Annotated in this window: 57 protein-coding genes and 3 pseudogenes (1 of these 60 running past the window's edge); 25 read left to right on the top strand and 35 right to left on the bottom strand. The window is 68.7% G+C overall.

Annotated elements, in window-relative coordinates:
• Positions 1-73 precede the first annotated feature (73 nt).
• The 6 genes and pseudogenes from QF027_RS26870 to QF027_RS26845 form a co-directional block, all read right to left on the bottom strand.
• A complete protein-coding gene (locus tag QF027_RS26870; RefSeq protein WP_307077597.1) occupies positions 74-322 on the bottom strand; it encodes a SpdD protein in 249 nt (82 codons plus the stop codon).
• 25 nt (positions 323-347) lie between these two features.
• Positions 348-542 (bottom strand): hypothetical protein, encoded by a 195-nt coding sequence (locus QF027_RS26865; protein WP_307077382.1) that lies wholly within the window; start codon positions 540-542, stop codon positions 348-350.
• Positions 543-558: 16 nt separating this feature from the next.
• Positions 559-750 carry a mobile element transfer protein gene (locus tag QF027_RS26860; protein ID WP_307077595.1) on the bottom strand — a complete coding sequence of 64 codons (192 nt, stop codon included), beginning with the start codon at positions 748-750 and terminating at the stop codon, positions 559-561.
• A 12-nt stretch (positions 751-762) separates the two neighbouring features.
• The gene (locus tag QF027_RS26855) at positions 763-1392 is read right to left on the bottom strand and encodes a DUF2637 domain-containing protein (protein WP_307077593.1); all 630 of its coding nucleotides are present in this window, start codon (positions 1390-1392) and stop codon (positions 763-765) included.
• Between the two features lie 82 nt (positions 1393-1474).
• A pseudogene (locus QF027_RS26850) lies at positions 1475-2852 on the bottom strand (FtsK/SpoIIIE domain-containing protein).
• Positions 2852-3175, bottom strand: coding sequence for an SCO3933 family regulatory protein (locus QF027_RS26845; RefSeq protein WP_307082496.1), 324 nt, complete (start codon positions 3173-3175; stop codon positions 2852-2854). Before QF027_RS26845 ends, QF027_RS26850 begins: the two are co-directional and overlap by 1 nt.
• Between QF027_RS26845 and QF027_RS49670 the strand changes: the two are divergent.
• The 4 genes and pseudogenes from QF027_RS49670 to QF027_RS26830 form a co-directional block, all read left to right on the top strand.
• Positions 3116-3298, top strand: a pseudogene (locus QF027_RS49670) (ATP-binding protein); the annotation flags it as partial. The gene QF027_RS26845 and the pseudogene QF027_RS49670 overlap by 60 nt on opposite strands.
• Positions 3298-3696 (top strand): hypothetical protein, encoded by a 399-nt coding sequence (locus QF027_RS26840; protein WP_307082494.1) that lies wholly within the window; start codon positions 3298-3300, stop codon positions 3694-3696. The pseudogene QF027_RS49670 and the gene QF027_RS26840, both read left to right, overlap by 1 nt.
• 9 nt (positions 3697-3705) lie before the next feature.
• On the top strand, positions 3706-4146 hold the full coding sequence (locus QF027_RS26835) for a hypothetical protein (protein ID WP_307077591.1): 441 nt from the start codon (positions 3706-3708) through the stop codon (positions 4144-4146).
• Between the two features lie 672 nt (positions 4147-4818).
• Positions 4819-6624 (top strand): tetratricopeptide repeat protein, encoded by a 1806-nt coding sequence (locus QF027_RS26830; protein WP_307077589.1) that lies wholly within the window; start codon positions 4819-4821, stop codon positions 6622-6624.
• 246 nt (positions 6625-6870) lie between these two features.
• Here QF027_RS26830 and QF027_RS26825 read toward each other — a convergent pair whose 3' ends face one another.
• Positions 6871-7302, bottom strand: coding sequence for a Ku protein (locus tag QF027_RS26825; protein WP_307077587.1), 432 nt, complete (start codon positions 7300-7302; stop codon positions 6871-6873).
• A 237-nt stretch (positions 7303-7539) separates the two neighbouring features.
• On the opposite strand from QF027_RS26825, the gene QF027_RS26820 reads away from it, so the two are divergent.
• Positions 7540-9966, top strand: coding sequence for a hypothetical protein (locus tag QF027_RS26820; RefSeq protein WP_307077585.1), 2427 nt, complete (start codon positions 7540-7542; stop codon positions 9964-9966).
• Positions 9967-12157: 2191 nt separating this feature from the next.
• The gene (locus tag QF027_RS26815) at positions 12158-12544 is read left to right on the top strand and encodes a hypothetical protein (RefSeq protein ID WP_307077583.1); all 387 of its coding nucleotides are present in this window, start codon (positions 12158-12160) and stop codon (positions 12542-12544) included.
• 652 nt (positions 12545-13196) lie between these two features.
• On the opposite strand, the gene QF027_RS26810 is transcribed toward QF027_RS26815, so the two are convergent.
• A complete protein-coding gene (locus QF027_RS26810; protein ID WP_307077581.1) occupies positions 13197-13727 on the bottom strand; it encodes a DUF5994 family protein in 531 nt (176 codons plus the stop codon).
• 358 nt (positions 13728-14085) lie between these two features.
• Here QF027_RS26810 and QF027_RS26805 point away from each other — a divergent pair, with 358 nt between their 5' ends.
• The 4 genes from QF027_RS26805 to QF027_RS26790 all read left to right on the top strand — a co-directional run bounded on the left by QF027_RS26805 (position 14086) and on the right by QF027_RS26790 (position 16019).
• Positions 14086-14346, top strand: a complete 261-nt coding sequence (locus QF027_RS26805; RefSeq protein WP_307077579.1) for a hypothetical protein — start codon at positions 14086-14088, stop codon at positions 14344-14346.
• 292 nt (positions 14347-14638) lie between these two features.
• On the top strand, positions 14639-14986 hold the full coding sequence (locus QF027_RS26800) for a hypothetical protein (RefSeq protein ID WP_306978393.1): 348 nt from the start codon (positions 14639-14641) through the stop codon (positions 14984-14986).
• A gap of 39 nt (positions 14987-15025) precedes the next feature.
• A complete protein-coding gene (locus QF027_RS26795; RefSeq protein ID WP_307077577.1) occupies positions 15026-15739 on the top strand; it encodes a DUF5994 family protein in 714 nt (237 codons plus the stop codon).
• A gap of 10 nt (positions 15740-15749) precedes the next feature.
• Entirely contained in the window at positions 15750-16019 is a 270-nt protein-coding gene (locus QF027_RS26790; protein WP_306978398.1) for a hypothetical protein, read from the top strand.
• A gap of 62 nt (positions 16020-16081) precedes the next feature.
• On the opposite strand, the gene QF027_RS26785 is transcribed toward QF027_RS26790, so the two are convergent.
• The 3 genes from QF027_RS26785 to QF027_RS26775 are packed head-to-tail and all read right to left on the bottom strand — an operon-like array spanning position 16082 to position 18158.
• Positions 16082-16585, bottom strand: coding sequence for a hypothetical protein (locus tag QF027_RS26785; protein WP_306978400.1), 504 nt, complete (start codon positions 16583-16585; stop codon positions 16082-16084).
• Entirely contained in the window at positions 16582-17832 is a 1251-nt protein-coding gene (locus QF027_RS26780; RefSeq protein ID WP_307077576.1) for a putative T7SS-secreted protein, read from the bottom strand. The genes QF027_RS26785 and QF027_RS26780 overlap by 4 nt, the downstream gene beginning before the upstream one ends.
• The gene (locus QF027_RS26775) at positions 17832-18158 is read right to left on the bottom strand and encodes a hypothetical protein (protein WP_307077575.1); all 327 of its coding nucleotides are present in this window, start codon (positions 18156-18158) and stop codon (positions 17832-17834) included. The genes QF027_RS26780 and QF027_RS26775 overlap by 1 nt, the downstream gene beginning before the upstream one ends.
• 120 nt (positions 18159-18278) lie before the next feature.
• On the opposite strand from QF027_RS26775, the gene QF027_RS26770 reads away from it, so the two are divergent.
• Entirely contained in the window at positions 18279-18509 is a 231-nt protein-coding gene (locus QF027_RS26770) for a hypothetical protein (protein ID WP_266568723.1), read from the top strand.
• A gap of 12 nt (positions 18510-18521) precedes the next feature.
• Here the strand turns inward: QF027_RS26770 and mgtA are convergent, their stop codons facing one another.
• Together mgtA and QF027_RS26760 are read right to left on the bottom strand one after the other, a co-directional pair.
• On the bottom strand, positions 18522-21116 hold the full coding sequence (gene mgtA, locus QF027_RS26765) for a magnesium-translocating P-type ATPase (protein WP_373432509.1): 2595 nt from the start codon (positions 21114-21116) through the stop codon (positions 18522-18524).
• A 997-nt stretch (positions 21117-22113) separates the two neighbouring features.
• A complete protein-coding gene (locus QF027_RS26760; RefSeq protein ID WP_306978406.1) occupies positions 22114-22473 on the bottom strand; it encodes an ArsR/SmtB family transcription factor in 360 nt (119 codons plus the stop codon).
• Between the two features lie 374 nt (positions 22474-22847).
• Between QF027_RS26760 and QF027_RS26755 the strand changes: the two genes are divergently transcribed.
• The gene (locus QF027_RS26755; RefSeq protein WP_307077570.1) at positions 22848-26837 is read left to right on the top strand and encodes a WD40 repeat domain-containing protein; all 3990 of its coding nucleotides are present in this window, start codon (positions 22848-22850) and stop codon (positions 26835-26837) included.
• A 163-nt stretch (positions 26838-27000) separates the two neighbouring features.
• Positions 27001-27738, top strand: a complete 738-nt coding sequence (locus tag QF027_RS26750; protein WP_307077569.1) for a glycosyltransferase family 2 protein — start codon at positions 27001-27003, stop codon at positions 27736-27738.
• 13 nt (positions 27739-27751) lie between these two features.
• Here the strand turns inward: QF027_RS26750 and QF027_RS26745 are convergent, their stop codons facing one another.
• Together QF027_RS26745 and QF027_RS26740 are read right to left on the bottom strand one after the other, a co-directional pair.
• Positions 27752-28969, bottom strand: a complete 1218-nt coding sequence (locus QF027_RS26745) for an amidohydrolase family protein (RefSeq protein WP_307077566.1) — start codon at positions 28967-28969, stop codon at positions 27752-27754.
• 130 nt (positions 28970-29099) lie between these two features.
• A pseudogene (locus QF027_RS26740) lies at positions 29100-29261 on the bottom strand (dienelactone hydrolase family protein); the annotation flags it as partial.
• On the opposite strand from QF027_RS26740, the gene QF027_RS26735 reads away from it, so the two are divergent.
• The gene (locus QF027_RS26735; RefSeq protein WP_307082789.1) at positions 29199-29444 is read left to right on the top strand and encodes a hypothetical protein; all 246 of its coding nucleotides are present in this window, start codon (positions 29199-29201) and stop codon (positions 29442-29444) included. The pseudogene QF027_RS26740 and the gene QF027_RS26735 overlap by 63 nt on opposite strands.
• A 3-nt stretch (positions 29445-29447) precedes the next feature.
• On the opposite strand, the gene QF027_RS26730 is transcribed toward QF027_RS26735, so the two are convergent.
• Together QF027_RS26730 and QF027_RS26725 are read right to left on the bottom strand one after the other, a co-directional pair.
• Positions 29448-30158, bottom strand: a complete 711-nt coding sequence (locus QF027_RS26730; protein ID WP_307077564.1) for a TIGR03943 family putative permease subunit — start codon at positions 30156-30158, stop codon at positions 29448-29450.
• Positions 30155-31177, bottom strand: a complete 1023-nt coding sequence (locus QF027_RS26725) for a permease (RefSeq protein WP_307077562.1) — start codon at positions 31175-31177, stop codon at positions 30155-30157. The genes QF027_RS26730 and QF027_RS26725 overlap by 4 nt, the downstream gene beginning before the upstream one ends.
• A gap of 235 nt (positions 31178-31412) precedes the next feature.
• On the opposite strand from QF027_RS26725, the gene QF027_RS26720 reads away from it, so the two are divergent.
• The gene (locus tag QF027_RS26720) at positions 31413-33281 is read left to right on the top strand and encodes an NAD-binding protein (protein WP_307082492.1); all 1869 of its coding nucleotides are present in this window, start codon (positions 31413-31415) and stop codon (positions 33279-33281) included.
• Between the two features lie 207 nt (positions 33282-33488).
• Here the strand turns inward: QF027_RS26720 and QF027_RS26715 are convergent, their stop codons facing one another.
• Complete coding sequence (locus QF027_RS26715; protein WP_306978419.1) at positions 33489-35303, bottom strand: S9 family peptidase; 1815 nt, start codon at positions 35301-35303, stop codon at positions 33489-33491.
• A gap of 151 nt (positions 35304-35454) precedes the next feature.
• Between QF027_RS26715 and QF027_RS26710 the strand changes: the two genes are divergently transcribed.
• Together QF027_RS26710 and QF027_RS26705 are read left to right on the top strand one after the other, a co-directional pair.
• Positions 35455-35829: a nuclear transport factor 2 family protein gene (locus QF027_RS26710; RefSeq protein ID WP_307077560.1), complete on the top strand. Its 375-nt coding sequence runs from the start codon at positions 35455-35457 to the stop codon at positions 35827-35829.
• A gap of 43 nt (positions 35830-35872) precedes the next feature.
• Positions 35873-36685 (top strand): SURF1 family protein, encoded by an 813-nt coding sequence (locus QF027_RS26705; RefSeq protein WP_306978423.1) that lies wholly within the window; start codon positions 35873-35875, stop codon positions 36683-36685.
• Positions 36686-36736: 51 nt separating this feature from the next.
• Here QF027_RS26705 and QF027_RS26700 read toward each other — a convergent pair whose 3' ends face one another.
• The 4 genes from QF027_RS26700 to QF027_RS26685 all read right to left on the bottom strand — a co-directional run bounded on the left by QF027_RS26700 (position 36737) and on the right by QF027_RS26685 (position 41233).
• Positions 36737-37765 (bottom strand): hypothetical protein, encoded by a 1029-nt coding sequence (locus QF027_RS26700; RefSeq protein ID WP_306978425.1) that lies wholly within the window; start codon positions 37763-37765, stop codon positions 36737-36739.
• Between the two features lie 107 nt (positions 37766-37872).
• The gene (locus QF027_RS26695; RefSeq protein WP_306978427.1) at positions 37873-38529 is read right to left on the bottom strand and encodes a SigE family RNA polymerase sigma factor; all 657 of its coding nucleotides are present in this window, start codon (positions 38527-38529) and stop codon (positions 37873-37875) included.
• Between the two features lie 377 nt (positions 38530-38906).
• Entirely contained in the window at positions 38907-39959 is a 1053-nt protein-coding gene (locus QF027_RS26690) for an aspartate-semialdehyde dehydrogenase (protein WP_306978429.1), read from the bottom strand.
• Positions 39956-41233 carry an aspartate kinase gene (locus QF027_RS26685; protein ID WP_266515947.1) on the bottom strand — a complete coding sequence of 426 codons (1278 nt, stop codon included), beginning with the start codon at positions 41231-41233 and terminating at the stop codon, positions 39956-39958. The genes QF027_RS26690 and QF027_RS26685 overlap by 4 nt, the downstream gene beginning before the upstream one ends.
• Before the next feature lie 213 nt (positions 41234-41446).
• On the opposite strand from QF027_RS26685, the gene QF027_RS26680 reads away from it, so the two are divergent.
• Positions 41447-42133, top strand: a complete 687-nt coding sequence (locus QF027_RS26680) for a response regulator transcription factor (protein ID WP_306978431.1) — start codon at positions 41447-41449, stop codon at positions 42131-42133.
• Positions 42130-43470, top strand: coding sequence for a sensor histidine kinase (locus tag QF027_RS26675; RefSeq protein ID WP_307077558.1), 1341 nt, complete (start codon positions 42130-42132; stop codon positions 43468-43470). The genes QF027_RS26680 and QF027_RS26675 overlap by 4 nt, the downstream gene beginning before the upstream one ends.
• Here QF027_RS26675 and QF027_RS26670 read toward each other — a convergent pair.
• The gene (locus QF027_RS26670; protein ID WP_306978435.1) at positions 43436-43936 is read right to left on the bottom strand and encodes an SgcJ/EcaC family oxidoreductase; all 501 of its coding nucleotides are present in this window, start codon (positions 43934-43936) and stop codon (positions 43436-43438) included. The genes QF027_RS26675 and QF027_RS26670 overlap by 35 nt on opposite strands.
• Before the next feature lie 132 nt (positions 43937-44068).
• On the bottom strand, positions 44069-44260 hold the full coding sequence (locus QF027_RS26665; RefSeq protein WP_307077556.1) for a hypothetical protein: 192 nt from the start codon (positions 44258-44260) through the stop codon (positions 44069-44071).
• 112 nt (positions 44261-44372) lie between these two features.
• Between QF027_RS26665 and QF027_RS26660 the strand changes: the two genes are divergently transcribed.
• A complete protein-coding gene (locus tag QF027_RS26660) occupies positions 44373-45098 on the top strand; it encodes a sulfite exporter TauE/SafE family protein (RefSeq protein WP_307077555.1) in 726 nt (241 codons plus the stop codon).
• A 63-nt stretch (positions 45099-45161) separates the two neighbouring features.
• Here the strand turns inward: QF027_RS26660 and QF027_RS26655 are convergent, their stop codons facing one another.
• From QF027_RS26655 to QF027_RS26640, 4 genes are all read right to left on the bottom strand, one after another.
• Positions 45162-45578, bottom strand: coding sequence for an SsgA family sporulation/cell division regulator (locus QF027_RS26655; RefSeq protein ID WP_307077553.1), 417 nt, complete (start codon positions 45576-45578; stop codon positions 45162-45164).
• Positions 45579-45700: 122 nt separating this feature from the next.
• Positions 45701-46360, bottom strand: coding sequence for a DUF5063 domain-containing protein (locus tag QF027_RS26650; RefSeq protein ID WP_306978442.1), 660 nt, complete (start codon positions 46358-46360; stop codon positions 45701-45703).
• Positions 46353-46952 carry a recombination mediator RecR gene (gene recR, locus QF027_RS26645; RefSeq protein WP_306978443.1) on the bottom strand — a complete coding sequence of 200 codons (600 nt, stop codon included), beginning with the start codon at positions 46950-46952 and terminating at the stop codon, positions 46353-46355. The genes QF027_RS26650 and recR overlap by 8 nt, the downstream gene beginning before the upstream one ends.
• A 96-nt stretch (positions 46953-47048) precedes the next feature.
• Positions 47049-47393, bottom strand: coding sequence for a YbaB/EbfC family nucleoid-associated protein (locus QF027_RS26640; RefSeq protein ID WP_059209072.1), 345 nt, complete (start codon positions 47391-47393; stop codon positions 47049-47051).
• A 240-nt stretch (positions 47394-47633) separates the two neighbouring features.
• Here QF027_RS26640 and QF027_RS26635 point away from each other — a divergent pair, with 240 nt between their 5' ends.
• A complete protein-coding gene (locus QF027_RS26635) occupies positions 47634-48359 on the top strand; it encodes an SLATT domain-containing protein (protein WP_306978446.1) in 726 nt (241 codons plus the stop codon).
• 117 nt (positions 48360-48476) lie between these two features.
• On the opposite strand, the gene QF027_RS26630 is transcribed toward QF027_RS26635, so the two are convergent.
• From QF027_RS26630 to QF027_RS26620, 3 genes are read right to left on the bottom strand one after another with little or no spacing between them, the layout of a single operon-like run.
• Positions 48477-48737, bottom strand: coding sequence for a hypothetical protein (locus QF027_RS26630; RefSeq protein ID WP_306978449.1), 261 nt, complete (start codon positions 48735-48737; stop codon positions 48477-48479).
• Between the two features lie 57 nt (positions 48738-48794).
• On the bottom strand, positions 48795-49253 hold the full coding sequence (locus QF027_RS26625; protein WP_306978451.1) for a MarR family winged helix-turn-helix transcriptional regulator: 459 nt from the start codon (positions 49251-49253) through the stop codon (positions 48795-48797).
• Positions 49250-49882: a type 1 glutamine amidotransferase family protein gene (locus QF027_RS26620; protein WP_307077551.1), complete on the bottom strand. Its 633-nt coding sequence runs from the start codon at positions 49880-49882 to the stop codon at positions 49250-49252. Before QF027_RS26620 ends, QF027_RS26625 begins: the two co-directional genes overlap by 4 nt.
• Before the next feature lie 170 nt (positions 49883-50052).
• Between QF027_RS26620 and QF027_RS26615 the strand changes: the two genes are divergently transcribed.
• The 3 genes from QF027_RS26615 (at position 50053) to QF027_RS26605 (ending at position 53014) form a co-directional block, all read left to right on the top strand.
• Positions 50053-51408, top strand: coding sequence for an aspartate aminotransferase family protein (locus tag QF027_RS26615; protein ID WP_306978454.1), 1356 nt, complete (start codon positions 50053-50055; stop codon positions 51406-51408).
• A gap of 91 nt (positions 51409-51499) precedes the next feature.
• On the top strand, positions 51500-52198 hold the full coding sequence (locus QF027_RS26610; protein WP_307077549.1) for a GntR family transcriptional regulator: 699 nt from the start codon (positions 51500-51502) through the stop codon (positions 52196-52198).
• A 165-nt stretch (positions 52199-52363) separates the two neighbouring features.
• Entirely contained in the window at positions 52364-53014 is a 651-nt protein-coding gene (locus QF027_RS26605; protein ID WP_306978458.1) for a hypothetical protein, read from the top strand.
• Between the two features lie 3 nt (positions 53015-53017).
• Here the strand turns inward: QF027_RS26605 and QF027_RS26600 are convergent, their stop codons facing one another.
• A complete protein-coding gene (locus tag QF027_RS26600; RefSeq protein WP_306978460.1) occupies positions 53018-53311 on the bottom strand; it encodes a hypothetical protein in 294 nt (97 codons plus the stop codon).
• Positions 53312-53665: 354 nt separating this feature from the next.
• Here QF027_RS26600 and QF027_RS26595 point away from each other — a divergent pair, with 354 nt between their 5' ends.
• Positions 53666-53950, top strand: coding sequence for an SCO4225 family membrane protein (locus tag QF027_RS26595; protein ID WP_307082490.1), 285 nt, complete (start codon positions 53666-53668; stop codon positions 53948-53950).
• A 255-nt stretch (positions 53951-54205) separates the two neighbouring features.
• On the opposite strand, the gene QF027_RS26590 is transcribed toward QF027_RS26595, so the two are convergent.
• The 3 genes in view from QF027_RS26590 to QF027_RS26580 are tightly spaced (at most 30 nt apart) and all read right to left on the bottom strand, a layout consistent with a single transcriptional unit that may run on beyond the window.
• Positions 54206-55204 (bottom strand): peptidoglycan-binding protein, encoded by a 999-nt coding sequence (locus QF027_RS26590; RefSeq protein WP_306978462.1) that lies wholly within the window; start codon positions 55202-55204, stop codon positions 54206-54208.
• A 1-nt stretch (position 55205) separates the two neighbouring features.
• On the bottom strand, positions 55206-55376 hold the full coding sequence (locus tag QF027_RS26585; protein WP_306978464.1) for a hypothetical protein: 171 nt from the start codon (positions 55374-55376) through the stop codon (positions 55206-55208).
• A 30-nt stretch (positions 55377-55406) separates the two neighbouring features.
• Positions 55407-55716, bottom strand: the final stretch of a protein-coding gene (locus QF027_RS26580) for a helix-turn-helix domain-containing protein (protein WP_307077547.1). It continues 575 nt past the right edge of the window; only the last 310 of its 885 coding nucleotides appear in the window; its start codon lies off the right edge, out of view; the stop codon is at positions 55407-55409.

Below are 55716 nucleotides of genomic sequence, written 5' to 3'. Positions count from 1 at the left end.
TCGGTCGGGAGGAACAGGCCCCGGGGCGGCGTAATGCTTGGTCGTGTGCCGCCGCCCCGGAGGCCGAGTGGGCTCAGCGGTGGTGCTGGTCGCGGAGCAGGGAGCGCAGGACCACGGCGGCCACGGCGACGGAGATGGCCGTGACGGCGACGGCGGCCAGGAGCGCGGTGAGGACGACTCCGCCGACGACCAGGGCGAGGACCGTCTTCTGATCGATGGACACCGAGGGCAGCGAGCGGCGAGCGGGTGCCGGGTCGGTCGGTGCGGTGTGGGTGTGTGCGGGCGGCGGCGTCGGGTTGTCGGGGTACTTGGGCAGGAACACGACAGAGCCTTTCTTATCTACTCGTCTAGGCATGTGAGCCGTTTATGACGGTCACGCCCGAGCGCGTGCCGGATTCGATGGCGGGGGCGAGGAAGGTGTGGGAGAGCCAGAAGCCGAAGAGGGCGATCAGGACGACGATCCAGGTGCGGACGCCGAGGAACTTGACCGCTCCCCAGGCGAAGAAGCCGAGCACGACGACGAGCGGCAGGCTGACGGTCACGGGGCGGTAGGTCCTTTCAGCGGACGGGGCAGCGGTGGGTGCGGGCGGCCAGTTCGGCGGCGGCGCGGCTGTCGTAGTCGGCGGAGAAGCCGCAGCGCGGTGCCGCGCAGGCGGCGGTGTGCTTCTCCCGTCCCCGACCGTCGTAGGAGGTGCCGACCTGGACGGGGCCGATGCGGGTGACGTTGCGGAAGCGGCGGTTCGCGGACACGTTGGCCTCCTTTCAGAGTTGGGCGGCGATGGCTTCGGCCATCGGGGCCGGGACGCCGAGGCGGGCCCGAAGGGTTGGGACGTCGATGGGGATGCCGGTGCGGGTGTGGTGTTCGGCGGCGACCTTGCGGGCGTGATCGACCAAGGCAACCGGGACCGGGACGGGCGGAGTTGGCGGGGTCGAGTCGGTGGCGGGTTGGACAGCCGGGTCGGGTGTGGCTTCGGGCTCGTCCTCCTGGTCCTCGATGAGTTCCGCGCCGTTCTCGTCGGTGGCCGCTTTGGGCGCTGAGTGGGCGAGGAGGGTTCCGCCGAGGAAGGCGACCGCGGGCCAGCCCGCGACGAGGATGCGCAGCCAGGCCGGCACGTTGGTCATGTCGAGGAGTCCGGCGGTGGCGACGTTGGCGCCGAGGGAGGCGGCGAGGGCGATGACGAACCAGCACCAGGCCGCCGCTTTGGCCGTACCGGAGCGCAGTCGACGCCATGCGGCGACGAGCAGCAGGTCAACGCTGATCGGGTAGGCCCACGCCTTCCATCCGTCCTGTCCGGTCGCCATGGCGATGTCGTGGATGTGGGCGAAGGACAGTGCGGCGGCGATGAGCGCCTGGACCAACACCGCGTCGACACGGGCCAGATGGACGCGCACGGTCCGGCTCCTTTCGGTTTCGGGCATGACAGGGGTAGGGACGTGGCGCGAGGAGGTCACGCCGACTGGGTGGAGGTGAGCGTCAGTCGGTCACCGGGTGCGGCAGGACCACGGGGTCCGGGGTCTCGACGAGGCGTACGGGGACGTCGGGCCGGAAGGGCTTGAGCGCGACGAGGTCGGGCACCAGGTGCGCCGCCTCCCGGCAGATCTCGGCGGCATCGCCGAGGGAGAGATAGGGAGTGCGGATGCGGGACCAGCCGCCGGAGGTGTCGCCCGCGACGGCGAGGCCGGGGAGTTCGGGGGCGATGGCGCAGGCGGCGGAGACCGCTTCCGGTGCGATGTCGCCGAGGGCCATCTTGGCGGAGGCTTCGTCGTTGACGCGGTGGCAGACGCGGCCGGTGAGCTGGGCGCGGAGCATGGTGGCGCCCTTGCCGAGTTCGGCGCCGAAGCGCTGCCCACAGACTTCGAGGTAAATGCCGGCGGCGCGGCCGAGCTGGGCGAGGCGGATGAGCTGGGTGACCATCTCGTCGCGGCGTTCCTCGTCCTTGCGGGTGGCGGTGAGGAAGAGTTCGGCGACCTCGTCGACGAACAGGACGATGGGCACGGGTCGTTCGCTCTCGGGCAGGCCCCAGATGTCGGAGGTGATCTCCTCGTCCGGGGTGCCGGGCGCGATGCTCTGCCGTTCCTTGATCAGGTCGTATCGGTCCTCCATTTCCTTGACCAGCACGGGCAGCAGCCCAGCGGCTTCGTCCGGGTCGGTGGCGAGGGCGGACAAGCGGGCGGCGAAGGGCGCCAGTTCGACGCCGCGTTTGCAGTCGATGCCAACGAGCGCGACAGGCTGAGGGGCGAGTCCGGCGATGAGGTGGCGCAGGTACATGGACTTGCCAGACAGGGTTGCGCCGAGGGTGAGTTGGTGGGGAACGGTCCGGTAGTCCCGTACGAACGGAGTGGCATCCTCCCTCAGGGCGACCGGCACCTTGAGGAACCCGGAGTCAGCCTTGCGAGGCATCCGGACCCGCCGCAAAACGTCATAGCCGACAAGCCGCAGTTCCACGACACCCGGTTTGACGGTGGTGACGTAGACGGCGTGAACGCCCCAGGGCGTGCCGCAGCCGTTCAGCCGAGGCAGCGACGTCAGCGGGCTCCTGCCCTGGAGCGAGCCGCAACCAGATACGCAGCCCTGTCGAGGTCGGTCGGATGAGCCCCCGGCGGGGCGGGACAGGCCGGACCTCCCGCCGGGTGGTGGCCTTGACGGCGAGGACCCGCAGCCGGGACGGGGCGACGGTCAGGCCGCACGCTTCCATGACGGAGGCGTACGAGCTGAGCAGGCGGACGGTGGATATCGGGACGCCGACGGCGGACCAGTAGACCGCCGGGTACTTGGCCCGGGTGTAGGCGGCCCCGCCGCCGAGCGCGGCGAGGGGACCACCCACCTCCAGGAATGTCGTCAGATCGGTCATCAGGCGGTGGCCCCCATGGTGGCCGGGAAAGCGGCAGAGGTGACGGCGGCGGCCCGGTAGGCGATGCCGTGACGCTGCTGGCCGTTGAACACCGACTCCCACGGCCGGGCGATGAGCCCCGGCAGCGAGACCGGAGCACCGAGGTTCAGCCCCTCGGAAACACCGCCCTCCGGCACGGTGACCTTGATCAGCGAGGACTCACCGTCCTCGATGTACACGACGCCGATCGTCATCAGCGCCTCACCGCTGACGGCGTCCTTGGCGATCTCGGAGGCGCCGGCACCACCCCGAAGATCGAGCGCCAGGACCAGGGCGCCGAGCACGGCCGGGGCTTGGGCATGGTCAGCGTGATCGCCCACCGGGTCGTGGTCCACGAGAGCGACGGCGGTCACACGGTCATCGCGGAACTGTTCACGGGCCCGCCTGCGGGAGGCCACTCGTGCTGATGGACAAGCCGCAACGGGGCTACTGGTGCGAGTGCTGGACCGAAGACCTTGCCGAGGAGACTCGGCTGGTCTTGCGAGCTTCCTTCGACGCATACTCGGCACCGCAAGCCGACAGATGGGTAGCGGTCGCCCTCCGCACGATCTCACCGGCACTGGATCCCGACGCCTCACAGCAAGCCTGGGAATGGCTGTACGACGGCCGCATCACCACGAGGAAGGCACTCCTACGCGCCGAGCCCTGCACGGTCTCCCTCACCCAGGCCAGCACTCGCATCACCTGGACAATCCGACCTGTGATCTTCCTGCCCCTCGCACGCCGCCAGGTCCTCGACATCCCAGCCTGCGCGCACCAGTTCAAGCCTCATACAGGGCCTTCAACGGGCACAGCTTCTCAATAGGGTGCACGCATGACCGACTCGGACGTAGGCGGAACGAGGCGCAAGCCCAGGCACCTCGAAGATCTCACCGACGTGTACGACTTCCTGGAGGAAGTACGACTCCGCCCAGGCATGTGGGTCCATCACAGCTCCTTGCAGCACCTGGACTCCATGCTCACCGGCTACCGCGTTGCGCTAGGGATCCACGACATCGCGGAGCCGTTCGACTTCTGGATCCCGGGCAGTCAGGGCCGCTTCACCGAGTGGCTATGGCAGCGCTTGGGCCGTCACTCCCCCCTCGGCTGGGCCGTCGAGATCCAGCATGAGGCGGAGCGATCCGGCAGGCCCGCCATGCAGATGTTCTTCGAGCTCCTGGACGAGTTCCGAGCCACCGGTCACCAGGACCAGGTCGATGCCAAGTCCGACAGGCACTCACCGGCAGAGGCCCAACAGGCCCGTGCGCCCGACTGAGTTACAACTATCTCTACTAGTTCAAGGCCCGCGCACGGCGCGGGCGCGCGCCGCCTCTGCGGCGCGGCGGGGGCGGCGTTCGCGGGTGCCGGTCGAGTGGTGGCGTGCGCGGGGTGCTCCCATCCCGTCTGCCATCGCCCCAGGCAGAGCCGAGCAGTCGCGGCCCAGGGCGTCAAGGTCGTTCGTCCAGCAGGGCGCTCCACCTTGACGCCCTGAACCACGCCCGCTCCACGGTGTGTGGGTCGACGGCAGACGGGATGGGAGCTGGAGGGGGTGGTGGGCTGAGGATTGTCACCGTCCTCAATCACCGGAAGAACCGTCGCGAAAAACGTCCACCTTCACACGGCTGCTGTACCTCGCTTGTGCAGCTGCGTGAGCGCAAGCGCGAGGGGCGACAACACCACGACGAGCCAAGCCATGGACCACTGCACGCCCCTCGACAGCCCTTGTGGCATGGTCAGGCTCGGTGAATGATGATCCTTTTGACTGCAGGCAGAATGCCCCTTTCACTAGAAGGAGAGGGGACGCAACCAAGCGCCAAACTATGGTGGGCTGGATTATCACCTTGCGATTTATCTCACTCTAAAATCGGCCTCAGAGCCGACTGACGGCGGTGGGCGCTTCTGGCACGCGAGAGCCGTCACACCGGAGCTGCAGGGGCAGGTGACACTCATGGCCGGCACGAAGAACTGTTTCGTTATTATGCCCATCAGGAAGCCAGGAACAGAAGAGTACGAACACTATCGCGCGCTACGCGATACGGTAATTGAGCCAGTCATCAAAGAGCTTGGGTATAAAGTTACGCGTGCCGACGACGTAGCGAAGGGCGGGGCTATAACAGCCGACATAGTTCGTCGCCTCACAACTGCCGACCTCGTAGTAGCAGATCTAACAGACTTGAATGCCAATGTCTTCTACGAGCTGGGCATTCGACACGCTCTGCGCGGCCAAGGGACCGTCATGATGGTTGATACTGAGAAGTCGACCATCCCATTCGACTTGAAGCCTTATCGAATTATCGAGTTCAGTCCCGATCTGCGGGGTGTTGAAAAGCTGCGCAGCATGCTTGTCAACTTCGCGAAGGCGGCTGCCACGGGCGAGGCGTCGGATGGGTCAAAGGATAACCCGGTGCACGATTTCCTCCCGTCCCTTCCTGATAACATCTTCTCTCACGCAAAGGGATCTACTGAAGGCGACTTGAGAGAGGAAAATGCCCGCCTTAAGACAGCACTGGATCGCTATGGCATCGAGCCCGCGGGAACAATACAGGCGGAGAGCATTGTAGATGTAATCTCACTGACCCTCGGGAAGGCGCAGCGCGGGGAACTGCCAGTCGATCTAGCAAACCAGGCACGAACGTTGGCACACGAAGAAAAGAGAGTCGATTTCCTCGGTATTCTTATGCAATTGGTTAATGGGAGTTCTTTTGCCGTCTCGGCTAATACATGGATGACTCTTGCGTCGGACGCGCTCGCCCTGGATCTCCCGGATGTGGCCATAAAACTGCAGGAACGGGCTCTAGAACTGCGGCCGAACGACCAGAACTTCAAGCGCCATCTGCTGGGCACCTTGGCGCACTCAGAAGACCCCAGGGATCGAGAGCGGGCCCGAGAAGAACTGGGGAATCTCCTCGGGATTCGCGTCGAGGATGGTGGTGTGATTCTTCCCGATCACGTTGACGATGCTTTTGCAATCATGCTCGATGCGTACCACCGGGATGGCCTTGATGACGCCGCCTTGAAGATCACCAAAGCGCTAGTAGAGAAGTTGCCGGACAATACGGTTGTACTCCGTAATCATGCCCGAGCGCTGAATCAAACCGGTAAGCGGGATGCGTCTCTTGAATATTACAGCCGCGCTGTCACCACTCCAGGTGTCGACGCGAGTTCTGCCGCTTGGTTGGGTAGTGCCATGGCAACCCGTGGTCGGCAGGTGGATGCAATCGAGGCGCACGTGCGTGCATGTGAAATCGATCCCGATGATTCCGAACACTATGCAGATGCCGCGGCTGTAATTGCTTCCGCCCTTCGTTCTCAGGAGATAGGGGGCGGCGATATAGGCAGGATGCTACCTACTGAGATCACAAAGCTCACCATGGTAGATTTCCTGGTTGCCGCCTTCTCGTGCCCCATCATGGGTTCCGATACGCTCGTGAGTGTTCAATCCGCTGCACAGGTAGGTGAAATTGACCCTGTCTTGCAGAAGGCACTCGTTGCCATGCGAAGCGGAATGCAGGGGCCCGTGGACGGAAATGAGTTCTCAAGCCATCAAGCGACAGTTGACGGTAGAGAGATAAAGCGCATGAGTCGCCGAGAGCGTGTCGAATTGCTTCGATCGATATATCCGGTGCTAGCAAGCGATTTGACAAAAATTCCGAATAATAAGCTTCGACGCAGGACGCCAAGCATGAGGTCTCTCACGACGTGTAGCGCCCCGGGGAAAAGAACTTTTGGCCTTGGCTTCAGCTTGGCAAACTAGCCCCCTCAGAGCCCAACGAGCAGGTAGATCCTGCGGCTATGGGGGGCACGATGACCGCGCGGGACACTCCGCGGCCTGTTCCGGAGTGCAGCACGCGCGCCCTCCCGGGCCGTCCTGGGGCCGTGGAAGGGCGCTCAACGATGACCAACGTCGACAACTGCCGACAGCTCAAGCAGCAGGTGAGGGCGTTGATCGATAAGACCGCCGCAGGTCACGGCCGCCGGTGGTCAGTTGTGGCTGTGCAGATCACGCGGCGTCGAGCTGAGCCGCCAGGAACACCGCTGCCACCGAGGGGCGAACTGCGTACGTTGCACCCACGCTCCCCTCAGGAGCCTCCCACCAGTAGAACGGAAGCCGCCGCTCACTGTTGCTGTGGGACTCGAGCGGCACGAAGGCTTCGATCTCGATGGCCTTCGCCGTGGGCAACGGCAGCTCCCGCAGGTCCGCATCGGAGATGGCGACGATCTGGTCCTTGGCGTACTCGTAGCCCTTGCCGATCTCCGACTGGGCGACTTCACGGTCCTCCAGCTCACACACCTTCTTGACCCGCACCCGGCCCATGTCCTCCAGGTGGTACTGGTGGAACTGGATGCTGTGGTTCTCGGTCGCACTCTGGACGTGAATAGGTACCGTGACCAGGCCAAAGCTGATGGCGCCGTTCCACACAGTTCGGGGCATGGGAGACCTCCGCGTGAGCCCCGAGCAGGATCAGCCTACGAGCACCCCCACGGCCCCGCATGCGCTCCGCTCCCCGCGCACGGCCCCTGCGCTCCTGCCTCCGTCCCGCTCCAGCCCGGCCGGCGCCCGTGCTCCACACACTGCGATTCGACCGCGCCGCGATCTATGTGAAACCACTGCCAAGGGAGACGGTAGCGCCGTAGCCTGGCAACCACGCTACGCGCACGAGGGGGCCTGATGGTCAAGTCGAAGGATGAGCTGCTTGCCGATTATCCCGATCGAACACTGAGGGAAAAAATCCTCCTCCTTTCATCGCTAAGCAATATCCTTACGGAATGCACCATCCCCAACAACTATAGAGTTCCAGCCCGCCTCCACGAGCCTCTTAAGCTAACAGCCTACGGCGAAGAGAAGGTTCAACAATTCCTCAGGAAAAGAATTCCATATTCTGAGGCGCGCCTAATGTGCCTGCTTCAATTCTCCTGGGTAGACCTCCTCGTAGACCCTGTTGAAACTAACCTCACGGACCTGCGAGATGCAATCAGCGACCAAATTAAACAGCGAGAAGTAATCTACCCGTTCATTTTTGGCCGTCTCCTGTACGACAAGGCCTTCGATATCCTCAACATATCCGACGGAACGCATAGCATCAACCTAGCCGAGACGTCGGCGCTACTGACAGATACACCGCAAGGAGTCTTCCAGGAGAACTCCTTCATCACTGGACCCTATGGCATCCTTGAAAGCAGGCAGTGGAGATACTATCCGGCTTCGCGACGCGTGAACCTTTATCACTGCAGCGACCTCTCATGCGCGAAAATCCACCCTATCTATCTGGCAACCGCCCGAGACGCATCTATCAATAAACGACGTGCTGACACATCAAGAATTCTGCGTGCAGAGAGCGAGACTCCCAGTGCTTGGGGTTCATTTTTGTCTCAAATTTTTGACGAGATCATTAATCCTGATAGGGATAATGCGGCAGACGGGCTAATTCCACTGATTGGTGAAGCATTCACTGAGGTGGAACTCAGAACTCTTACGTGCTGGCTTCTCGATAATACACGGGGAGAACTAAGGAAAACTTTCGCCGATTTGGGCATGCGTGGCCGCGCGGAGGATATGACTCAGGATCTGGGTCACGCCCAATTGATGCAACTGTGCCTAACCTTGGAAGATAAAATGATCATCCAAGGCATAGATGGCATTATTCGAGAGACCGCGGTACAAGTTCCACGCGGAGAAATTCGACGAGCAAAAGTGAACGGCGGTAATAGGTTCGGAAAGTTTCGCCTGACGGCTGAAGTGGGCTACCGGGGAGCCCGAATCTTTTCTGACACCATGAACATGGCACCGCTTCGCCTAAGGCATCTCGTCGAACGTATGTATCGGGTCGACTCGGTTGAGGATCGAGAGGAACTCGATTGGCAGCTTCGTTCAGAGACCGGTGAGTCGTTGGAGGCCCGGCTGGATAGCTACCTAAATAGGCACTCACCTGAAGAAGCCGCCAAAAATCTGATCCTTGCCCGCAAATCCAACGCGGTCACGGCGTGCGAGATTCTCGGATTGCCTGATAACTCTCCCGAAGATCCAAATCTGATGTCAGCAGTTCTTTGGAAACTCGGGTTCCCCTCACCTGACTTGAGCGACCCGCACTTCGATTTCTGGCGACTACATGAGGAGATGGAGGACATGGTACGGGCTGGCGCTACTGGCCCTCTACCTCCATCTGCCGAGGATTTCCGCGGCATAGCAGCGAATTATTTTGTACAACTAGAGAACATGCTGGACGACAGCCTCGCCTTCACAGTTTGGGCTCTGACTAACGATCATTTCGCCGACCGGAAGTCGTTCGTCTATTCTCCCGGGGAAGACAGGGTGGAGTCATATAGTTGGCTCCAACGCGCCGTCGAGTCTGCCGGTGACGCAGTACTTGAGTACGGGAGGAAAAATTCTCTATACGCCTTGTGTAGGGGTTTTGGGCGGCTGAGCAGCGAACTTAAGATAGTAAGCAATGAGCGTCAGCGCTGGGAACGTCCCGTAGAAGACTTCCCCGATTGGGCAGATCGGCAACAATTGCTCAAATTTCCGTTCCGCCACACCATTCCATTCCTCGATCTGACGGATGCCTCACGAGAATTAATTGTTAATCGCCTGCAAGAGGTCAGTCGGATATTGGTGAGCAATAACATTTCCGATGCGCGAAACAGTTGGATGCACGGTGGCAGAAGCACGGCGGACTTCGATGAGGTCCGTTCCAGCCTGAGTGCAATCCGTCAAGCTGTGCAAATAATCGAAGATTGCGGATTCGTTCGCATGAATTTCACTATCGCGTCACGGCAGATGGATGCATACAGCCGATCCATCACACGATTCACGCGGCCGAGGGGTTACTCTTTTGAGCTGCATCTGCCTTCGCAGTACGACTGGCTGGGACTTCCCACCTTCAAAACGCCTATACATGTAGTGACGGCTGCATGTTTCTCTGCCCCTAATCATTTCCTTCGATTTCGTTCCGAAATCCGCTCGGCGTATTCGGAAATGTGGGCCAACTATCCGCGCAGGAAGCCCAGGTCTCAACAGGCAGCCCGAGCGCTTACGGAAGCCTCGGCGCAGTGGAACATGATGAATGGAAGTGGCGAGGAAACAATTTCTCCTACCTAGACAAGGCGGCTCGCTCCGCTCCCCGCGCGCGGCCCGACCCCCGGCCGGGCCTGCGTTCCTGTCTCCGCCCCGCTCCAGCCCGGCCGGCGCCCGTGCCGCGCGCGTCTCTATGCTCTGCGTTCTAAAGCTGTGCATGGGGCCAAGATGGAGGACGCAAAGCTTCGCGAGACGCTGTGCTCCTCATGGTCCCTCTTGCGTGACCTCCTACTGGCGTGTATTCGGACAGGATCGTCCGTGCCCGCTACTGCTGAGCTAGATCGTGCGCTTCTTGGCCACCAATTGAAGGCGTCACCTTCAGCGCCTCTGGCCTGCCAGGTGAGAGCCCGGCTGGACAGGTCGCGGATGTCGCCAAGTGATCGGTGCTGTGCACGCACTCGCTCAGGCGGGCCCAAGCCGATTTCCCTCTCCTATCGCCCTCGACGAGGATTTCGCCTGCTCCTGCGAATGGCGGACCTAGTCATAGGCAGGGACGGCGCCGTCCGGGACGAACCGCTGGCAGCCCAAGGAACAGGTTCAGTGTCCCCAGCCCAACGTCTCTTGTGGAGCTTGGTATATGAGCCCGCATATCCAATGGAATGCAGGATAAGCAAACGCACGTAGTGTAGCGACAAAAACCACGTGTCTAGCATCAGACCATCGTGGCGATAAATCTGCTCATGCGGGTCCTGAGGATGCACAAGGCTATTCCTCACTCGAGTGACAGCCGTCGGGCCATCAATATTCCTGGAGCGAGCGAAAGAAGCTAGCCCCGGAAGCAGCTTAGAATCGATCTGAACTGGAATTCCAGCCTCCTGCAGAAGGTAGCGAAGCCTATCCTCTGCATAGCAGTCCCGATACTCGTCCGGAGTCATCTTTTGCCCAAGGACAAGGTTCGACCAAGCGAGATGCTCCAAGGCTGGAGCAGCAGCCAAGACACGCTGCTCTAAGAACCCTGAGCTGACGGCCTGGACGGCCAGGGACATTTGGAAGCGTGTGATTCCAGGACGGGATGCATCACTGAAGGCTGACACTCCTCGATCGATCAAGGAAATTAGGTCGGTCGAGCTCCCCTTGTAAAGCCAACCACTTCCGACGGATGCGAATGGATCGCAGATAGGAGACGCCCAATGCTCCCAGACGACTTGATCACTTCCGTCGAAGCCAACAGGCAGAGCGGGGGCCACCCACCGCCCGAACCCAAACGACAAGCAGACCCTCACACACTCAATTAGTTCCCTGACTGCACTTACGGAAAATTCCCCTCCGTCCACCCTCCTTACTTCCATTACATGTGTCATTACATACAGGTTGACATCTTTGGAATTCTCAGTTGCTTCCTTGTAGTCTCGGCGAGCGTCAAACACCAGTACCCAGCCAGAGGTTTCCGCACGCAATCGCCCCCTCCACCAGGCTTTTCCGAATTCCCCAGATTCTTCCAGTACGCGATTACCTAGAATGTTTGGAAGATTAACCCAGTGAACAATAACCCTTTTTAGGTGCGCAGCCTCTTGCCCAATCTTGACCTCGCCAATCCATCCAGAATATGCATCCGCGAGGTGAGCTTCCACACTCACTTGGCCATTACGTCCATCGAAGCGGAGCTCCACAGCGTCTTTACCGAGGTCTGAGTAGTCGGCATCCTCAGGATTGACACTCCAGCAAAGTGACGGCTTCGGGGTAAACTTCAGATCGATCTTCCCAGCGCGCCCTTGTGACCTGCCTTTCACAACGGGCCCTTCATACAGAGCGATCGGCGCAGAAGGGGAATTGAAACCATAGACTGGCGTCAGTGGCGTTTCATGCTCGTGGCTGTCCGTCGCATGCATAACAGTTCCCCCGGGGTAACGCAGGTCTACTGCCAAGCAGGCAGCCGACAAAAGTACCACAGCTGCCCGCCTGCGAGGGAGAAGTAGGCACCATAAGCGCACCAGATCAAGCGGGGAGTCACGGTGAAAGCAGCCGGGCCCGACGGGGCCGCTCCTCAGCTATTCGTCCAGGTCAGCGGCCGAACCGACCCAAAATGCTCGCAGCTTCCCTAGCTGAGGGCTCACGGTCAGGCATCACGGCTCGCTCTGATCAACGGCGTGGGCAGGCATCCACCTTCGCGCGAACGAGCCCCAGCCCGTCCAAGCTCACCCCACCCAGCTTCGCGAAAGTCTCCTGCTCTCGTGGTCAGACGTCTACGATCCGTCACAGGCATCGAGGGGGGACCATGGGAGCCAGCGACAACACCATGTCGGGGAAGACCTGGATCGGTAAAAGCCGGCACACCTTCTGCGTCAACACGGCCCGGCACTTCGAAGCACAGCAACGCAAGGCACTTGAGAGCGGCAACAGCGAGGCAGCCGAAAAGTACCGGCTCTGGGGACTCGGCTTCCTCCACGAGACAGAGGAAATCAACTCGGGTAAGCCCAAGCGGATCGTCTCCGACACGGAGGCTGCACGGCTGCGGGCAGCCGAGGACGAGGCCAAGCAGGCGGCCACGGACGCGGAACACCTGGCCGCGCTGAAGAAGAAGCTCGGTGTAACACCTCGTGCGAACGGCTCCGTGTACCGCCCCTTCCGCGGTGGCCTTCCCACCCTCGGCAAGGACCGTTAGCGCTCGGGTGGGTATGAGGATGTGCCGGGCCCGCTCCTGAGCAGGAGTGGGGCATCGGGCGTCCAGCCAGTGAGTGTCTAACTGCGTAACAACGCCGACGAACAACGGCGGACGAGCGTGAACGTCTGCGGCCCGTCAGCGCATGTGAGAGGCATACCAACCCGAGGCCGTGGCCCCGCCCAAGTTGCTTCGGGACGAAGAGGTCGTGGGTTCAAATCCCGCCACCCCGACAGTGAACACCAGGTCAGGGGCCTGATCCGCAGTGCGGGTCAGGCCCCTGAGTGGTTCCAGGAGATAGCTTGGGAGAAAACTGGGAGATGATCTTGGTCGGCTTCTTCCCGTGGGTGGCTGGTGAGGCCGTCTGAAGTGGGGCGGCTTAGGGGCACTCGGACCTGCGCGTACGTGAATCCAGCCCTGTAGTCGGCCGGGAACACCATGCCCGCTCGGCGCGCTCCCGTGCGTCCTGCGTACGATCTGCTGCCCTTCTGCTCACGGCCCATGCGCCCAGCGGGCGACCACGCGGGCGGATCGCAGGTTCAGCAAGGCGGTCGAGGGGTTCAACGGCTTCTCAGACCGGGTCGAGACAACGACGGTGCCGGTGCTGGAAACGACGAAACTCGATCCGTCCTCGGAAACCAGCCCTACGGGGCCCTCAGACCTGGGGCTCGTGGCGTTCCTCGCCCGTTCGAGGGGCCTCCGCGGGGATCGGGTGGGCCTGATGGGTGCCGGTGTCGATGAGGATCTGTGCGGCAGGGGAGACGTTGTCGGGCCGGACGGCTCTGGCCATGGCGGCACGGGCGGCATCGGGTGTTGCGTGCGGTGGGACCACGAGCAGGGAGAAGTGGTCCTGGTCGCCCCGAGTGATCAGGACGGTGTTGTCACCGACCGGGAAGGAGTCGATATGGACCACCCGGTCGTCGATGACCAGGCGCGTGGGAAGTTCGTCCCATGCGGTGGTGTCCAGGCCGACGCGCGTGATGGGGCCCAGGTGGCCGGTCAGCACGTGGATGAGGTCGGGCAGCTCCGCGCCGATGTCGCGGGAACGCGGCCACCACGCGCCGTCGAGATTGCCTTCCCGGGATGGGGTCATCTCCAGCCGCAGGAGAACCGTCCCGGGTTTCGCGGCCCGGTGGATCGCGTCCGGCAGGAGCCCGGGCGCGCGGGCGTGGTCGGATTCGGTCATGGTGTGTCCGCCTGTCTGCGGGATCCGGTGTCGCCACCGAACGCGGGACCTCGTCCTCTCGGTCGTCCTCTCACCGTAAGTCGTGCGGCGCGCACCGGCCAGGCTCGCCGACGGTGCCGGACTCGTGGTCTCTCGGTAAAGTGCCTGCTCACGCGCCCGTCCCGGGGCCTCCGAGCGGCGTAGAGTGAAACGACCGGGAGTACTTCGCGCACCGGCCGTCACGTCGGTGCCGTTCCCGGCGAGCGACAACACCGGCCTCCCGGAGGAGGCTCCTGCGAAGGCGCTGGACGCGTCCTGGGGCAGGGCAGGATCACCCACGTCACCGCGAGCCCGACCCACAGAGCTGCAAGGGGCCACCATGAAGTCACCGGAACTGCCGTCGCCCGGGCACGCGGAGGTTCGTATCGTCGCCGCGGACCCTGAGGCGGCTCGCCATGTCGCGGAGCTTCTCCGCGGTTGTTTCGCCACCACGGAAGCCCGCAGCTACCCCGCAGGCGCTGACGGCGGAACACGTCTCCAGCTCACCGTGGACACCACGCGCATCGCGGAGCCGGTGCGCTCCTGGCTGTTGACCAGCCAGTCCTCCCGGGACGACCACACACAGCCCGACGAAATGTGAGGAGATGGTCCTCAATGGTCCTCAATGGTCCTCAGCGGGGAAAGTGGCCCACGGCAAGACGTACCGTTTCCAGCGGTGCCTCCACGCGAGGGAGGCGGACACGGGGACACTGCACGCGCAGCAGCACTACCGTGAGGCGAACTCCAACAGTGAGGCCGGTCATGACCGTTTCACGGACCATCAGAAACCAGGCGCAGACGATGACGAGCGGGATCACGGAAGTCTCCGGAAGCCTGAACCAGGCTGTCCAGAGGACCAAGGACACCTTCAGGCGGAACGGAAGCGACCCTCGATGATGTACGACCAGACACGCGCCCAGCAGCCTGCGAGCCAACCGCGGGGCGGCGCCGAACGTCGCGCTGCGGGCCCGGAGCCGCTGCTCCCGTCGGCCGAGCGGGACTCGATCGCCGTACGCCTCGGGCATGCCCTCAACACTTTCGCCGACACGCCGCGCGAGGCGCTGGAAGAGGCCGAGAGCGCCTTCGACGACGCCACCGCCCAGCTCGTGAACGCCCTCGCGGAACGGCGGGAGCTCCTGCGCGCCGGCTGGCAGGACCAGGACCCCGACACGCAGTCCGACGAACTCCGGCACGCGCTGAGGCAGTACCGGGAGATCACCCAGCGACTGCTCCACCTCTAGGCAGCCACTACTCTGCGTCGCGGCGGAGCGCGGAGTAGTGTGGACGGTACCGAGGGCATGCCGCACACCGGCTTTCACGCCGGGTCGTTCTCGGCGAGAGATGAAACCCGGGCCACCGCAGAGGCGGCCCGGAGACGGGTCCGCATCATGTCGGCGACCTTGCATCCCACCCTGCCGCGCCCCGAGCCTGTCGCAGCCCCGGCCGCGCGTCTCGCTCTGAAGACCGACGGCGCATCCCGTGGACTCCTGGACGGTGCCTGGTGGCCCCGCTCCCGGGATCTGCTGAGTGAACTGCCCCTTCTGACCGACGCGTTGGATCCCGTGTGGGGGCGCATCACGCGCATCGCCGTCAACCCGAAGTACTGGCCTGTCATCCCCCGCCGGGTTCCCGTGGACGGGCATGTCGTCAGGGTCGGCTGGTTCACCCCGGAAATCGACCCGCACAAGCTGCTGCTGCTCTCCTACGGCACCGGCCGCTGGGACCTGCTGATCATCCCGCCGGAGACGGGGGCGGAGTCGGCGGCCCGGCTGATGGCTGCCGCGTCCGACCACGACGGCCCGCCCCTGACCGCGAGCGCGCTCATCGCCGCGGACGAGGCCCGGCACGGCGTCGCCACGACCGGGGAGCCACTGGACGCGGACGAGGCATGGGAGTACGAAGGCGGCGCCTCCCCCGTGTTCGCGGCCGTCCCGCGACAGCCCGGTCGCGCCGATCGGGCCGGTGGGCCGAGCCGCCTGATCGTCGGACTGTGAGGCGGCCGCCATGAACGCCTTCCTGACGGTCACCGCCTTCATCGTCCTCATCGCGGCTGCGGCATACGTGATCCACCGGCTCAACATCGAGCACGCCGAAAGAATCGCCGTGCACCGGTACAGCACTCCACTGCCCGGCCACCGAGCACGCGCCACGCCGCCGCCCCCGGGATCCCGGTCCGAGTCGCCGACCGCCGGCGAACGGCGGGACCACCGCGACGGGGGCCGTGGCCGTTTCCCGCCGCGTCGCCACCGCGGCCGTACCACTCACCACAAGTGACCAGCCAGTTTCCGTCAGCCGCCTCGCGCACGTGGGCGGCGCAGGCGAAGTGACCGGCTGTGTCAGCCGAAGACCGACGTCGCCGGAGACGTCCAGAACGTCACCGTCGGCCCGTAGGCGCCGTCCTCCTCGTCGCTCACCTCGACCGTGATCTCGCGGTCGGGATAGCGCGTGGAGAGCACACCCTGCCAGGACTCCCCCAGGGCCAGGGCGAGTTGGGGAAGTTCTTCGCCGAGGTGGTCGTCGTCTGTGAGGGGAGTGTTGCCGAACAGGGCCCAGAGTTCGACGTGGTTGACCACCGCTTCGATGCGTTCCCGGTCGCCGTCCAGGGTCGTGAACCAGTTGTCGATGTTGTCCTGGCCGAAGCGGTCCTTGAGGAACACACAGCCCCGGTACTCGACCGTCTCGGGGCAGAACAGCCAGGCGGCGGCCAGGACGAAGCGCAGGCCGCCCTCGAAGTCGAGGTAGTTGGCCGGGGTGAGTTCCTCGTCCTTCCAGTCCGCGCGCCACCGGGTGAAGAACGCCGGCAGCTTCCGGTCGGACCACGACGGCCTGCTGCTGCTCACGGGATCTCCCAGGGGAACGCGGCGCGCACGTCGTTCGATGGGCGCACGAAGACCTCACCGGTCTTCGGGTTGGTGTTACGCACGTACTCTACGACGTGCGGTGTGTCCACTCCGCCGTGCGGACGGCCCTCCAGGTCCACGCGCTTGACCGCGCGCCCCTCGGAGTCGTACGTCGTGTAGTTGGTGACTTTTCCGGTCTGCGGGTCCGTCTTGTAGAGGGTTCCGTCCTTGGGACCGTTCTCCACCGGCAGGTTGTTGCCCGCGCGACCGCCGGTGCCCTTGTACTGCCGGCCGTTCTTGATCAGGTCGGACGCCGGCTGCTGGGTGGAACCGCCGGTTCCCGACCCCTCGCTGTTCATCCGGAGGGGTTCGACCTTGGAGTCGTTCGTGGCGTGCTGGGCCAGGTCCACCGCGCCGGCGCCCGCCAGGCCGACGCCGGTGGCGATCCCGGCGGCGGAGACGACGTTGAGCGGTACGCCGGCGACCGCCCCGACGCCCGTGGCGTCCAGGGCCACGCCGAGCCCTTCACCTCCGGCGCTGACCCCGGCCAGGAGCATGCCGCCGAGCATCGCCGCGCTGTCGCCCGGGTGCTGGACCATGGCGTTTCCGAAGGAGGCGAGGTCGTTGACGACGGTCTTGCCGCCGTCCAGCAGGTCCTCACCCACATCGCCGAAGAAGTCGCCGACCTTGGACCAGAATCCCGGGCGCTCGGGGGCGGCCTCCGTGGCCTTCTTCACCAGCGCGGCAGCGGTGTGCCCCGCGCTGTCCACGTTTCCGCGAGCCGTCTCGAGAGTCCCGCGGGCGGCGGCGCGGTCGGCCTCGCCGGGATCATTGAAGGGGATCTCGGTGGTGTCCCCTTTGCCGCGCGCCTCGTCGACCTGCTGGTCGTGGGCGTTCTTGGCGGTCGCGGTGGCCGACTGCCCGCGCGCGTACCGGGTGATGGCCTCGCCCGCACGCTGCTGGCCCGCGCGCAGTGCGGCAATGTAGTCGTACAGGGCGTTCGCGGCGGCGTGGAAGTTGTTGCCCGCCTCGACCCATCGGGCCGGCTGACCGTGGAAACGGTCACGGAACGCGTCGGCGGCGTCGCCGCTCCAGCCGTTCTCGGTGTCGATCTTCGCGAGTCCCTCGCCGGCCTCGATGAGGACGTCACCGTAGGCGAGCAGGGACTGCGCGGTCGTGGTCAGGGCGTCCGGTGCGCCGGGGACGAGCTCGCGGGGGTCCGACGTCTCTCCGAGCCCGGCCGCCATCAGGACGCCCCCGGGTCGGTTCCGGACGAGGATTTCAGAATGCCCTCGGCCGAGAGCTGGATGTGCTTCTCGGCCGCCTCGTAGCTCTGGACGCAGTGGTTCAGCCGGTCGGAGACCTCCGCACCGTCGGTGGCCAGATGGGAGACTCCGATGTTCCACCGGTCGCAGAAGTCGACGACCGCCGAGGCCAGCGAGTCGTGTCCGAAGGCGTCCTTGGGAGCGTCGATGTCGCTCACCTTCTTGGTGGCCATCGCGTCCAGGGTGGTGCTGATTCCGGAGGCGGCCTTGCGGAGCGCGTCGAGGTCCACGGAGAACCCGTCCGTCATGCTCAACACCCTCTCCCTGCTCAGTGCTTCGAGCGTAGCAACGGGCGCCGTGGCCCAAAGAGGGCACGGATCGGATGATTGCGCAAGCTTTAAACTGTCGGCGTGGAAGCAACGGAGACAGTGGAGACGGCCGACGTGACCGGGTGGGAAGTCGCCGTTCTCGATGGCGGTCCGGCGGACGGCATGCGGGTCAAGGTTGCCGATCGGCCGCGGGTGGTGCAGGTGACGTACCCCTGCCGGGCCGACGGCGCGCCGCCCGGAGTGCGGGTGGAGGGGGTCTACGTCTACCGGCTCGATCACGGGGTGACGGACGAGCCTCTGCGGTACGGGTTCGACATCGCCTGCCCCTGAGGCCCCTCAGTCTCACGGTTGCGCAACTGTGGCTGCCGAGACGCGCTCGTGGCGTGTCCTCGCCGCCGTCAGGGCCACGGCGTACAGGGCCAGGACGGCAGCGAGCAGTCCGTAGTACACGCCGGGCAGGGGACTCAGGCCCAGGGCCGCGCCCACAGGGGACGCGGGGAGCAGCAGACCGACTCCGGCCAGTGCGGCGGCCGACCAGGTCACAGGGCCCGGCCGCCTGCCACCCCTGCCGAAGGACAGCAGCACCATCACCACGGCCTGCGTCAGCAGGTTCTCCGTGAACCAGCCCGAGTGGAACAGCGCCTCGTCGTCGCCGGGGCCCCGCAGCGCGAACGCCAGGACACCGAAGGTCGCCAGGTCCGCCACCGCGTTCAGCGCGCCGAATCCGACGATGAACCGGAGCAACTCCCTGGGGTCCAGGACGCTCGGACGGCGCAGGGCGGACGGGGCGGGACGGTCGTGGGCGAAGGCCAGTTGGGCCGCGTCGAAGCACAGGTTCTGGACGAGGACCTGGGCCGGGAGCATCGGCAGGAAGGGCAGGAGGAGGCCCGCGGAGAGCATCGCGATCACGTTGCCGAGGTTGGAGGAGAGCGTGATGCGCAGATACGTGGCGATGTTGCCGCCCGCGTGACGGCCGGCGGCGACCGCGTGGCCGATCGCGGTGAGGTCCTTCTCGGCGAGGACCAGGTCCGCGTTCTCCCTGCTCACCCCGGCCGCGTCGCGTGGGGCGATGCCTACGTCGGCGGCGCGCAGGGCGGGCAGGTCGTTGACGCCGTCGCCGAGGAAGCCGACTGTGTGGCCGCCGGCCTGGAGGGCTCGGGTGATCCGGGTCTTGTGCTCGGGGGTGCAGCGGGCGAAGACGGTCGTACGGCGGGCCAGTTCGGTGAGTTCGGTGTCGGTGAGGGTGTCGAGGCGGTCGGCGGTGAGGACACCGGTCACTGGGACCCCCAGATCGCGGCAGGCCCGGACCGCGGTGCCCGGGTGGTCCCCGGTGAGGACCTTGACGGTGACGCCCCGTGCGGCGAGCCCGGCGAGGGCCTCGGCGGCGGTGGGGGCGAGGGCGTCCCGGAGGGTGACCAGGCCGCGGAAGGTGAGGCCGTGTTCATGGGGGCGGGCCCCGGCCGGGCGGACGGTGGTGGCGACCGCGAGGACGCGCAGCCCGTCCGCGGCCTGCGTGTCGGCGAGGTGGCGCAGGCGCAAGCGCTCGTCGTCGGACAGGGCACAGCGTTGCAGTACGGCTTCCACGGCGCCCTTGGTGATCTGGGTGTGCGTGCCGAGCCGGCCGGGGGTGCGGACGATCACGGTGGCCAGGCGGCGGGCGGGGTCGAAGGGGAGGGCCGTGATGCCGTCGTACGACATGAGGGCGTCCGCGTCGGCGGCCGCGAGCAGGGCCTCGTCCAGGGCGTCGGGGGCCGGGAGGTCGGCGAGCTGGAGCGACCACCAGGCGGCGGCCGCCGCCTGGTGCAGCACCTCGGGATCGTCGTGGCCCTCGGGGTCCAGCGCGCGGTGGACGACCGGGTGGTCCTGGGTGAGGGTGCCGGTCTTGTCCACGCACAGGACGTCCATGGCGCCGATGTCGTGCAGGGCGGTGAGCCGTCGCACGATGACGCCGTGGGTACGGGCGAGGAGCGCGGCGCCACGGGCCAGGCAGGTGGTGACGAGGACCGGCAGCATCTCCGGGGTCAGACCGACCGCCACGGCGACGGCGAAGGGGAGCGTCTCCAGGCCGCGGCCGCGGAGGGCGGCGTTGGCCATGAGCACCAGGGGCGGCGTCAGCAGGGCGAAGCGGATCAGGATCCAGGAGACGCCCTGGACGGAGCGTTCGAAGGCGGTCGCCGGGGGTTTTCCGGTACGGCGGTGGGCGGCGGCGAAACGGGTGTCGCCACCGGTCGCGGTGACCACGGCGGTGGCGCTGCCGGACGCGACGCTGCCGCCTTGGAAGCAGAGCCGGGGGTCCTGGAAGACGCCGTCGTCCCCCGGGTCCTCGACCGCGGACTTCTCCACCGGCGCGGACTCTCCGGTGAGCGCGGCCTGGTGGACCGTGAGTCCGGTCGACCGCAGCAGTCGTACGTCCGCGGGGATCAGGTCGCCGGGGCCGAGCCGGACGACGTCGCCGGGGACGAGTTCCTCGACGGGGATCTCACGGGTGACCGGGGCCGTGTCTTCGCGCACCCGGCGCTGGACCGTGACGGTGGTCGCCACCAGGCGACGGAGTCCTGCCGTGGAGCGCGCGGCCCGGTGTTCGCCGGAGGCGCGCAGGACGCAGCTCACGACGACGAGCAGGAGGATCACCGAGGCGGTGCCCCAGGCGAAGACGGCGGCCGACACGAGTCCCAGACAGAGCAGCACCGCGGTGAACGGGTCGCGCGCACTGCGGGCGAACAGGCGGGGCCAGGAAGGGTCCCGGGCGTCCGGAATCGTGTTCTCCCCGAACCGCGTCAACCGCTCCTCCGCCTGCGCCTCGGTCAGCCCTCGCGGGCCGGTGTCGAGCCGGCGGAAGACCTCGAGGAGGCCGGCGGCGGGAGCGGCGGGGCCGGAACGGGGGTCTGCCGGGCCGCCGTCCCCGTCCGCGCCGACCACAGAAGGGAGAGCGCGCAGGAGGGGAAGGGCGGGCGAGGGGGTAGCGGCAGGAGTGCCGGAGGCGACCGGAAGTACGGGAGCCGCGGGCGCGGGGGGCAAAGCGTCGGGAGCAACGTGATCACCCGCCGGGCCGGCCCCGGAAACAGACACGGGAGGCGAAGGGTCGCCAGCAGCGGGATCGCCCGTCAGCCGGATCGGAAGAACAGACGCGGAAGGCAAGGGGTCGGCCACAGCAGGATCACCCGACGTCCCGACCCCAAAAACAGACACGGGGAACGAAGGATCGGCCGCAGCAGGATCATCCGCCGCCCCGCCCCCAAGAACAGACGCAGGCGTAGGCGAAGCCGCAGCGAAGGCCCCGGGCGGCAACCTGGGCGGACCCGCAGGCGCAGCCGGGTCAGTCGGCCCAGTCGTTGCCGGACCCGGAACAGCAGACGCAGACATCGGCCCGTCCACCGCACCGGACACAGACGCCCGCCCGGCGGAACCGTCGGACCCGGACGACAGCCGGCCCCCACCGACAGACGCCGACCCGCCCACACCACCACGCCCAGACGCCCGCCCAACGGAACCAGCCGCCCCAGACGACGACCACCCCCCACCGACAGACGCCGACCCGCCCACACCACCACGCCCAGACGCCCGCCCAACGGAACCAGCCGCCCCAGACGACGACCACCCCCCACCGACAGACGCCGACCCGCCCACACCACCACGCCCAGACGCCCGCCCAACGGAACCAGCCGCCCCAGACGACGACCACCCCCCACCAACAGACGCCGACCCAGCGGAATCAACAGGCCCGGACGACGACCGGCCCCCACCAACAGGCGCCGCCCCACCAGGCACAGACATCGCAGCGGAATCAACAGACCCTGACCTCGAGCGACCCGGAACCACAGAGGCATACGCAGACGCAGAAGAACCGTCGGTCTCGGATATCGGCCCTTCCGGAACGGCACCCCCAGCAGGCGCGGCAGACGGTGTTCCGTCCTCCCTCCGCGCCTCCGGCTCCTCAGACACCGGCCTCGCGCAGTCGGTCCGGGGTTGCGGAGGAGGTTTCCCGGGCCGTCAGCTGGCCGACCATGACGCGGACCACGGTCACGATGTCGGGGTCGTCGACGTAGTAGACCTGCCGGCGGCCCTCACGGCGGGAGCGGACGAGACCGGCGAGTTTCAGCTTGGCCAGGTGCTGGCTGACCGCGGGCAGCGCGCCACCGACCCGGTCGGCGAGGTGGGAAACATCGCTCTCGCCCTGGGACAGCGCCCACATGATGTGCAGCCGGGCGGCGGAGGCGAGGAGTCCGAAGGCGGCGGCCGCCTCGGCGAGCACCTCCGACGACGGGTCCTGGAAACCGCCGACGATCTTCGCCACAGCCCTCTCGTCCTCCCGGGTCGAACCGCATCGATCACACCGAACCGCCCGACCAAGTGTAGGGGCGGCGCAGTGATCGTCCCGCTTCGTCCGGTACCGGTCCCTCCCCTCGTGGGGACCGGTACCGGAGGAAGCGAGTGACCGTGGACGGAAATCGACCGAGAACGTGCGGCGCGCTGGGTGGAATGCGGGGCGTCGGGCTGGTGGCCTGTTCTGGCGTCGCCCGATGGCTGAGCCGCTGGGTCATGATCCTGCCAGCCAGGGGGCCCGCAGAGGAGGTTCCGGTGCCAGGAGCAGTGTGTTACCGCAGGTCAGCCATATAAAGTGAGTTTTCCGGTCCGGATTCAACCGCGAGGGAAGTAAGGGGTGGAACCTTGAGTTCCGACTCAGGGGCACGCACGGCCTTCGCGGAACGTCTCGCCCTGTTGTACAGAGAGGCGGGAAATCCACCCCTCAAGCGGGTGTCCGAAGGCGTCGGCCGGCTCCAGCGTGTCGACGAGCGGGGGCGCCCCGTCCGGGTGTCCGCGCAGCGGATCAGCGACTGGCGGCGGGCCCGGAACGTGCCCGCTCAGTTCACCGCCCTCGCGGCCGTGCTGCACATCCTCATTCCCGAAGCACGGCGCATCAGTCCCACCCCCGTCTCGGCCGGACTGTACGACCTCGGTCAGTGGCAGCGGCTGTGGGAGCGCGCGCTGGCTCCGGACGAGGACGAGGGGCCCCAGCCGGAGACCCCCGCCGGGGTCTGCCCGTACCGGGGCCTGGCCTCCTACCGGCAGGAGGACGCCCGCTGGTTCTTCGGCCGGGAGCGGAGCACGGAGGCGCTCGTCAAGCTTCTGCGCTCGGCGGCCGACACCGGCACCGGCGGTCTGGTGATGCTCGTGGGCGCCTCGGGCGCGGGCAAGTCCTCGCTGCTCAACGCCGGTCTGGTGACGGCCCTGGAGGAGGGCGCGCTCGACGGTGACGGCGAGGCCGGCGGCCGCCCGATCCTTCAGCTCGTGCCGGGTGCCGATCCGCTCGCGGAACTGACCCGTCGGATACCCGGGCTGGAAGCCGTTGTGGCCGGCGCAGAAGCCCAGGAACCCGACCGTCCTCCTGAATTCGCGTCCGCCGTCCGGGAAACGGTCGCCTCGTGGGCTCAGCGCGAGGCCGCCACCGCCCGGCCGGTGGTGATCGTGGATCAGTTCGAGGAGGCGTTCACGCTCTGCTCGGACGAGACGGCCAGGCGTACGTTCGTCCAGGTGCTGCACGCCGCCTGCACGCCCGCCGGCCCGGACACGGCCGCGCCCGCCCTCGTTCTCCTCGGCATCCGCGCCGACTTCTACGAGCGCTGCCTCGACCACCCCGAGCTGGCCGACGCGCTCCAGCACCGGCACATGGTGCTCGGGCCGCTGACCGGCGGGGAGCTGCGCGAGGCCGTGACCGGTCCGGCCCGGGCGGTGGGCCTGGAACTGGAACCGGGGCTCACGGAGCTGATCATCCGAGAGGTGAGCGCCGACGGTCCGCGCGGTGGGGGCACCTCCCCTGCCTTTCGGGCCGTGGGGGAGCACGGCGCGGGCGTACTGCCGCTGCTCTCGCACGCCCTGCTCGCGACCTGGCAGCGCCGCAAGGCGGGCCGGCTGACCGTGGCCGGCTACCGCGCGGCCGGCGGTATCCAGGGCGCGGTCGCGGCGACCGCCGAGCGGGCCTGGTCCGGTCTGGACCCGGCGGCGCGTACGGCGGCCCGGCTGCTGCTGCTCCGTCTGGTGCGCCTCGGCGAGGACACCCAGGCCACCCGTCGGCGCGGCACCCGGCGCCGGCTGGCCGCCGAGTCGACGGACCCGGGCAAGACGGAGGAGTCCCTGGAGGCGCTGGTGCGCGCCCGGCTGGTGACGCTGGACGCGGAGACCGTGGAGATCACCCACGAGGCCCTGCTGACGGCCTGGCCGCGGCTGCGCGAGTGGATCGACGAGGACCGCAGCGACCATCTGCTGCGCCAGCGCATCGAGGAGGACGGCCGCTCCTGGGAAGGCTCGAACCGCGACTCGTCGCTGCTGTACCGGGGGTCGCGGCTCGAACAGGCGCGCACGTGGGCGAAGTCCGCCGGGGACACCTACCTGACCCGCAGTGCGGTGGAGTTCCTGGCCGCCTCGGTCCGGCTGCGCCGGCGTACGGTCCTGATCGCCCGGGGCGCGGTGTCGGCCCTGGTCGTCCTCGCGATGGTGGCCGTCGGTTCGGCGGTGGTCGCCTGGCAGCAGCGCAACGACGCCGTGTTCGAGCAGGTCGTCGCCGAGGCGGACCGCGTCCAGTACACGGACCCGTCGCTGTCCGCCCGGATCGACCTGGTCGCACACCGCCTCAGGCCCGACGACGAGGGCACCAACACCCGGCTGATCTCCATCGTCAACGCCCCGCTGGCCACCCCGCTCACCGGACACACCGGTGCCGTCTACCTCACCTCGTTCAGCCCGGACGGCAAGCTCCTCGCCACCGCCAGCTACGACCGGACTGTGCGCCTGTGGGACGTCAGCGACCGCACCCATCCCAAGGCGCTGGGCGAGCCGCTCGCCGGCGGCACGAGCTGGGTCAGCAGCGCGGTGTTCAGTCCGGACGGCAGGACTCTCGCCGGTGCGGGGGACGACGGCAGGATCCGGCTGTGGGACGTCAGCGACCCGCGCTCGCCGAAGCCGCTCGGTGCTCCCCTGACCGGGCACCGCGGCACGATCTACCTGATCGCCTTCAGCCCGGACGGGCGCACCCTGGCCTCCGCCGGTGAGGACAGGACCGTACGGCTGTGGAACATGCGTGACAGGAAACAGCCTCCCGCCGAGCTCAGCGGGGCCGGGGCCGCCGTACGGTCCGTGGCGTGGAGCCCCGACGGGCGCATGCTGGCGGCCGGGGGCGACGACCAGACGATCCGGCTGTGGAACACCACCGATCCGCGCAGGCCACGGCCGTACGACCGGGTCCTGGCCGGTCATGCGGGCCTGGTGCACTCGGTCGCCTTCAGCCCGGACGGGACCGTGCTCGCGAGCGGCAGCGCGGACGACACCGTCCGGCTGTGGGACGTGCACGACCCGCTCGATCCACAGCCTGTGGGCTCGCCGCTGACCGGCCACACCGGTCCCATCTGGTCCGTGGCCTTCAGCCCGGACGGGAGCATGCTCGCCGCCGCCAGCGCGGACAGCACGGCGAGCCTGTGGAACGTGACCGATCCGGCGTACCCCTCGCAGATCGGCGAGCCCCTCGCCGGCAGCAGCGGGGAGATGTACGCGCTGGGCTTCAGCCCCGACGGCCGGACCCTCGCCACCGGCAGCGGCGACAGCAAGGTGCGCCTGTGGTCGATCCCGGCGGGAGACGTGGTGGGCAGCAGCGGGGCGTTCCGACGGGACGGCGAGGTGCTCGCCACGGCCGGGCGGGACGGGCGGATCCGGCTGTGGAACGTGACGGACCCGGCCCGTCCCGTGGCCCTGGGCAAGCCGTTCACACCCGTGGCGCGCGACCCGGACTCCCAGGTGCTGTTCTCCCCCGACGGCCGCACCCTCGCGGTGCTCACCACCGGCCGGGTGCACCTGTGGAACGTCACCGACCCGGCCCACCCCGCCCCCTACGGTCCGGCGCTCGTCCTGCGCTCCCGGTTCATGGGTCCGGACGCACTGGCGTTCAGCCCGGACGGACGCACCCTGGCCACCGCCTACGACAGCCGCACATTCCAACTGTGGGACGTCACCGACCCGGCCCACCCGGTCTCCCACGGCCCGATCGCCGGCCACAGGGGGTACATCGACGGCCTTGCCTTCAGCCCGGACGGCCGGACCCTGGCCAGTGGCAGCGCGGACGGCACGATCCGGCTGTGGAAGGTGACGGACCCGGCCCGTCCGACCCTGCTCCGCAAGCCACTCACCGGGCACACCGGGCCCGTCAACGTGCTCGTCTTCAGCCCGGACGGGCACACCCTGGCCAGCGGCAGCGACGACGACGCGGTCCGGCTGTGGGACGTGACCGACCCCACGCACGCCGAGCAGACGGGCTCGGCGCTCACCGGGCACACCGAGGCGGTCGTGTCACTGACGTACAGCCGTGACGGCTCCACGCTGGCCAGCGGCGGCAACGACAACACGGTCCGGCTCTGGGACGTGGCCGACCCGTCCGCGGCCGGCCCCATCGGGCGGTCGATGAGCCCCAGCGCCAAGACCGGCAGCTTCCTCTCCTTCAGCCCCGACAGCCGCATGCTCGGGGTCTCCAGCGGCGCGGACACCATCCGGCTGTGGGACCTGGACGTCGACGACGCGATCAGCCACATCTGCGCCACGACCCGGAACGTCCTGACCCGCCAGAAGTGGGAGGAGTACCTGCCGCGGCTCTCGTACGATCCTCCGTGCGACTGAAGCGCATTACGTGATCCCGCTCACAACTCCTCCCCCCAGCTGAGCAGTCCGCTCCCGCTGTTCCTGCGGCCTTGTTAGTCTTGGCCACAGCCCGATCGCTGGTGCATCCCCCGTCGCCAGCGGTCGGGTCTTTTCATGCCTTGATCACATTTAGGCTGGGCCCGTGCGCATAACGATCATCACGGCCGTCCACGCCCCGTCCGCCCGCTTCCTGCCGGATGCCTACGCCTCACTGTGCGCACAGGAACTGCCCGGGGGCTGGGAGTGGCGCTGGGTGATACAGGAGGACGGCCGGACGGACGAGGTGCGCCCGTACGTCCCCGACGACCCCCGGGTGACCTTCCGTCAGGGCCGCCCCGGCGGGCCGGGCGTCGCCCGCACCATCGCGCTCGCGCACGCGACGGGGCCGTACGTGAAGGTCCTGGACGCCGACGACCTGCTCACCCCGGGCGCGCTCGCCCGGGACCTGGCCGTGCTGGAGGCCGACCCCGCACTCGGCTGGGCGACCTCCCGAGCCCTGGACCGGCTCCCCGACGGCTCCACGGTCTCCTCCCCCGTCGACCCCGAGGAGGGGCCTCTCACGCCCGGCGCGCTTCTCGCGCACTGGAAGGCCCACGCCCTCCCGATGGTCGTCCCCGGAACCCTGTTCGTCCGCCGTGAGCTGCTGCTCGCCCTCGGCGGCTGGATGGCCCTGCCCGCCTCCGAGGACACCGGCCTGCTGCTGGCCCTGGACGCCGTGAGCCGCGGCTGGTTCACCGCCGAGCCCGGCCTCCTCTACCGCAAGTGGGAGGGCCAGGTGACCGGGCAGGCGGCGCACGTGGACACGGCGGAGCGGGCGGCCCGAGTAGCGGTGACGGAGGCGCGGGCGCGAGCGCTGGCCGCCCTCGACTGGAGCCGCTGACCGGGCTGTCGGGCTACCGGTCGAAGCCGAGCTCCAGCATCCGGATCGCGTTCCCCCGCAGCAGCTTGTAGGTCACCTCGTCGGACAGCCCGGCCACGTGCTCCCACGCGACCTTCTTGGTGTGCGGCCAGGTCGAGTCGACGTGCGGGTAGTCGGTCTCGAAGGTCGCGTTGTCCACGCCGACGGTCTCGATGGCCTCGATGCCGTGCTTGTCGCGGAAGAAGCAGCAGAAGATCTGCCGGTAGTAGTACGTCGACGGCGGCTCCGGGATCAGGTCCTTGACGCCGCCCCAGGCCCGGTGCTCCTCCCAGACGTCGTCGGCCCGTTCCAGGGCGTAGGGGATCCAGCCCATCTGGCCCTCGCTGTACGCCAGTTTGAGCCGCGGGAACTTCACCAGGACCCCGGAGAAGAGGAAGTCCATCATCGAGGCCATGGCGTTGTTGAAGGAGAGGGAGGCCTGCACGGCCGGCGGGGCGTCGGGGGACGCGGCCGGCATCTGGGAGCTGCTGCCGATGTGCATGTTGACGACCGTCCCGGTCTCCTCGCAGGCCGCGAAGAACGGGTCCCAGTAGCCGGAGTGGATCGACGGCAGCCCCAGGTAGGTCGGGATCTCGCTGAAGGTGACGGCCCGTACGCCCCGTGCGGCGTTGCGGTGGATCTCCGCGACCGCGAGTTCGATGTCCCACAGCGGGATGAGGCACAGCGGGATCAGCCGGCCCCCGCTGTCCCCGCACCACTCCTCGACCATCCAGTCGTTGTAGGCGCGCACACAGGCGAGCCCGACCTCCTTGTCCTTGGCCTCGGCGAAGGTCTGCCCGCAGAACCGCGGGAAGGTCGGGAAGCACAGGGAGGCCTCGACATGGTTGATGTCCATGTCCTCCAGGCGGGCCTTGGGATCCCAGCAGCCTCGCCGCATCTGCTCGCGCGTGATTCCGTCGAGGGTCATCTCGTCCCGCGAGAAGCCGACGGCCGCGATGATCCGCTTGTACGGGAAGAGGTCGCCCTCGTACTCCCACCAGTCCGTCATCTGGCCTTCGGGATCGGTGGTGAACCGGTACTTCCCGCCGACGTACGCGAGGTCCCCGATGCCGGCGGTGAGCGGCTTCGGCCCCCTGTCCCGGTACTTCGCCGGAAGCCAGGTCTCGAAGAGGTGCGCGGGCTCGATCACGTGATCGTCCACGCTGATGATTTTGGGGATGTCCCGGGTTCCGCTCTCGGTGGTGACGGCCATTGCCTGCCCCCTAGCCGGTATCTGATGGATCGTCAGATTTCAGGCTAGGGGGAGGTTCCCGCAGGGGCAAGGGCCAGACGGGTCGGCGTGACGCCGTCACCACCACGCCCCCGGCCCGCGCCGGACGGGGTCAGCCGGAGAGCCTGCGGGCGAACAGGTCCAGCAGCGCGGCCCAGTGACGATCCGTCGGCTCCGCGCCGTACATCGCCGTGTCGGCCTGGGTGAAACCGTGGCGGGCCCCTTCGTAGACCTCGCTGCGGTACTCGACACCCGCCTCGGTGAGGGCCTCTGTGACACGCCGTCCCTGCGCGCCCGCCACCTGGAGAAACAGCACAGCTGGCGGCCCGCCCTGGCCGTGCGCGCGGGCGCCGCGCTGAACTGTCTGAACATCGCCCTGGAGTACTGGACGGCCTCCGACGGGCGCCGCGGCCTCGTCACGCTGCTGGACGAGGCGTTCGCCTCGCTGAAGGGCTGAGCGTCAGTTGTTCCAGGTCTCGTCGTACGGGTCGCGCGGCGTCGGGATCGGCTTCGCCTGCGTGATCTCGAGGTACGGGATCGGGCCGCCGTTCACCGTGTCCTTGGTCCGCCTGGCCGTGTAGGTGCCGGTCACCTGGAGCCAGCCGTCCGGCTTGAGGACCGGCGGGATCTGCCCGGTCAGCCCGACCTTGACCGGCTGGGCGTCCGCCGCACAGCAGTTGAGGGCCATGCGGACCAGGTAGGGCGCGCCGGAGTGGTCCAGGGCGACGAACCCGGTGATGACGATCTGCCGCCCCTCGAGCCCCCGGCCGTGCTCGTAGACGGCGCGGCCCGCGTAGTCGGCGAGGCCGAGCCGCAGAGGTCCGCTCTTCGGGAGCTTCATATAGCCGTACGACTGCTGCAGGGCCGTACCCGTGCGCATCGCGCTGTAGGAGCCGAGGGCGGGCGGGGCGACGAGGATCAGGGCGAAGAGGGGAAGGACGAGCAGCCAGGAGACCCGGGGTTCGCGGTGGGCGTGTTCCTCCTCCTTGGCTTTGGCCCGCCACTCGTACCAGGCCGTCGCCAGCGCCGTCGCGATGAGGACGACACCGGCCGCGAGGACCAGCGGGCGCAGGCCCGCCTTGACGTAGCGGAGGTAGAGGTCGGTGAGGCCCGCGTGCAGAAGGGCCGCGCCGAGGACGAACAGGACCGCCGACTGTGCCTGCCGGTTCACAGCATCACCAGCCCGGTCAGGACGGAGACCACGATCGCCAGCGCGAGGGTGGCGGGGGCGAACCGCAGGGCGAAGGCGCGGCCGAAGGTGCCCGTCTGCATGGCGAACAGCTTGAGGTCGATCAGCGGGCCGACGACCAGGAAGGTCAGCCGCGCGGTGAGCGAGAACTGGGTGAGCGAGGCCGCCACGAACGCGTCCGCCTCCGAGCAGATCGACAGCACCACGGCGAGCGCCGCGAGGGCCAGCACGGCGATCACCGGGTTCTCCGCCGCCGTACGCAGCCACGTCTGCGGGACCACGGCCTTCAGGGTCGCCGCCGCCATCGCGCCGACGACCAGGAAGCCGCCCGCGTGCATCACGTCGTGCCGCACCGAACCCCAGAAGGCGGCGCCCTTGCCCTGGCCCTCGTACGCGTGACGGGCCGGCGTCTTCAGCAGGTCGGTGCGGCCGAGGCGCAGCCAGAGCCAGCCCATCACGCACGCCACCAGCAGGCTCGCGACGAGCCGGGCCACGACCATCTCCGGGTTGCGCGGGAAGGCGACGGCGGTCGCCGTCAGCACGATCGGGTTGATCGCCGGTGCCGAGAGCAGGAAGGCGAGCGCCGCGGCCGGGGTGACACCCCTGCGCACCAGCGCACCGGCCACCGGCACCGACGCGCACTCGCAGCCCGGCAGCACCGCGCCCGCCACCCCGGCCACCGGCACCGCGAGGGTGGGGTTCTTCGGCAGGGCGCGGGCGAAGAACGACGGCGGCACGAACACCGCGATCGCCGCCGACAGCAGCACCCCGAGCACCAGGAAGGGCAGCGCCTGGACGAGCACGGCGACGAACACCGTCATCCAGCTCTGCATGACCGGCGCGCCCAGCGCCCCGCGGATCGGACCCTGGCACAGCACCACCAGGAGCATCAGCAGGGTCAGCGTGAGGGGGGAGTCGAGGCGCCGCGCCTCCGGGTCCGGTGCCGGGCGCGGGTCCTCGCCGGTGTCCCGCGTGCGCGGAGGTGCTTTGGTGACGGCCACGGCCGGGTTCCCTCCGGTGGTGAGGTGCTGGTTTCCCCGCTGGTGCGTACGGCGGTGAAGGTCCGTTTGTTCAGTGTGCGCGGGGGTTTGGGGATTCCTTGGGGAAGGTTGGCCATTACATGACACCACCCGGGGCCCCGGTCGTGGCACCACCCGTCACGGTGGGGCACTCTTCTCCCTTGTGGGGAGCGTTCCGAACCAGAGTCCAGGGCTGCCGGGCGACGCGGCCGCGCACATGGTGGTGTGCGGGGACGACGGGCTCGCGCACCGGCTTGCGGCCGAGCTCAGAGGGGTCTACGGCGAGCAGGTCACGCTCGTCGTGCCGGCCTCCGAACGGTCCGTGCGGCCACCGGTGGTCGTGCGGGCCCGAGCCGCGTCCGCGCTGCTCGACCGGGTGGTGACGGCGGCCGCCGGCCTGACCGGCAACGGGGGCGGAGGCGGAGGCGGCAACAGCGGTGCCGCCCCCGCTGCCGAACCCCCGGGCGGCGTACGGCTGATGGAGGCCGCCGAGCCGAACGAGGCCGCGCTCGCCGAGGCGGGCGTGGAGCGGGCGGACGCGCTCGCGCTCGTGTACGACGACGACGAGACCAATATCCGTGCCGCCCTCACCGCCCGCCGCCTCAACCCCCGGCTGCGGCTCGTGCTGCGGCTCTACAACCGGCGCCTCGGCCAGCACATCGAGGAACTCCTCGACCAGGCCGCCGCGTTGGCCTCCGGCGAGGGGGTGGGCGGCCCGGCCGACGGTTCCGGGTTCGACGCCTCCACGACCGTGCTCTCCGACGCCGACACGGCCGCGCCCGCGCTGGCCGCCACCGCCCTGACCGGCACCAGCAAGGTGCTCCAGACCGGCGGCCTGCTGCTGCGTGCGGTCGAACGGCCGCCGTCCGGGGCCGGGACGAGCGCCGACCCGGGTCTTGCCACGCTCGCCCTGCTCTCACCGACCGACAGTGCCGGGCCCGGCGTCGACCTGGGGCCGACGCTGCTGCCGGACGCGGCAGCGGTACGGGACGGCGGCGGGCGCGCGACCGTCGTGCTGGAGCAGGTGTCGTACGCCGGGCCCTCCTTGCCCGACGGGCGGGGTGTGATGCCGTGGTTCGCCTCGCTGTTCTCGCGGCGGCTGCGGTGGTCGCTGGCAGGGATGGTGGGATGCGTGGTCGCGCTCGCCGTCGCGCTCTGGCTGGTGACCGGGATCCATCCCCTGCGCGCCTTCTATCTGACGCTGCTCGATCTGTTCGCCATCGACGATCCCGCGATCGGGGAGTCCGTCGGGCGGCAGATCCTCCAACTGCTGTCCGGACTCGCCGGGTTGCTGCTCCTTCCGGTGCTCCTCGCGGCGGTCCTGGAAGTACTCGGCACCTTCCGCACCACGTCCTCCCTGCGCAAACCGCCCCGTGGCCTCGGCGGACATGTCGTGCTGCTCGGGCTCGGCAAGATCGGCACCCGGGTGCTGACGCGGCTGCGGGAGCTGAACATCCCCGTGGTCTGCGTCGAGTCCGACCCCGAGGCCCGCGGACTCGCCACGGCCCGACGGCTGCGGGTGCCGGTGGTGCTCGGTGACGTCACCCAGGAAGGGGTCCTGGAGGCCGCCAAGATCCACCGCGCCCATGCGCTGCTCGCGGTGACCAGCGCGGACACGACGAATCTCGAGGCCGTGCTGTACGCGCGGGCCGTGCGGCCCGATCTGCGGGTGGTGCTGCGGCTGTACGACGACGACTTCGCGACGGCGGTGTACCGGACCCTGCGGGCCGCCCACCCCCGGGCGTCCACCCGGAGCCGGAGTGTCTCCCATCTGGCGGCTCCCGCCTTCGCCGGGGCGATGATGGGGCGCCAGATCCTGGGGGCGTTTCCGGTCGAGCGGCGGGTGCTGCTGTTCGCGGCGGTCGATGTGGGCGGGCATCCCCAACTGGAGGGGAGGACGGTCGGCGAGGCGTTCCGGGCGGGTTCCTGGCGGGTGCTGGCGCGGGAGGAGTCGGGGGACGCTCCGGGGCTGGCGTGGGACCTGCCGGACACGTATGTGTTGCAGGCCTCGGACCGGGTGGTGCTGGCGGCGACTCGTCGGGGGCTCGCGGAGTTGCTGGGGCGCAGGGGGCGGGCGGGTAGGTAGCCGTACGCGAAGCATGTGCCGGGTCAGGTCGTTGCGCGGCTGCGGGTTCGTCGTGGCTGGTCGCGCCCCGCGGCGGAGCCGCATATCGACTCAGCCCCGCGCCCCTGAGTCGGTGCACTCGAAGTCGGCCGAGCTGTACCCACTCAAGGGGCGCGGGGAACCGCGCGACCAGCCCCCACCGCCCCGCAGACGAAAGTCCTGCCCCCGCTACCCCAAATGCCTTGCCGCGAAGTCCAGTTCCAGCCTCACCTGCTTGATCCGCTCGTCCACCACCAGCGACCCGTGACCCGCGTCGTACCGGTACACCTCGTGCACCGCCCCCCTCGACTCCAGCCGCTTCACATAGTTGTCGACCTGACGGATCGGGCACCGCGGATCGTTGACCCCCGCCGAGATGTACACCGGAGCCTTGACCTGGTCCACGTACGTCAAGGGAGACGACGCCTCGAAGCGCTCCGGCACCTCCTCCGGCGTACCGCCCAGCAACGTGCGGTCCATCGCCTTCAGCGCTTCCATCTCGTCGTGGAACGCCGTGACATAGTCCGCGACCGGCACCGCCGCGATCCCCAGGGCCCACGCCTCCGGCTGGGTGCCCAGGCCGAGGAGCGTGAGGTAGCCGCCCCAGGACCCCCCCGTGAGGATCAGCCGCTCGGGGTCGGCGAGGCCGGAGCCGATCGCCCACTCCCTGACCGCCGCGATGTCCTCCAGCTCGATCAGACCGACCCGGTGCTTGAGCGCGTCGGTCCACGCGCGTCCGTACCCCGTGGAGCCGCGGTAGTTGACCCGGACGACCGCGTACCCGTGGTCCACCCACGCCGCCGGGCCCGCCGCGAACGAGTCGCTGTCGTGCCAGGTCGGACCGCCGTGGATGTCGAAGACCGTCGGCAGCGGCCCCGTCGCGCCGGCGGGCTTCTGGACCAGGGCGTGGATCCGGCCACCCGGGCCGTCCACCCACACGTCCTCCACCGGCACCGAACCCGGGGACTTCAGACCCGGCGGGTCCAGGACCACCTCACCCGTCGTCGAGCGCACCGCCGACGGCTCGGCGGCCGAGGACCACAGGTACTCCACGCTGCCGTCGGGGCGGGCCGTCGCCCCGGAGACCGAACCGGGCGGGGTCGGGACCTTCTCGAGCTTGCCGCTCGCCAGGTCGTACCGGAAGAGCTCGCTGCGCGCCTCGAAGCTGTGCGCGATGAGCAGACCCGTACCGTCCGGATACCACTCGGCGCCCACGTCGCCGGGCAGGTCCAGGTCGAGGTCGGTCTCCTCGCACGTGGCCACGTCCCACACCAGCGGCTCCCAGCGGCCGCGCCGCTGATGGCCGATGAGCAGCCGGGTGTCGCCGTCGACCGGGGCGAAGCCCAGGACCTCCAGGCCCAGTTCCTCGGTGCCGCCCTTGGTGTCGTCGAGCTCGGCGACCGTCGTGCCGTCGGGGCGCAGCACGCGCAGCGCCGAGTGCATCGCGTCGCCGTGCTCGGTGTGCTCGACCGCGATCAGCGAGCCGTCGTGGGAGAGGTCGCCGACGCCCGCCGACTCGCGGTGCCGGTAGATCTCCACCGGGTCCGCGCCGGTGCGCACGAGGTGGATGGAGGTGCCCTCGTCGTCGGTCGAACACCCCACGACCGCCGTGCGGCCGTCCCGGCCCAGGGCCAAGCCCGCCGGGTAGGAGGCCTCGAGACCGGGCGCGGCGAGCTCGTCCGCGCCGCCCTCGAAGGGCTGGCGGCGCCAGACGCCGAACTCGTCGCCGTCCTTGTCGTCGAACCACCAGATCCAGGCGCCGTCCGGGGAGAGCACGCCGTCCGTCGTGCCGTTCGGCCGGTCCGTCACCTGGCGCTGTCCGCCCGTCGCTCTGTCCCAGGCGTACAGCTCGTACGTCCCCGTGGCGTTGGAGACGAACAAGGAGCGGTCGGGGGCGTCCTCCGCCCAGTCGGGCAGGGAGACCCGGGGCGCCCGGAAGCGCTTCTCCCAGTCCGGCATGTCGTTCTTCCGCTCGGCCGCGGCGGACCCGTTGCTCTCAGTCATGACCCCATACTGCCTGCCTTCACAGACAATGCGCAGACGAGGTCCCCAGCCTGTGGAAAACCTCTACCAGCCGCTTACCCAACCCCGTCCGACCAGGTCGAAAAGGCCGCCCAGGGCCCGCTGTCAGTGGCCGGGTGCAGACTCGTCCCCCATGACCGATCTGCGCAAGACCGTCGAGAGTTTCTGGGCCTTCGCCGAGGCCCGCGACTGGACCGCGTTCGCGGACACCCTGGCCGAGGACGTCGTCTACACCCTGCCGCAGACCCGTGAGCGCATCAGCGGACGGGAGCGGTACGTCGAGTTCAACCGTGAGTACCCAGGCGACTGGCATCTGCGGGTCGAGCGGATCGTCGCCGAACCGGGCCAGGTCGTCACCTGGGCGCGCTTCACGGTGGGTCTGGAGGAGATGTACGCCATCTCCTTCTTCACCGGGGACGAGAGCGGCCGTATATCCGTCATCACCGACTTCTGGCCGGAGCCGTACGAGCCCCCGGCGGGCCGGGACCACCTGACGGAAAGGTTCTGACCCCGCGCCCCGCCGCCCCGGGACGGCCCCGTACCGTGGGAGTGTGTACCGGTTTCTGCTGACACCCCGCTGGTTTGGCATCAACGTCTTCGTGCTGCTCGCCATCCCGTTCTGCATCTTCATGGGGTCGTGGCAGCTGAGCCGGTTCGAGGACCGGATGACGGAGAGCCGGGACGCCGAGCAGCAGGTCAGCACGGACGAGCGAGAGGCCGCGCGACCACTGGCCGAGCTGCTGCCGGTGGACAAGGCGACCTCCGGCAAGCAGGTCACCGCGACCGGGCGCTACGACAAGCAGCTGCTCGTCCCCGACCGGCAACTGGACGACCGTGAGGGCTTTTACGTCCTGACACTGTTGCGCACGGACAGCGGCAAGGCCCTGCCCGTGGTCCGGGGCTGGCTGCCGGGCACCCCCGATCCGGCCAAGGCCCCGGCCGCGCCGAAGGGCGAGGTCACCGTCACCGGTGCGCTTCAGGCGTCGGAGACCCCCGGCGACAACGGCGTCAGTGCCCAGGGCGGTCTTCCGGCCGGGCAGACCGCGGCGATCAGCGCGGCCTCGCTGATCAACCTCGTGCCGTACGGCGTGTACGACGCGTGGGTCACCCTCAACACCGGTGACTCCGGGATGAACGCCGTACCGGCGACCGCGCCCGCCGACAGCGGGCTGGACCTCAAGGCCTTCCAGAACCTCGGCTACACCGGTGAGTGGTTCGTCTTCGCCGGTTTCGTGGTCTTCATGTGGTTCCGCCTGCTGCGCCGCGAGGTGGAGTTCATCCGGGACGCGGAACTGGGGATCCTCCCGGACGACGAACAGCAGGAGCGGGACCAGGAGCAGCCCCAGGAGAAGGCGAGCGCCTGAACCCGAGCGTCCCCCGACGCCCGTTCATCCTGTTGAAGCCCGTTCAGACCGTCACGACGACGTGAGCAGGCCCGTCCAGTACACGACCCCCGCGCACGCGTTGGACACCGTCGTCGACACCGACGGTCCGCCGCCCTCCGCCGTGTTCGTCACCAGGACGCTCCCGTCGGCCGTGCCGTCCTCCGTGAGGAGCTGGGTGGAGGTGCCGGTGTCGCCGCCGGTGGAGGAGCCCTCGCTGGTGGAGGTGTCCGGGGAGGTCGTGGGGTCGGGGCTGGGGTCGGTCGAGGGTTCCGTGGTGGGGCACGTCTCGGACGGCACCCAGGCGAACTTCACGTCGTAGGAGGAACCGGGCTGCAGCAGCAGCTGGGAGACCTCCTGGGACGGGTCGGGCAGCCCGGCCGACGCCACGTCGCCGGAGACGTGCCGCGCACTGCTGATCTTGCTCGCGTCGGCCGCGCCCTGAGCGGTCGGGGTCACGATGCCGGGACCGGTGACCGTACAGGCGGCGGTGGAGGCGTTGGTGACGTGGAACGTGCCGTAGACCGTCCCGGAGGCGTCGGGCACCGCGGTGCTCGCCGTCGGCGTGCCGAGCTGTGCGGCCGTACAGACCGGGGCGCTCGCGGCGGTCGTGGCGGAGGGGTCGGTGCCGCTGGTCGCTCCGGTGCTCGCGCCCGCGGACTTGCCCTTGTCGGTGCCCTGGGACTCGCCCTTGCCCTTGTCCTCGGTCTTGCCCGAGGAACCGCCGGAGGTGGCCTCGCCCCCGTCCTCCTGCTTGCCCTGGCCGGCGCCGCCCTGCATCTGGGAGGCGTGCCCGGCGTTGGAGGTGTTGGCACTGGTACCGGTGGAGGAGACGTGCACGACGGCGGGGATCGCGGTGCCGATGAAGAGGGCGGCGGCCGCCATGCCGACGACGGCCTGTCGCTTGCGCGCCCGCCGGGCGGGTACCGCCTTGCGCAGATGGTCCAGGGTGCCGTCACGCGGCTCCATCTCCTGGACCGCCTGGTGCAGCAGCCGTCGCAGTGCCAGCTCGTCCGAGTCGAACTCCCCCGTGGAGCTCAGATCGTCGGGGCCGTGATTCACAGTTCCGTTCCCAGCGTGCGATTGCTTGTGCTCGTGTTGCGCCGCCCAGGTCGGCTCATGCCGGCCGTCCCGCGTCGGCTCATGGCGCCGCTCCTCAGGATCCGCGCTCACACCGGCTCCTCCATCGCGATCCGCAGCGCGGCGATCCCGCGGGAGCCGTACGCCTTCACGGAGCCCAGGGAGATGCCGAGGGTGTCGGCGACCTGGGCCTCGGTCATGTCCGCGAAGTAGCGCAGAACCAGTACCTCGCGCTGGCGGCGCTGCAGGCCCTTCATCGCCTTGATGAGCGAGTCGCGCTCCAGCTGGTCGTACGCCCCCTCCTCGGCGCTCGCCATGTCGGGCATCGGCTTGGACAGCAACTTGAGTCCGAGGATGCGCCGGCGCAGGGCCGAGCGGGAAAGGTTGACGACCGTCTGCCGCAGGTACGCGAGGGTCTTCTGCGGGTCGCGGACGCGTTTGCGTGCCGAGTGGACGCGGATGAAGGCCTCCTGGACGACGTCCTCGCAGGAGGCGGTGTCGTCGAGCAGGAGAGCGGCGAGACCCAGCAGCGAGCGGTAGTGCGCCCGGTAGGTCTCGGTGAGGTGGTCGACGGTGGTCCCGGCTGCCGCCACGTCCTCGGCGCCGTCACGCTGGCTGGGTATGCGGGCGGGCCGCGCTGCGGGCATGGGCGCGATCACCGGCATGCCACCGGGCGCCCCGGGCCTGCGGGGCCGGAGGACAGCCGCGCCGCTCGGCGCGGCAGGGAAGTCGAGTACCTGAGCCACGCCAGTTGGACACGCTCACCCCGGTGAGGGTTGTACGCAACCGTCCATCTTCTCTCAGGCAGCACAACTGACCGTGCGTCGAACGCGCTCATGCCCTACCCGCTCTTCCCCTGTGTCCTGAATGGGCGAGGCGTCCCCACGCCCCGCATGCATCCCCGCGCCCCCTGAAAGGGCGTTCGCAAAGACGCTCCCCGCCCTTCGCACGGTTGCGGAGAGCGGGGAGGAAAATCTTCGGACGCCAAGGCGCCGGGATCAAGTGGTACGGACCATTAGTCGCACCACATGTCGCACACAGATCCTACAAAGCGTTCCGGCCATGGCCAGGACTTTTCCGGTAGGTACAACTGCGTACGACAGATCCGCCACCGGAGAAAGGGTCACACCAGCTCGGCCGCCACGAGCTCGGCGATCTGCGCGGTGTTGAGGGCGGCACCCTTGCGCAGGTTGTCCCCGCACACGAAGAGCTCGAGCGCGGTGGGGTCGTCGAGCGCCCGCCGCACCCGCCCCACCCAGGTGGGATCGGTGCCGACGACATCGGCGGGCGTGGGGAACTCCCCGGCAGCCGGGTCGTCGAAGAGGACGACCCCGGGGGCGGTCGCGAGGATCTCGCGCGCCTTGCGGACGGTGACCTCGCCCTCGAAGCGGGCGTGGACGGTGAGGGAGTGCACGGTGACCACCGGGACCCGCACACAGGTCACGGCGACCGGCAGCGCGGGCAGGCCCAGGATCTTGCGGGACTCGTCCCGCACCTTCATCTCCTCCGAGGACCAGCCGTCCTCGCGCAGGGAACCGGCCCACGGTACGACGTTGAGGGCGACCGGCTCCGGGAACGGCCCGGTGTGGTCGCCGACGGCCCGCCGTACGTCACCGGGGTGCGTCCCGAGCTCGGTGCCCGCGACCATGGACAGCTGCCGCCTCAGGGTCTCGACACCCGCCCGGCCGGCGCCGCTCACCGCCTGGTACGAGGACACCACCAGCTCCCGCAGCCCGAACTCGGCGTGCAGCGCGCCCAGAGCCACGATCATGGAGAGGGTCGTGCAGTTGGGGTTGGCGATGATCCCGCGCGGCCGCATCCGGGCCGCGTGCGCATTGACCTCGGGGACGACGAGGGGCACGTCCGGGTCCATCCGGAAGGCGCCGGAGTTGTCCACGACGACGGCACCGCGGGCAGCGGCGACCGGCGCCCACTGCGCGGCCACCTCGTCGGGTACGTCGAACATGGCGACGTCGACCCCGTCGAAGGCCTCCTCCGACAGGGCCACCACCTCGACCTGCTCCCCGCGCACGGCCAGCTTGCGGCCGGCCGAGCGCGGGGAGGCGATCAGTCGGATCTCGCCCCAGATGTCCGCGTGCTGGGACAGGATCTGGAGCATGACCGTGCCGACGGCTCCGGTCGCGCCCACGACCGCGAGCGTCGGGCGAAGGCTCATCGCCCGGTGCCTCCGTAGACCACGGCCTCGTCGCTGTCGGAGTCGAGCCCGAAGGCGCTGTGCACGGCGCGGACCGCCTCGGGCACGTCGTCGGCGCGGGTGACGACCGAGATACGGATCTCGGAGGTCGAGATCAGCTCGATGTTCACGCCGGCGTCGGACAGGGCGGTGAAGAAGTCGGCCGTGACACCCGGGTTGGTCTTCATGCCCGCGCCCACGAGCGAGATCTTGCCGATCTGGTCGTCGTAGCGCAGCGAGTCGAAGCCGATGCCGGCCTTGTTCTTCTCCAGGGCGTCGATGGCCTTGCGGCCCTCGGCCTTGGGGAGCGTGAAGGAGATGTCCGTCAGCCCGGTGGAGGCGGCGGAGACGTTCTGCACGATCATGTCGATGTTGATCTCGGCGTCCGAGATCGTGCGGAAGATCACGGCGGCCTCGCCCGGCTTGTCGGGCACGCCGACGACCGTGACCTTGGCCTCGGAGGTGTCGTGCGCGACACCGGAGATGATGGCCTGCTCCACCTTCTTGTCCCCTTGCTCGATCGGCTCACTGCTGACCCACGTGCCCTGAAGTCCGCTGAAGGACGACCGCACATGGATCGGGATGTTGTAGCGACGGGCGTACTCCACACAGCGGTGGAGCAGCACCTTCGAGCCGGAGGCGGCGAGCTCCAGCATGTCCTCGAAGGAGATCCAGTCGATCTTCTTCGCCTTCTTCACCACCCGCGGGTCGGCGGTGAACACGCCGTCGACGTCGGTGTAGATCTCGCACACCTCGGCGTCGAGCGCGGCGGCGAGGGCGACGGCCGTGGTGTCGGAGCCACCGCGCCCGAGCGTGGTGATGTCCTTCTTGTCCTGGCTGACGCCCTGGAAGCCGGCGACGATGGCGATGTTGCCCTCGTCGAGGGCCGTGCGGATCCGGCCCGGCGTGACGTCGATGATCCGGGCTTTGTTGTGGACCGAGTCGGTGATGACGCCTGCCTGGCTGCCGGTGAAGGACTGGGCCTCGTGGCCCAGGTTTTTGATCGCCATGGCCAGCAGAGCCATGGAGATACGCTCTCCGGCGGTCAGCAGCATGTCGAACTCACGCCCGGCAGGCATGGGAGATACCTGCTCGGCGAGATCGATCAGCTCGTCCGTCGTGTCGCCCATCGCGGAAACGACGACGACCACCTGGTGGCCGTTCTTCTTCGCTTCGACGATTCGCTTGGCGACGCGCTTGATGCCTTCGGCATCGGCTACGGAGGAGCCTCCGTACTTCTGCACGACAAGGCCCACGTGCGCTCCTCGCTCAGTCCGTGTGTGTCGGCTCAGTTTAACGAGCGCCCGATTTTCACTTCTGCGGTATCGCATCGTGAGATATCGCGAAGTTCGGACGCCCAGGTCAGCGCATGCCCAGCCGGGGACCTCGGGAAAAGTGCACCGCGTCACAGAACGATGTGGGGCTCATGTGGCAGCTGTGAATTAAGTTTCAAGCATTAGGGTGCGACTGTGCGCGTACTCCTGGTGGAAGACGATGAACCGGTCGCCCAGTCCCTGAGACGTGGCCTGATCCGGTACGGGTTCGAGGTCGAGTGGGTCTCCACCGGCGGTGCCGCGCTGAGCCACGAGGGCCCCTACGACGTCGTACTCCTCGATCTCGGTCTGCCCGACACCGACGGCCTCGACGTGTGCAAGGCGCTGCGCGAGCGCGGTGACGTGCCGATCATCGTGATCAGCGCGCGCAGCGACGAGACGGACCGGGTGGTCGGCCTGGAGCTCGGAGCCGACGACTACGTGTCCAAGCCGTTCGGGGTCCGTGAGGTCATCGCGCGCATACGAGCCGTGATGCGGCGCGTCCAGCCCCGTGGCGAGGCCGCCGCGGCGGGCCCCGACGCGTACGGCTCCCGCCTCACCATCGACCGCAAGGCCGCCCGGGTCCACCTCGACGGCGAGGAGGTGTCCCTGGCGCCCAAGGAGTACGGCCTGCTGTCCTTCCTCACCGAGGAGCCGGGTGCGCTGATGTCGCGCGAGCAGATCATGGAGGCGGTCTGGGACGCGAACTGGTTCGGGCCGACCAAGACACTGGACGTGCATGTGGCGGCGCTGCGGCGCAAGCTCGCCGGGGCGGTCGTCATCGAGGCGGTCCGGGGAGTGGGCTTCCGGCTGGAGATCGCCGAGGACGACGGGGTTTCATGAACCGCCAGCTCATCCGGAGCTACATCCTGCTGGTCGCGGTGGCCATCTTCCTGTTCACCGTCCCGGTCGCCTTCACGCTCACCAAGCAGTTGCGGGACGACACCAGACAGTCGGTCCTGCGCGAGGCGAACACCATGGCGCTGCTGCTGAGCAACGGCACCAGTACCTCGTGCGAGGCCCTGACCGAGGTGGCCAGGACGTACGGCGACGTCCAGGCGACCCCCACCGCGAACTGCGACCCCGAGCTGCCGGTTCCTGCCGCGGACGCGGCACTGAAGCGGGCCGTGGAGAAGAAGGAATCGACGACCGACTGGGGTTCCGACTTCGTCTGGGGCAGACACCTGACGGTCACCGTCCCCGCGAAGGACGACGCTGCCGTACGGATCGTCTACTCGACCTCGGACATGACCAGGCGCCTGTGGCAGATCTGGGGCTTCCGGGCCGCTCTCGCCGTGCTGGTGCTGGCCGCGGCCGCCGTGATCGGGGCGTACGCCGCCCGCCGTATCACCGCCCCCCTGCGCGAACTCAACGCGATGGCCAGCAAGTTCAGCGACGGCGATCTGACCGCGCGGTCCCCGGTGACGGGCCCGCCGGAGACGCAGACGCTCGCCCGCACCCTGAACCAGGGCGCGGAACGCCTGGACACGCTGGTGGCCTCGCAGCGGATCTTCGTGGCGGACGCGTCTCATCAACTGCGGACGCCCTTGACCGCGTTGCGGCTGTCGCTGGACAACATCGCGGACGGGGTGGACGACGAGTTCGTACGGGAGGACGTGGAGCAGGCGACGGCGGAAGTGGTCCGTATGAGCCGTCTGGTCAACGGCCTTCTCGTCCTCGCCCGTGCGGAGGCGAAGGTGACGGCCGCGGAGCCGTTGCCGCTCAGGGAGATCGTGGACGAACGGCTGACGGTGTGGAGGCCGGCCGCCGACGAGCGCGGGGTCACCATCGCGCTCAGGGGGAGTGTTGTCGACGACCGGCCGTCTGTGCTGGCCAGCCCCGGTCATCTCGACCAGGTGCTGGACAACGTGCTCTCGAACGCCCTGGAGGTCTCGCCGGACGGCGGGCGGATCACCGTCGAGGTCGAGTCCCGGGCGGACGCGGTGGTGCTGTCGGTGCTCGACGAGGGACCCGGCATGCCCGACGCCGACAAGTCCCGCGCCTTCGACCGCTTCTGGCGCGGCCAGGGCCTGACCGGACGCTCCGGCTCGGGGCTCGGCCTCGCCGTCGTCAAGCAGCTGGTGACCGACGACGGCGGAACCGTGGCGCTGGCGGACGCGCCGGGGGGCGGGCTGAAGGTGGAGATCAGCCTTCGGGCATCGCCGAGGAGTGGTGGTTGACGATCTTCCACTGGCCGCCCCGCTTCTCGTACTCGTACGTGTAGCGGGCCTTGACGACTCTCTTCTTGCCGTTCTCGGGGTCGGTGAGCGTGAACTCGTACACGCCCGTGTCGATCGCGGTGTTGCTGTCGAGCACGTCGACGATCGTCTCGACCTTCGTGCCGACCGGCTTGTTCTCCAGGAAGTGGTCGAAGTAGTCGACGATCTCGGCGCGGTCGGTGCGGATCTTGTTGGAGACAGTGGGCAGGAGGACCGCGTCCTTGGCGTACAGGTCCGCGACCTTCTCCGAGTCACCGGTCTGCAGCGCGGCGTTCCAGGTGTCGAAGAGGCCGGCGATCTGCTTCTTGGACGGCTCGGCCTCGTCCTGCGACCCCGCAAGGCTGACACCGGCGGCGAAGGTGCCCACGGCGGCCAGGGCGGCGGCGGTGACGATGGCTGCGCGCTTGGGTATGGAACGACGGGTCATCGCTGTCTCCAGTGCGGTGAGAAGTGGGTCACTCCCCTCCGCGTTGCGCGGTGGGGAGTGACTCCAGCCTCTCTTTGCGCTGGTTAGGGCCCGTGCAGGCGAGATACAGGGGAGAGACAGCGGATACCCAATTCACGCCGTGTGACGGACCGATCGCTGTCCGCGCAGCAGGCCGACCCCGGCCCCGAGGGACACCACGCCCATCCCCACGGCGGTCATGACGCCCTGCACCCCCTCCACGACGAACGGCGCGGCCGCGGCGACGACCAGGTTGAACAGGAAGAGGAACCAGAGGACGGGGGTGGAGGAGAGCAGGGTCTTCATGACGGTTTTCCTTCGGTGCGGAGTGGCTGACCTGGTGAGATCAACGATCCCGTTTCGCGGGGCCCGTCACGAGGGAGTGCTCTCCCGAACCCGGGGTGTAGAGAGATACACCATGACCGTGACGGCGGATGTGCTTCTGACGGGAATCGTGCTGCTCGGCTCCTCGGTGCAGTGGCTCACGGGAATGGGCTTCGCCCTGGTCGCCGTACCCGCGCTGATCCTGCTGCTCGGTCCGGCACAAGGAGTCGTCCTGGCCAACTGCGCGGCCGGGGTGATCTGTCTCGTGGGATTGGCCGGCGGGTGGCGGCTGGTACGGCCGCGGGCGATGGTGCCCCTGTGCGCAGCGGCGGCCTGCACGGTCCCGGCGGGCACCTGGGTGACCCACCAACTCCCGCAACCCTGGCTCCTGTTGGTCATGGGCGGCCTGGTGACGGCGGCGGTGCTCCTCGTCATGCGCGGTGCCCGGGTGGCCGCTCTGCGCGGCACCCGAGGCGCCGTGTTCGCGGGCGCGGCGGGCGGGTTCATGAACTCGGCGGCGGGGGTGGGCGGCCCGCCGTTCTCGCTCTACGCCGTCAACGCGGGCTGGACGGTACGGGAGTTCGTCCCGAACGCGATGTTCTACGGCGTGATCGTGAACGCGTTCTCGGTGGCGTCGAACGGGGTGTCGGGGCTCAGTGGAGTGCAGTGGCTTCTGGTGATCGGGGCGATGGGAGCGGGCGGGCTGGTCGGCAGAGGGCTCGCGTCCCGGATACCGGAGAGACGGGCCCGCCTGCTGGTGCTGCTCCTGGCCCTGACGGGCGGGATCACGGCCGTGGGAAAGGGACTGTGGGGCCTGTGAAGCCTCTCGTCGTGGCGGTAACTGCCGTCCTCGGACTGGTTGATGCCTCCGCCGACCCGCGGATCACACCCGCCCCCCGTACAGCGCCACCAGCCCGTGGTCCGGTTCCGCGCTCACGGTCTCCTCGCCCGCGGCGACGATCGTGTACGTGCGGGCCAGGAAGCGCGTCAGGTCCGACGTGGCGAATCTGAGGACGGCCATGCCCTGCGACGCGTGGAACTCGACGTACGTGTGGGCCGAACCGGCCGGACGGACACGGACGTTGCCGAGGCCCGCCGGCGCTCGCAGTCCCTCGCCGAGCAGCGCTCTCGCGAAGGTCCACGTCGCGGCCTCGCCGTCGACCGTGACATGCGGCGGGAAGTCGATGTGCGCGGCCGGCGGGTCGGCGGAGGTGTAGCGCAGGGTCGCGGGGATCGCGAGTTCCTGGTCCGTGGCCGTGATCAGGCGGGCGCCTGTGGGCTGCTGGAGGGTGACGTGCATGAGGGGCTCCAAGTCGGCGGGGGCACGGGCCGGGTGTGGCCGTTGTGCAGTGAGACCACCCCAGGTGCCCGCGCATTACGCCGTTTCAGAAGCCTTCGCGTATGACTCGCGTCACATGGAAGCTACTTCGGGGATCGCAGCCCCAGCGGACCCGCGATCTCCTCCACCATCACCTTGCCCGCCTCGAACTCCAGCGTCTCGTCGCCGATCGCCTGGTCGGTGTCGAGGCCGTCCAGTTCCTCCAGGGGCTGGTTCAGGCGGACATGGGCCACGACGGACTGGAGCGCGCGCAGCGTCGCCGAGGCCGTGGAGCCCCAGTTGGAGAAGTACGAGAACTGCCACCACCACAGTGCCTCCGAGGTGCGGCCCGCCCGGTAGTGGGCCATGCCGTGGCGCAGGTCGGTGATGACATCGGTCAGGTCGTCCGAGATACGGGCCGGGACCGGGGCCTTGCGCGGCTCGTAGGGGTCGAAGACCTCGGAGTAGACGTCGATCGGCTCCAGCAGCCGGGCCAGGTTCTCGCGGAGTTCGTCCACGTCGGCGTCCGGGCCCGTGTCGGGCTCGTAGCGCTCGTCGGGGACGATGTCCTCGTGGGCGCCCAGACGGCCGCCGGCCAGCAGGATCTGGGAGACCTCCAGGAGGAGGAAGGGGACGGCCGAGTCGGGTTCGTCGCCCTTCGCCACCTCCATGACGGCCACCAGGAAGCTCTCGACCTGGTCGGCGATCTGGACCGCGAAGTCGTCGGGGTCCTGGGCAGTCGCGTGCAGTGTGGCGTCAGACATCTAGGAGTCGTCTCCCCTCGAAGGCGCGGCCGAGGGTCACCTCGTCCGCGTATTCCAGGTCGCCACCCACCGGGAGGCCGCTGGCCAGGCGGGTGACCTTGAGGCCCATGGGCTTGATCATGCGGGCGAGGTACGTCGCTGTGGCCTCGCCCTCCAGGTTCGGGTCGGTGGCCAGGATCAGCTCCGTGACCGTCCCGTCGGCCAACCGCGCGAGAAGTTCCCGTATCCGCAGGTCGTCCGGACCGACACCCTCGATCGGGCTGATCGCACCGCCCAGGACGTGGTACTTGCCACGGAACTCACGGGTGCGCTCGATGGCGACCACGTCCTTCGGCTCCTCCACCACACAGATGACGGAGAGGTCGCGGCGGGCGTCGCGGCAGATGTTGCACAGCTCTTCCTGGGCCACATTGCCGCAGGTCGCGCAGAAGCGGACCTTCGCCTTGACCTCCATCAGGCACTGCGCCAGGCGCCGTACGTCCGTCGGCTCCGCCTGGAGGATGTGGAAGGCGATCCGCTGGGCGCTCTTGGGACCGACGCCGGGCAGCCGCCCCAGTTCGTCGATGAGGTCCTGAACCACGCCTTCGTACAACGGACTGCCGTCCTTCCTGGGGTTCCTTGCAGTACGTACGCTAGTTGGCCGATGCCCGCCAAAGAAAGACGGGCACGGTGAAAGACAGGCCCCCGTCTAGAAAGGCAGCCCGGGGATACCGCTGCCGCCGCCGAGACCCTGGGCGAGCGGGCCGAGCTTCTGCTGCTGGAGGGTCTGCGCGTTCTCGTTGGCCGCCTGGACCGCCGCCACGATCAGGTCGGCGAGGGTCTCGGTGTCCTCAGGGTCCACCGCCTTCGGGTCGATCTTCAGCGCGCGCAGTTCTCCGGCGCCGGTGACGGTGGCCTTCACCAGACCGCCGCCCGCCTGGCCGTCGACCTCGGTCCTGGCGAGTTCCTCCTGCGCGTTCGCCAGGTCCTGCTGCATCTTCTGGGCCTGCTGGAGCAGCTGCTGCATGTTGGGCTGGCCACCACCGGGGATCACGATCAGCTCCTGTGCTTTCCGCCTTGGTCTTCCGTCTGTGACGAGCCTACGTGTTCCACGTGGCCGTCGCCCCAGCACTCTTTCGAGTGAGTTTGCGTAGAGGCCTATACCTGATCAAGGCCCTCTTCCGAGCGGAAAAGCCACCAAAGAACCCCCTTCGCCACCCATTGGGCGGTAGGAAGGGTCCGGCACATCAGCATCAGGCGTCACGCAGGGTGACCGATCAGTAGGGAGCGCCGGGTGGGTCAGCCGGAGATGCAGCCCGAGGGCCTGCCCCAGGACGGGCGGGCCGATCTGGCCGGGCGGACGTTTCCGCTCGGGGACTGGGGCGAGCCCGCCGTGCGGCTGGACGAGTTGTACCGGTGGGTGGAGCACGGGGCGCTGGAGACCGCGGCCTGGTATCTCGCGGACCGGGTGTGGAAGCGACGGGGCGCGCGGGCCCTGCGGGGCGGGGCCGCGGTGGGGGCGGTGACCGGAGCCGTGCTGCCGTTGCTGGATCTGACGGGGGTGGCCGGGGCCGGGGTCGCGGCCTGGGGCTATCTCGGACTGCTGCTCGCGGTGGCCTGCGTCGCCGTCGACCGGTACTTCGGGGTGACCTCCGGCTGGATAAGGGACGTGGCCACCGCGCAGGCCGTCCAGCGCCGTCTCCTGGCGCTGCAGTTCGACTGGGCCTCGGAGAGTGTGCGCGAGGTGCTCGGACCGACGGAGGGCACCGCGGCGGAGGCGACCGAGCGCTGCCTGGGGGTTCTGCGCCGCTTCTCGGAGGACGTGACGGAGCTGATCCGGGTGGAGACCGCCGACTGGATCGTGGAGTTCCGGAACGGGTCGGCCCCGATGGCCATCCAGGGGGCGGTGACATCCGGCGGCCGTCAGGATCCGGGAGGCGTGCAGGGACGTTTCCCGCAGCCTCCGGGCCCGCCCGCCCGCCCGAACATGCCCCGGCAGCGACCGCCGGAGCCCAGGTGAGCCTCACTCACCGACACCGGCCGCCCCGGTCCGCGCATCCACGGTGACGACCGTCCGGGCGGAAGCGCAGGTCACCCTGTGTCTCCAGACCCGCTGCCCGGCCGCGGCGCACCGCCTTCAGGGCGAGGTGGACGCCGTGGGAGGGGTGGGTGCCTCGCGGGGGCCGTCGCCCAGGACGGCGTAGACCGTGCCGCCGGCACCCACGGCGACCACCAGCGCGACGGCGACGAGGGCGGCCGTGACGGAACGACTGCGGTACCCCGCTTCCTCCTCCGGCTCCGGCGCGTACGGGGTCAGGTACGTGCCGGGCGAGTGGCGTTCCCGCGAGTGATGGTGTTCAGGTTCGGCAGAGGCGTGCTCCTCCTCCGGCTCCTCCATCGCAGGCCCTCCCCCGAGACCCCCAGACCGCACACCTGCCCGACAGAAGACCAGTGTCTACGTCCGACCGTCACCCGTCGAGATCTGGTCGAGTACCTTGGACAGCCGCTCCAACATCCCTACCGCTTCGGCGAGTTCGGACTCCCCGAAGGCCTCCGCGAGCCGGTCGGCGAAGGCCGCGTGGCCCGGGCCGATCCGCCGCACGGCGGCCATCCCCTCCTCCGTCGGCGCGAGGAGCTTGGCGCGGCGGTGGGCGGGGTTGGGCCGGTACTCGGCCAGCCCCCGCTCCACCAGCAGATCGGCGATCCGCTGGACGCTCTGCCGGGTGATGCCCATCTCCCGGGCGATCCCGGCGACCGGCAGCGGCTGACCGAGCACCGCGCCGAGCACCTGCCACCAGGCGGCGGTCAGCCCGGCCGGTCCGGCCAACTCCTCGGCGACGGTGAGGAACTGGCCGTTGAGCCGGAACGCGCCGAGCGCGCTGCGGCTGAGCAGATCCTGCCGCTCCCGGCTCACCCGGACGCCTGCGCCTTCTCCAGCACGGCGTACGCCTCGGCGTCGGAGTCGTGGAACAGCCGGTACCAGGCGTCCAGCACCTCGCCGTCGTACACCCCGAGCAACCGGAAGATCTCCCGGGCGAACGCCACCGGCTCGGTGGGTCCGGCGGTGATCAGCCCGCGGTCGGTCACGGCGTCCGCGTCGACGTACCGCTCGCCGCCGCCGTACCCCGTGGCCGCCAGATAGAAGGACACGGCACTGGTGTGATTCCGGTCGTCCAGCAGCCCCTCGCGCGCGAGCCCCGCGGTGGCCCCGCAGATCGCGGCGACGGGAACCCCGGCGTCGAGGAACTCCCGCGCCTTGCGGGCGAAGGGGGCGAGGTCGTCGCCGCCCGCCGCGTCAGCGGCTGATGTCTCCGTCCAGAGATCGGCGCCCGGCAGGATCAGCAGGGAGCTCTCGGACGGCCGTACGTCGTCCAGGGCGCACGCGGGCTGCACCCGCAGCCCCCCGACGGAGTTCACCGGCTCACGCGAGGGCCCGACCGTCCGGATCTCGTACCCGGCGCGGGCGAGATAGGCCGTGGCGTGTCCCGTCTCCCAGTCGGCGTAGGTGTCGTACACGGCGAGATGCACGGGCTTGCGGCTCATGACTGCCTCCTCGGGCTTGGAAGCTCGGGTTTCCCCCAGATGACAACATGCTGTCATTTCGACAGCAGGCTGTCAATGGTGGGGTCCTGGACAACCTGTCGCGGAAAGCCGCCGTCCACAGACAGGACGCCCATACCGCTTCCGCATCGCGGACATTTACGCTCACTGGCATGACCCCTCAGCCCCACCCCGAGGTCGGCGCCGCCGTGAAGGCCGCGGACCGTGCTCATGTGTTCCACTCCTGGTCCGCGCAGGAGCTCATCGACCCGCTCGCCGTCGCCGGTGCGGAGGGGTCGTACTTCTGGGACTACGACGGGAACCGCTATCTCGACTTCACCAGCGGGCTCGTCTACACCAACATCGGCTACCAGCATCCGAAGGTCGTCGCCGCGATACAGGAGCAGGCCGCGCACCTGACGACGTTCGCGCCCGCCTTCGCGATCGAGGCGCGGTCGGAGGCGGCCCGGCTGATCGCCGAGCGGACGCCCGGGGACCTGGACAAGATCTTCTTCACCAACGGCGGTGCCGACGCCGTCGAGCACGCCGTCCGGATGGCGCGGCTGCACACCGGGCGGCCCAAGGTGCTGTCCGCCTACCGGTCGTACCACGGCGGCACCCAGCAGGCCGTCAACCTCACCGGGGATCCGCGGCGCTGGGCCTCCGACAGCGCCTCCGCCGGGGTCGTGCACTTCTGGGCGCCCTTCCTCTACCGGTCCCGCTTCTACGCCGAGACGGAGGAGCAGGAGACCGCGCGGGCGCTGGAGCACCTGGAGACGACCATCGCCTTCGAGGGGCCGGCCACCGTCGCCGCGATCATCCTGGAGTCCATCCCCGGCACCGCGGGGATCATGGTCCCGCCGCCCGGCTACCTCGCCGGTGTCCGCGAGATCTGCGACACGTACGGGATCGTCTTCATCCTGGACGAGGTCATGGCCGGGTTCGGGCGCACCGGTGAGTGGTTCGCCGCCGACCTGTTCGACGTCACCCCCGACCTGATGACCTTCGCCAAGGGCGTCAACAGCGGATACGTGCCGCTCGGCGGGGTCGCCATCTCCGGCGCCGTCGCGGAGACCTTCGGCAAGCGGCCCTACCCGGGCGGCCTCACCTACTCCGGGCACCCCCTCGCCTGCGCCGCCGCCGTCGCGACGATCAACGTCATGGCGGAGGAGGGCGTCGTCGACAACGCCAAGCACCTCGGTACGGCCGTCATGGAGCCCGCGCTCCGGGAGCTCGCCGAGCGGCACCCGAGCGTCGGCGAGGTGCGTGGTGTCGGCATGTTCTGGGCGCTGGAGCTCGTGAAGAACAGGGAGACCCGCGAGCCGCTCGTGCCCTACAACGCGGCGGGCGAGGCGAACGCCCCGATGGCCGCGTTCGGGGCCGCCGCGAAGAAGCAGGGCGTCTGGCCCTTCGTCAACATGAACCGGACGCATGTGGTGCCGCCGTGCAACGTCAGCGAGGCGGAGCTGAAGGAGGGGCTGGCCGCGCTGGACAGCGCGCTCTCCGTGGCGGACGAGTACACGGAGTAAGCACTCGGGGCCTTCGAACGCGTAAGGTGGCGTGCTCGTAGACATATGTACGAGCACGCCATCTGCACCTGCGCGAGGGAGGCGCCCGACGATGCCCGGCAGCAGCAACGGTTCCGTCACCCGCAGTACGCTGCGGCAGCAGATCGCGGACGCGCTGCGGGACGAGGTGCTGGCCGGGCGGCTCCAGCCGGGGCAGGAGTTCACGGTGAAGGAGATCGCCGAGCAGTACGGCGTCTCCGCCACCCCGGTGCGTGAGGCCCTCGTCGATCTGTCGGCGCAGGGGCTCCTGGAGGCCGACCAGCACCGGGGCTTTCATGTGCACGAGTACTCCCTCGACGACTTCCGCGGCATGATCGAAGCCCGCAGTCTGGTCACGGACGGCATGTTCCAGGCACTCGACGCCGGCCACCGCATCCTCCAGGAGCTCGACGAGCCCCGTACCGCCGCGGCCGTGGCGGGCGTACGGCGGCGCGGCGAGGAGGCCCAGCGGGCCGCCGTCGCGGGCGACCTGACCGTACTGATCGGCTACGACCTGCGCTTCTGGCGCGAGCTGAGCGTCCTGTTCGGCAACCCCTACCTCGCCGACTTCCTGCACCGGCTGCGCGTCCAGACCTGGGTGTGCACGGTCCAGCACCTGCGCCGGCTCACCGATCTGCGCGGCAGCCTGTGGTCCCGGCACCCCGAGGTCGCCGACGCCCTGTACCGGCGGGACACCGGGACCGCCCGCAAGCTCCTCGCCGCCTACAACGGCCACTATCTGACCCTCATCGAGGGCCTCACCGCCGACTGAGCGCGCCGGGCACGGGTATGGGACCTGCACCCGGCCCCTACGACCGCGACACGACTCCGCTACGACTCCCCTACGACGGGATCCGCCCCGGCGTCCCACCGACTACCCTGCCTTGACCACCATGTGAGGACATCCGCGCACCGCGAGTATCCGAGGAGCTGTCTTTTGGCCTGTGACCTGTGGCTGGTCCCGCTCGTCGACGTGTTGTGCCACACCCCGGACAACCCGTTCGCCGACGAGCTCGCGCAATACAACAAGGTGCTCGCCGAGGCCGGGTTGCCGCCGGTGCCGGTGTACCAGTACATGCCGGGCCTGTCCGGCGAGGTCGCCCCGGTGGCCGGGTTCGACTACGACGCCCTGCACTTCCTGCGCCGCGCCTATCTGCTCCAGGTCTGCGGGCTCCCGGTCACCCCGGTCGACGAACTCGGCGGTGACTACGAGCAGTTGCTGGAGATGTTCGAGACGACGGCCCAGCAGTCCCATCTGGTCTGGCACTACGACCATGCGGGCGCGTACGTCCCCGTCGACTTCCCGCACCCGCTGGCGAGTGAGGAACTCCTCGCGGGCGGCGGCCCGTTGGGCTCCTCGCAGACCCTGCTGCGGGAGCTGGAGTTCGTGGCCCCGGTGATCGGCATCGACCCGGCCAACCCCCCGGCGCCCCCCGAGCCGCCGCGCGCCCCCACGGAGCTGGAGGAGCCGGCCGTCCCCGCACCGTACGACCCCAGCCCCTTCGCCCGTGAACGTCATGTCTGGCTGGGACTGCACGCGGCGGCCACCCGGAGTCTCGCCCAGGGCTCGATGATCATCTTCAGCTGAGGGTCAGCGCCCCAGCTGGGAGAGCCCCTTCTGCACGTCCTCGTAGTTCATCACCGGGGTGTAGCTGATCTTGGCGCCCAGGTTCATGAAGAACGGCTCACTGATCACCGGCATCAGTGAGCTGTCCTGCATGTCGAAGACCATGTAGGCGGTGCGCTGACCGTTCTCGGCGGTGAAGTAGGCCGCTTCGGGCTTGATCTGTTCCATCGACTGCTCGATCAGCTTCGGCAGGGTGCCGTGGCTGATGGCCTCGTTCGCCTTCTCCGTGTCCATGGACACCTTGAGCAGTACGCGCATCGCACTCACCTTCTCCAGATCGACACGCAGAAATGCACAATCCCAGGATATGCCCGTATGTGGTATTTATCCCGGGCTACTCCAGAGGGAGCAGGTGGACCGCTCCCCCGGTGCGACGGGCCACGTGGGGAGCGAGTCGGCACGGCGGCTCGCGCGCGCCGGGGAGCCGGGGCGCGCGATTCCGGGGCGCCCGGCCCGGACGTTCGCGCAGTGGGCGCGGGCGCACACGGGGGAGTTCGTGCGGGCCTGGGTACACCCCGCGAAGACGTTGAGTATCGCAACTCAGGCGGTGGCCGCGGAAGGCCAGGCATCGTGGGGATCACCGACGCACCGACCGATCACCTGGGGGTCCACATGAACGGCTCGCGCTACTTCCGCAACCCGCTCGCTCTCGGCTACCTGCTCCTCGTGGCCGCCGTCCTCTGCTGGGTCGGCGTGGACGCGCTGTTCGTCGAACACGCCGACGCGAGCCTCGCCGGCGTCTGGGCGTTCCTTGTCACGGCCCCGGCCTCGCTGCTGTTCGTGATGCTGCCGGAAGCGTGGGCGTGGGCCGGGATCGCCCTGGGGGCCGTGGTGAACGCGGCGGTGCTCGGGGCGGCGTACCGGAGCGTCACGGGCCGCCTGCACCCCACGGCCTGACCTCCCGCAGTCCTCGATGATGCGCCCCGCCTTGATCACCTCCGTGCCGCTCGCCGCCCTCGCTCCCCTCACAGCCGCGCCCGCCCACGCAGCCGCTGCCGTCCGCCGGGGCATGTCCTCTGCCTCGACCCCGGCCAGGAGGTCGGCTGCAACGGCATGGCCAACGACCGCGGCGACTCCCACACCTGGGCGACCGGCTGCTGAAGCAGCCGTGGGGAGAGGGACTCCGGCCCGCCGACCGGAGTCCCCGTCCGTTCAGAACGTGCCGGCGTTCAGAGCCGTCTGGAGGTGGCGGGTGGTGTCCGCACCCCACTTGCCGTCGACTCCCGAACCCACCTTCTTCTGGAGGGCCTTGACCGTGTTGGGCCCGACGACCCCGTCCGCGGCGACCTTCAGATAGCTCTGCAGGGCCTTCTTCGTCAACGGTCCGAAGCCACCGTCCACGCTCAGCTTGGCCCCGTGCTTGTTCAGGGCGCGCTGCATCGCCGCGCAGGTCGCCGGCCCGAACTCGCCGTCCACCTTGAGCTTTCCGGCGGCCGGCGGGCGCGGGGTGGGCGGGATCGGCTTGGTGCCGCCCTTCAGCGCGGACTTCATCACCGCGGCCGACGCCGGCCCGTACTGACCGTCGACCGTCAGGCCGTACTTCTTCTGGAAGGCCCGTACGGCGGTGTCGGTGGCCGGACCGAAGTCGCCGTCGACGACCAGTCCGGACTTCATGACGGTGTTCAGGTTCTTCTGGAGCGTCTTGACCGCCGCGCCCTTGGAGCCCTTGCGCAGGATGCCGTCGGTGGGCGGCAGCGGGCTCGCGTCGCCGTAGCCGGGGCGGCCGTAGCCCACCACGCAGGCGGAGTTGCGGCTGTGGCGCATGCACTTGTTGCTGGTGTTGCCCTCGATGGTGGTGATGGTGCCGTTGGAGTGCACCGCCTCGACGACGCCGACGTGGTCGATCCTGCTGATGGACCGGCTGCCGTTCCAGTCGAAGAAGACGATGTCGCCCGGGCGGATCCCGCCGAGCCCGTAGTGCCAACGGCCCTTCGCCTTGAAGGCGTTGGCGTGCGCGACCGTGTAGGCGAACTTGCCGCAGACCGCGCTGAGGTTGTCCGAGTGGGCGGCGGCGTAGCTGACGGTCATGTCGCACCATGCGTCGTCGAAGCCGTACCAGTCGGTGATCTTGTTGCTGTTCGAGCCGGGCGGGTACTCACCGGTGCCGATGAGGGCGCGCATCTGCGCGAGCATCCCCGAGACGGATCCCATGTCAGACCTCCGTGTTCTCGGGGAAGACGGATATGTCGCCCTTGACGACCTTCTTCGGGTCCTGGCTGACCCCGGACTGGTCCGGGTCCACGTCGAACACCCCGGCTCCGCCTCGCGGTTCCACCGGCTTCTGCTCGCTCGCCGCCGCGGCAGCGGCTTGGTTCTCGGCCATACGGCTCCCCCATGGATGTGGTTGCAGTGCTTATCCGTGAGTCTGCTGAGCCGTGAGGTGCCTGTCGTTGGCAGCGCGCGCACTGTTTGTTGGCAGGGAGCGTCCCCGGAAACAGGTGGGGGAGATCCTGTAGGCGGTGCGGAACGCCCTGCTGAAATCGGCAGGTTGGGCGAATCCCCAGCGGGCCGCGACGGCATGGACGGGGAGGTGGGCCAGCCGCGGATCGGCCAGGTCGCGCCGGCACCGCTCCAGCCGCTGCGTCTTGATCCAGGCGGCCACGGTCAGGCCCTGGCGCTGGAAGAGGCGGTGCAGATAGCGGGTGGAGATGTGATGCGCGGCG

This window comes from Streptomyces canus, assembly GCF_030816965.1.
GTDB classification, from domain to species: Bacteria; Actinomycetota; Actinomycetes; order Streptomycetales; family Streptomycetaceae; genus Streptomyces; species Streptomyces canus_E.
The sequence above is the reverse complement of the archived record's forward strand: the minus strand, read 5'-3'. Positions and strand labels throughout refer to the sequence as shown.

What these genes read in the sequence shown, in the direction of transcription:
- QF027_RS26840 (WP_307082494.1), top strand. Translation starts at nt 3,298, where the DNA reads ATGGACAAGCCGCAACGGGGCTACTGGTGCGAGTGCTGGACCGAAGAC.
- QF027_RS26835 (WP_307077591.1), top strand. Translation starts at nt 3,706, where the DNA reads ATGACCGACTCGGACGTAGGCGGAACGAGGCGCAAGCCCAGGCACCTC.
- QF027_RS26830 (WP_307077589.1), top strand. Translation starts at nt 4,819, where the DNA reads ATGGCCGGCACGAAGAACTGTTTCGTTATTATGCCCATCAGGAAGCCA.
- QF027_RS26825 (WP_307077587.1), bottom strand. Translation starts at nt 7,302, where the DNA reads ATGCCCCGAACTGTGTGGAACGGCGCCATCAGCTTTGGCCTGGTCACG.
- QF027_RS26820 (WP_307077585.1), top strand. Translation starts at nt 7,540, where the DNA reads ATGGTCAAGTCGAAGGATGAGCTGCTTGCCGATTATCCCGATCGAACA.
- QF027_RS26815 (WP_307077583.1), top strand. Translation starts at nt 12,158, where the DNA reads ATGGGAGCCAGCGACAACACCATGTCGGGGAAGACCTGGATCGGTAAA.
- QF027_RS26810 (WP_307077581.1), bottom strand. Translation starts at nt 13,727, where the DNA reads ATGACCGAATCCGACCACGCCCGCGCGCCCGGGCTCCTGCCGGACGCG.
- QF027_RS26805 (WP_307077579.1), top strand. Translation starts at nt 14,086, where the DNA reads ATGAAGTCACCGGAACTGCCGTCGCCCGGGCACGCGGAGGTTCGTATC.
- QF027_RS26800 (WP_306978393.1), top strand. Translation starts at nt 14,639, where the DNA reads ATGATGTACGACCAGACACGCGCCCAGCAGCCTGCGAGCCAACCGCGG.
- QF027_RS26790 (WP_306978398.1), top strand. Translation starts at nt 15,750, where the DNA reads ATGAACGCCTTCCTGACGGTCACCGCCTTCATCGTCCTCATCGCGGCT.
- QF027_RS26780 (WP_307077576.1), bottom strand. Translation starts at nt 17,832, where the DNA reads ATGGCGGCCGGGCTCGGAGAGACGTCGGACCCCCGCGAGCTCGTCCCC.
- QF027_RS26775 (WP_307077575.1), bottom strand. Translation starts at nt 18,158, where the DNA reads ATGACGGACGGGTTCTCCGTGGACCTCGACGCGCTCCGCAAGGCCGCC.
- QF027_RS26745 (WP_307077566.1), bottom strand. Translation starts at nt 28,969, where the DNA reads ATGGCCGTCACCACCGAGAGCGGAACCCGGGACATCCCCAAAATCATC.
- QF027_RS26720 (WP_307082492.1), top strand. Translation starts at nt 31,413, where the DNA reads ATGGTGGTGTGCGGGGACGACGGGCTCGCGCACCGGCTTGCGGCCGAG.
- QF027_RS26715 (WP_306978419.1), bottom strand. Translation starts at nt 35,303, where the DNA reads ATGACTGAGAGCAACGGGTCCGCCGCGGCCGAGCGGAAGAACGACATG.
- QF027_RS26710 (WP_307077560.1), top strand. Translation starts at nt 35,455, where the DNA reads ATGACCGATCTGCGCAAGACCGTCGAGAGTTTCTGGGCCTTCGCCGAG.
- QF027_RS26690 (WP_306978429.1), bottom strand. Translation starts at nt 39,959, where the DNA reads ATGAGCCTTCGCCCGACGCTCGCGGTCGTGGGCGCGACCGGAGCCGTC.
- QF027_RS26675 (WP_307077558.1), top strand. Translation starts at nt 42,130, where the DNA reads ATGAACCGCCAGCTCATCCGGAGCTACATCCTGCTGGTCGCGGTGGCC.
- QF027_RS26670 (WP_306978435.1), bottom strand. Translation starts at nt 43,936, where the DNA reads ATGACCCGTCGTTCCATACCCAAGCGCGCAGCCATCGTCACCGCCGCC.
- QF027_RS26665 (WP_307077556.1), bottom strand. Translation starts at nt 44,260, where the DNA reads ATGAAGACCCTGCTCTCCTCCACCCCCGTCCTCTGGTTCCTCTTCCTG.
- QF027_RS26660 (WP_307077555.1), top strand. Translation starts at nt 44,373, where the DNA reads ATGACCGTGACGGCGGATGTGCTTCTGACGGGAATCGTGCTGCTCGGC.
- QF027_RS26655 (WP_307077553.1), bottom strand. Translation starts at nt 45,578, where the DNA reads ATGCACGTCACCCTCCAGCAGCCCACAGGCGCCCGCCTGATCACGGCC.
- QF027_RS26650 (WP_306978442.1), bottom strand. Translation starts at nt 46,360, where the DNA reads ATGTCTGACGCCACACTGCACGCGACTGCCCAGGACCCCGACGACTTC.
- QF027_RS26630 (WP_306978449.1), bottom strand. Translation starts at nt 48,737, where the DNA reads ATGGAGGAGCCGGAGGAGGAGCACGCCTCTGCCGAACCTGAACACCAT.
- QF027_RS26620 (WP_307077551.1), bottom strand. Translation starts at nt 49,882, where the DNA reads ATGAGCCGCAAGCCCGTGCATCTCGCCGTGTACGACACCTACGCCGAC.
- QF027_RS26615 (WP_306978454.1), top strand. Translation starts at nt 50,053, where the DNA reads ATGACCCCTCAGCCCCACCCCGAGGTCGGCGCCGCCGTGAAGGCCGCG.
- QF027_RS26610 (WP_307077549.1), top strand. Translation starts at nt 51,500, where the DNA reads ATGCCCGGCAGCAGCAACGGTTCCGTCACCCGCAGTACGCTGCGGCAG.
- QF027_RS26600 (WP_306978460.1), bottom strand. Translation starts at nt 53,311, where the DNA reads ATGCGCGTACTGCTCAAGGTGTCCATGGACACGGAGAAGGCGAACGAG.
- QF027_RS26595 (WP_307082490.1), top strand. Translation starts at nt 53,666, where the DNA reads ATGAACGGCTCGCGCTACTTCCGCAACCCGCTCGCTCTCGGCTACCTG.
- QF027_RS26590 (WP_306978462.1), bottom strand. Translation starts at nt 55,204, where the DNA reads ATGGGATCCGTCTCGGGGATGCTCGCGCAGATGCGCGCCCTCATCGGC.
- QF027_RS26585 (WP_306978464.1), bottom strand. Translation starts at nt 55,376, where the DNA reads ATGGCCGAGAACCAAGCCGCTGCCGCGGCGGCGAGCGAGCAGAAGCCG.